This is a genomic window from Serratia sp. H1w (assembly GCF_000633355.1).
Taxonomy (GTDB): domain Bacteria; phylum Pseudomonadota; class Gammaproteobacteria; order Enterobacterales; family Enterobacteriaceae; genus Chania.
In genome coordinates this window covers 1-57,671 of the sequence record NZ_AYMQ01000057.1, presented here as the reverse complement: position 1 = coordinate 57,671, position 57,671 = coordinate 1, and the positions used below count along the sequence as shown (strand labels likewise).

46 protein-coding genes and 3 tRNA genes (1 of these 49 running past the window's edge) are annotated in these 57,671 nt (G+C 55.7%); 20 read left to right on the top strand and 29 right to left on the bottom strand.

All coding sequences use genetic code 11. The features are described 5' to 3' along the window. The 3 genes from U869_RS0114485 to U869_RS0114475 form a co-directional block, all read right to left on the bottom strand. A protein-coding gene (locus tag U869_RS0114485) for an alpha-2-macroglobulin (protein ID WP_025120871.1) crosses the window boundary here: on the bottom strand, positions 1–2,502 show its beginning. 3,489 nt of this gene lie to the left of the window's left edge; 2,502 of the gene's 5,991 nt are visible here — the first part of the coding sequence; the start codon lies at positions 2,500–2,502; the stop codon falls past the left edge of the window. Between the two features lie 71 nt (positions 2,503–2,573). After that, positions 2,574–3,029 (bottom strand): hypothetical protein, encoded by a 456-nt coding sequence (locus U869_RS0114480; protein ID WP_025120870.1) that lies wholly within the window; start codon positions 3,027–3,029, stop codon positions 2,574–2,576. A 148-nt stretch (positions 3,030–3,177) separates the two neighbouring features. Continuing rightward, the gene (locus U869_RS0114475; RefSeq protein ID WP_025120869.1) at positions 3,178–3,504 is read right to left on the bottom strand and encodes a YqcC family protein; all 327 of its coding nucleotides are present in this window, start codon (positions 3,502–3,504) and stop codon (positions 3,178–3,180) included. A gap of 154 nt (positions 3,505–3,658) precedes the next feature. Here U869_RS0114475 and U869_RS0114470 point away from each other — a divergent pair, with 154 nt between their 5' ends. Next, entirely contained in the window at positions 3,659–4,897 is a 1,239-nt protein-coding gene (locus U869_RS0114470; protein ID WP_025120868.1) for an MFS transporter, read from the top strand. A 736-nt stretch (positions 4,898–5,633) separates the two neighbouring features. Here the strand turns inward: U869_RS0114470 and syd are convergent. Next, positions 5,634–6,182 carry a SecY-interacting protein gene (gene syd, locus U869_RS0114455; protein WP_025120867.1) on the bottom strand — a complete coding sequence of 183 codons (549 nt, stop codon included), beginning with the start codon at positions 6,180–6,182 and terminating at the stop codon, positions 5,634–5,636. Positions 6,183–6,245: 63 nt separating this feature from the next. On the opposite strand from syd, the gene queF reads away from it, so the two are divergent. From queF to xni, 3 genes are all read left to right on the top strand, one after another. Next, positions 6,246–7,091 (top strand): NADPH-dependent 7-cyano-7-deazaguanine reductase QueF, encoded by an 846-nt coding sequence (queF, locus tag U869_RS0114450; protein WP_025120866.1) that lies wholly within the window; start codon positions 6,246–6,248, stop codon positions 7,089–7,091. A 192-nt stretch (positions 7,092–7,283) separates the two neighbouring features. After that, on the top strand, positions 7,284–8,648 hold the full coding sequence (gene ppnN, locus U869_RS0114445) for a nucleotide 5'-monophosphate nucleosidase PpnN (RefSeq protein ID WP_025120865.1): 1,365 nt from the start codon (positions 7,284–7,286) through the stop codon (positions 8,646–8,648). A gap of 56 nt (positions 8,649–8,704) precedes the next feature. Continuing rightward, positions 8,705–9,463 carry a flap endonuclease Xni gene (xni, locus tag U869_RS0114440; protein ID WP_025120864.1) on the top strand — a complete coding sequence of 253 codons (759 nt, stop codon included), beginning with the start codon at positions 8,705–8,707 and terminating at the stop codon, positions 9,461–9,463. A gap of 30 nt (positions 9,464–9,493) precedes the next feature. On the opposite strand, the gene rlmM is transcribed toward xni, so the two are convergent. From rlmM to U869_RS0114420, 4 genes are all read right to left on the bottom strand, one after another. Continuing rightward, on the bottom strand, positions 9,494–10,597 hold the full coding sequence (rlmM, locus tag U869_RS0114435) for a 23S rRNA (cytidine(2498)-2'-O)-methyltransferase RlmM (RefSeq protein ID WP_025120863.1): 1,104 nt from the start codon (positions 10,595–10,597) through the stop codon (positions 9,494–9,496). Further along, on the bottom strand, positions 10,590–10,985 hold the full coding sequence (locus tag U869_RS0114430) for a DUF423 domain-containing protein (protein WP_025120862.1): 396 nt from the start codon (positions 10,983–10,985) through the stop codon (positions 10,590–10,592). Before U869_RS0114430 ends, rlmM begins: the two co-directional genes overlap by 8 nt. A gap of 52 nt (positions 10,986–11,037) precedes the next feature. Beyond that, positions 11,038–11,955 carry a transcriptional regulator GcvA gene (locus U869_RS0114425; protein ID WP_025120861.1) on the bottom strand — a complete coding sequence of 306 codons (918 nt, stop codon included), beginning with the start codon at positions 11,953–11,955 and terminating at the stop codon, positions 11,038–11,040. 729 nt (positions 11,956–12,684) lie between these two features. Further along, positions 12,685–12,906 carry a YgdI/YgdR family lipoprotein gene (locus tag U869_RS0114420; RefSeq protein WP_025120860.1) on the bottom strand — a complete coding sequence of 74 codons (222 nt, stop codon included), beginning with the start codon at positions 12,904–12,906 and terminating at the stop codon, positions 12,685–12,687. A 193-nt stretch (positions 12,907–13,099) separates the two neighbouring features. Between U869_RS0114420 and csdA the strand changes: the two genes are divergently transcribed. Together csdA and csdE are read left to right on the top strand one after the other, a co-directional pair. Then, positions 13,100–14,305, top strand: coding sequence for a cysteine desulfurase CsdA (csdA, locus tag U869_RS0114415; protein ID WP_025120859.1), 1,206 nt, complete (start codon positions 13,100–13,102; stop codon positions 14,303–14,305). A 19-nt stretch (positions 14,306–14,324) separates the two neighbouring features. Further along, positions 14,325–14,759 (top strand): cysteine desulfurase sulfur acceptor subunit CsdE, encoded by a 435-nt coding sequence (csdE, locus tag U869_RS0114410; RefSeq protein WP_025120858.1) that lies wholly within the window; start codon positions 14,325–14,327, stop codon positions 14,757–14,759. Here the strand turns inward: csdE and tcdA are convergent. After that, on the bottom strand, positions 14,750–15,556 hold the full coding sequence (gene tcdA, locus U869_RS0114405; RefSeq protein ID WP_025120857.1) for a tRNA cyclic N6-threonylcarbamoyladenosine(37) synthase TcdA: 807 nt from the start codon (positions 15,554–15,556) through the stop codon (positions 14,750–14,752). The genes csdE and tcdA overlap by 10 nt on opposite strands. A 144-nt stretch (positions 15,557–15,700) precedes the next feature. Then, positions 15,701–16,846, bottom strand: coding sequence for a murein transglycosylase A (gene mltA / locus U869_RS0114400; RefSeq protein WP_025120856.1), 1,146 nt, complete (start codon positions 16,844–16,846; stop codon positions 15,701–15,703). Between the two features lie 237 nt (positions 16,847–17,083). Here mltA and U869_RS0114395 point away from each other — a divergent pair. The 3 genes from U869_RS0114395 to U869_RS0114385 all read left to right on the top strand — a co-directional run bounded on the left by U869_RS0114395 (position 17,084) and on the right by U869_RS0114385 (position 17,442). Next, positions 17,084–17,160, top strand: a tRNA-Met gene (locus U869_RS0114395). A gap of 65 nt (positions 17,161–17,225) precedes the next feature. Beyond that, a tRNA-Met gene (locus U869_RS0114390) sits at positions 17,226–17,302 on the top strand. Between the two features lie 63 nt (positions 17,303–17,365). After that, a tRNA-Met gene (locus U869_RS0114385) sits at positions 17,366–17,442 on the top strand. A gap of 103 nt (positions 17,443–17,545) precedes the next feature. Here U869_RS0114385 and amiC read toward each other — a convergent pair. Next, positions 17,546–18,796: an N-acetylmuramoyl-L-alanine amidase AmiC gene (gene amiC / locus U869_RS0114380; protein WP_025120855.1), complete on the bottom strand. Its 1,251-nt coding sequence runs from the start codon at positions 18,794–18,796 to the stop codon at positions 17,546–17,548. Positions 18,797–19,024: 228 nt separating this feature from the next. On the opposite strand from amiC, the gene argA reads away from it, so the two are divergent. Both argA and U869_RS0114370 read left to right on the top strand, forming a co-directional pair. Continuing rightward, positions 19,025–20,350, top strand: coding sequence for an amino-acid N-acetyltransferase (gene argA, locus U869_RS0114375; protein WP_025120854.1), 1,326 nt, complete (start codon positions 19,025–19,027; stop codon positions 20,348–20,350). 282 nt (positions 20,351–20,632) lie between these two features. Then, positions 20,633–21,283, top strand: a complete 651-nt coding sequence (locus U869_RS0114370) for a hypothetical protein (protein ID WP_025120853.1) — start codon at positions 20,633–20,635, stop codon at positions 21,281–21,283. A gap of 24 nt (positions 21,284–21,307) precedes the next feature. On the opposite strand, the gene recD is transcribed toward U869_RS0114370, so the two are convergent. The 12 genes from recD to rppH form a co-directional block, all read right to left on the bottom strand. Next, entirely contained in the window at positions 21,308–23,158 is a 1,851-nt protein-coding gene (gene recD / locus U869_RS0114365; protein WP_025120852.1) for an exodeoxyribonuclease V subunit alpha, read from the bottom strand. Continuing rightward, on the bottom strand, positions 23,155–26,706 hold the full coding sequence (recB, locus tag U869_RS0114360; RefSeq protein ID WP_025120851.1) for an exodeoxyribonuclease V subunit beta: 3,552 nt from the start codon (positions 26,704–26,706) through the stop codon (positions 23,155–23,157). Before recB ends, recD begins: the two co-directional genes overlap by 4 nt. Then, positions 26,703–29,594 carry a pitrilysin gene (gene ptrA, locus U869_RS0114355; RefSeq protein ID WP_025120850.1) on the bottom strand — a complete coding sequence of 964 codons (2,892 nt, stop codon included), beginning with the start codon at positions 29,592–29,594 and terminating at the stop codon, positions 26,703–26,705. The genes recB and ptrA overlap by 4 nt, the downstream gene beginning before the upstream one ends. 289 nt (positions 29,595–29,883) lie before the next feature. Further along, a complete protein-coding gene (gene recC, locus U869_RS0114350; protein ID WP_025120849.1) occupies positions 29,884–33,255 on the bottom strand; it encodes an exodeoxyribonuclease V subunit gamma in 3,372 nt (1,123 codons plus the stop codon). 204 nt (positions 33,256–33,459) lie between these two features. After that, complete coding sequence (locus tag U869_RS0114345; protein ID WP_025120848.1) at positions 33,460–33,813, bottom strand: prepilin-type N-terminal cleavage/methylation domain-containing protein; 354 nt, start codon at positions 33,811–33,813, stop codon at positions 33,460–33,462. Further along, positions 33,803–34,249, bottom strand: coding sequence for a YgdB family protein (locus U869_RS0114340; protein ID WP_025120847.1), 447 nt, complete (start codon positions 34,247–34,249; stop codon positions 33,803–33,805). Before U869_RS0114340 ends, U869_RS0114345 begins: the two co-directional genes overlap by 11 nt. Before the next feature lie 2 nt (positions 34,250–34,251). Then, the gene (locus tag U869_RS0114335; protein ID WP_025120846.1) at positions 34,252–34,824 is read right to left on the bottom strand and encodes a prepilin peptidase-dependent protein; all 573 of its coding nucleotides are present in this window, start codon (positions 34,822–34,824) and stop codon (positions 34,252–34,254) included. After that, positions 34,812–35,315, bottom strand: coding sequence for a prepilin peptidase-dependent protein (locus tag U869_RS0114330; RefSeq protein ID WP_025120845.1), 504 nt, complete (start codon positions 35,313–35,315; stop codon positions 34,812–34,814). The genes U869_RS0114335 and U869_RS0114330 overlap by 13 nt, the downstream gene beginning before the upstream one ends. A 238-nt stretch (positions 35,316–35,553) precedes the next feature. Next, a complete protein-coding gene (gene thyA, locus U869_RS0114325) occupies positions 35,554–36,348 on the bottom strand; it encodes a thymidylate synthase (protein WP_025120844.1) in 795 nt (264 codons plus the stop codon). A 6-nt stretch (positions 36,349–36,354) separates the two neighbouring features. After that, the gene (lgt, locus tag U869_RS0114320) at positions 36,355–37,227 is read right to left on the bottom strand and encodes a prolipoprotein diacylglyceryl transferase (protein ID WP_025120843.1); all 873 of its coding nucleotides are present in this window, start codon (positions 37,225–37,227) and stop codon (positions 36,355–36,357) included. A 195-nt stretch (positions 37,228–37,422) separates the two neighbouring features. Next, positions 37,423–39,669: a phosphoenolpyruvate--protein phosphotransferase gene (gene ptsP, locus U869_RS0114315; RefSeq protein WP_025120842.1), complete on the bottom strand. Its 2,247-nt coding sequence runs from the start codon at positions 39,667–39,669 to the stop codon at positions 37,423–37,425. 12 nt (positions 39,670–39,681) lie between these two features. Beyond that, positions 39,682–40,209 (bottom strand): RNA pyrophosphohydrolase, encoded by a 528-nt coding sequence (gene rppH, locus U869_RS0114310; protein WP_025120841.1) that lies wholly within the window; start codon positions 40,207–40,209, stop codon positions 39,682–39,684. Positions 40,210–40,905: 696 nt separating this feature from the next. Between rppH and mutH the strand changes: the two genes are divergently transcribed. The 3 genes from mutH to U869_RS0114290 all read left to right on the top strand — a co-directional run bounded on the left by mutH (position 40,906) and on the right by U869_RS0114290 (position 43,177). Beyond that, on the top strand, positions 40,906–41,586 hold the full coding sequence (gene mutH / locus U869_RS0114300; RefSeq protein WP_025120840.1) for a DNA mismatch repair endonuclease MutH: 681 nt from the start codon (positions 40,906–40,908) through the stop codon (positions 41,584–41,586). A gap of 130 nt (positions 41,587–41,716) precedes the next feature. After that, positions 41,717–41,935 carry a YgdI/YgdR family lipoprotein gene (locus tag U869_RS0114295; RefSeq protein WP_025120839.1) on the top strand — a complete coding sequence of 73 codons (219 nt, stop codon included), beginning with the start codon at positions 41,717–41,719 and terminating at the stop codon, positions 41,933–41,935. Positions 41,936–42,136: 201 nt separating this feature from the next. Continuing rightward, a complete protein-coding gene (locus tag U869_RS0114290) occupies positions 42,137–43,177 on the top strand; it encodes an NADP(H)-dependent aldo-keto reductase (protein ID WP_025120838.1) in 1,041 nt (346 codons plus the stop codon). Positions 43,178–43,349: 172 nt separating this feature from the next. On the opposite strand, the gene lplT is transcribed toward U869_RS0114290, so the two are convergent. Both lplT and aas read right to left on the bottom strand, forming a co-directional pair. After that, the gene (lplT, locus tag U869_RS0114285) at positions 43,350–44,540 is read right to left on the bottom strand and encodes a lysophospholipid transporter LplT (RefSeq protein ID WP_025120837.1); all 1,191 of its coding nucleotides are present in this window, start codon (positions 44,538–44,540) and stop codon (positions 43,350–43,352) included. Continuing rightward, complete coding sequence (gene aas, locus U869_RS0114280; protein ID WP_025120836.1) at positions 44,537–46,693, bottom strand: bifunctional acyl-ACP--phospholipid O-acyltransferase/long-chain-fatty-acid--ACP ligase; 2,157 nt, start codon at positions 46,691–46,693, stop codon at positions 44,537–44,539. The genes lplT and aas overlap by 4 nt, the downstream gene beginning before the upstream one ends. Before the next feature lie 649 nt (positions 46,694–47,342). Here aas and galR point away from each other — a divergent pair. Continuing rightward, the gene (galR, locus tag U869_RS0114275) at positions 47,343–48,362 is read left to right on the top strand and encodes an HTH-type transcriptional regulator GalR (protein ID WP_025120835.1); all 1,020 of its coding nucleotides are present in this window, start codon (positions 47,343–47,345) and stop codon (positions 48,360–48,362) included. On the opposite strand, the gene U869_RS0114270 is transcribed toward galR, so the two are convergent. After that, on the bottom strand, positions 48,359–48,814 hold the full coding sequence (locus tag U869_RS0114270; protein WP_025120834.1) for a GNAT family N-acetyltransferase: 456 nt from the start codon (positions 48,812–48,814) through the stop codon (positions 48,359–48,361). The two genes, galR and U869_RS0114270, sit on opposite strands and share 4 nt — an antisense overlap. Positions 48,815–48,958: 144 nt before the next feature. Here U869_RS0114270 and U869_RS0114265 point away from each other — a divergent pair, with 144 nt between their 5' ends. Continuing rightward, the gene (locus tag U869_RS0114265) at positions 48,959–49,966 is read left to right on the top strand and encodes a LacI family DNA-binding transcriptional regulator (RefSeq protein WP_025120833.1); all 1,008 of its coding nucleotides are present in this window, start codon (positions 48,959–48,961) and stop codon (positions 49,964–49,966) included. Here U869_RS0114265 and lysA read toward each other — a convergent pair. Next, complete coding sequence (gene lysA / locus U869_RS0114260; RefSeq protein ID WP_025120832.1) at positions 49,963–51,219, bottom strand: diaminopimelate decarboxylase; 1,257 nt, start codon at positions 51,217–51,219, stop codon at positions 49,963–49,965. The two genes, U869_RS0114265 and lysA, sit on opposite strands and share 4 nt — an antisense overlap. Positions 51,220–51,341: 122 nt before the next feature. On the opposite strand from lysA, the gene U869_RS0114255 reads away from it, so the two are divergent. Next, a complete protein-coding gene (locus tag U869_RS0114255) occupies positions 51,342–52,265 on the top strand; it encodes a LysR family transcriptional regulator (protein ID WP_025120831.1) in 924 nt (307 codons plus the stop codon). On the opposite strand, the gene U869_RS0114250 is transcribed toward U869_RS0114255, so the two are convergent. After that, positions 52,262–53,170: a LysR family transcriptional regulator gene (locus tag U869_RS0114250; RefSeq protein ID WP_025120830.1), complete on the bottom strand. Its 909-nt coding sequence runs from the start codon at positions 53,168–53,170 to the stop codon at positions 52,262–52,264. The genes U869_RS0114255 and U869_RS0114250 overlap by 4 nt on opposite strands. Positions 53,171–53,279: 109 nt before the next feature. Here U869_RS0114250 and U869_RS0114245 point away from each other — a divergent pair, with 109 nt between their 5' ends. Both U869_RS0114245 and U869_RS0114240 read left to right on the top strand, forming a co-directional pair. Then, positions 53,280–54,164, top strand: a complete 885-nt coding sequence (locus U869_RS0114245; protein ID WP_025120829.1) for an MBL fold metallo-hydrolase — start codon at positions 53,280–53,282, stop codon at positions 54,162–54,164. 20 nt (positions 54,165–54,184) lie between these two features. Further along, a complete protein-coding gene (locus U869_RS0114240; protein ID WP_025120828.1) occupies positions 54,185–54,823 on the top strand; it encodes a DsbA family protein in 639 nt (212 codons plus the stop codon). A 74-nt stretch (positions 54,824–54,897) separates the two neighbouring features. Here U869_RS0114240 and U869_RS0114235 read toward each other — a convergent pair whose 3' ends face one another. Continuing rightward, positions 54,898–55,599 (bottom strand): hypothetical protein, encoded by a 702-nt coding sequence (locus U869_RS0114235; RefSeq protein WP_025120827.1) that lies wholly within the window; start codon positions 55,597–55,599, stop codon positions 54,898–54,900. 190 nt (positions 55,600–55,789) lie between these two features. On the opposite strand from U869_RS0114235, the gene U869_RS0114230 reads away from it, so the two are divergent. After that, entirely contained in the window at positions 55,790–57,523 is a 1,734-nt protein-coding gene (locus U869_RS0114230; protein ID WP_025120826.1) for an ABC transporter ATP-binding protein/permease, read from the top strand. The last annotated feature ends 148 nt before the right edge of the window (positions 57,524–57,671 follow it).

The following is a 57,671-nucleotide window of genomic DNA, read 5'->3' as shown; positions in this document are numbered from 1 at the left end:
TGGCTCAAACTCTTTCACGTTGACGGCGGTATGGCCGAGCAAGGTGGAAGTGTCGTTGTTCTTGCCAATCAGATACAGGTAGACGTTCCACTCGCCCGTTGGCGCGTTTTCATCGGTGGTGTAACTCAATTCGTTGAAACCGCTGCCACCAAGAGTGATCGGGATCGTCGTCATCAGTTTGTCGCGCGGATCGCGGATCTCGGCACGTACCGGCACACCCGCCAGGGCGACGCCCCAATCGGCGGCGCGGGTAATCAGACCGATATTGAAAGTATCGCCCGGACGATATACGCCACGATCGGAGAACAGGTAGCTGCTCAAGGTGCGTGGATCGATCGGGGTTTCTTCACCTTGAATATCAAAGCGGGAGAAATCCAGCCCGCGGTCGTTATAGCTGGTGGTTGGCAAGAAGGAGACATCGCCTTCTTTTTCCACCAGGAACATCACCGGCTGGCGTTCATTGGTATAGACATCCAGCGCAGGGAAACGCACGTGTCCATTGGCATCGGTAACCTGGCTGAGCAGCGTCACGCCATTTTTGGCGATCACCGAGACTTTGGCACTGCTGACCGGCGCACCGCTGTGGATCGATTGGACAAACACATCACGCGTTTTATCCTGCGAACGCTTGGCAATAATGCCCAGATCGGTGACAACCACAAAGCGTGAATCCCCGACGCTAGGTGAGTCATCCTCTTCCTGTTCGCCCTGATAACCTTCATCTTCGGCGTTCTGCGTCTTTTTCTTTTCCGGCTGCCATTCTGACAGCGTCAGCAGGAACACGCCGCGGTGGGAGTCCGTGCTGGTCGACAGGTAACGCGAGAGATCGATGCCCTTATAGCTCACTTCACCCGGCTTATCGTTGTTGATGACCGTCTGATATTTGAAGTGTTCGGTAAAATATTCATCGTTGAGCTGATTGAACTGCGCCGAAGAGTATTCGCTGCTCTTGAAAGAGACGATATGCTGCAACTGGCTTGGAATCACCCGCTTGATATCCAACCGCAGGCCAGGCACGTTACGCGCCGCCACGCTGATTTGCTTGTCACCGTTTACCGACAGCAGCGAACCCTGTGACATAAACTGCAAGGTTTTCGGGAAGTCCGGTACTTCGACGATACGATAGACTTTCTCCGGCATTTTATAACCGCCCGACGAGGTCATCAGGTTGCTGATTTCCAGCAGCATGAAGCGGTGAGCCGGTGCGTCAAACTTGAAGCTGAACTGCGGCTGGTAGGTCTCCTCCGCTTCATTCAGGGTCAACGTCAACGGGGTAGACTGGGCCATCACGCTGTTTTCGATGCTCTCGGTCCCGCCCCACTGATAAAAATCATCGGGTTCGTTACTGGCTTCGGAGTCGTTAGGGTTATGTTGCGGCAATAACCAGGCCTTGACCGCACGCCCGGCATCTTTGTCTTTTATCGCATCGCTGAAGGCGACGATCAGCGCACGCTGGCCTTTGGTTCCTTCACTATCGACTACCTGGGCGCTGGCATCCTTCACCGTAAGGCTATACAACGTAGGTACCGTTACCCAGCTGTCATTCGATTGGCTGATCTCATTGGCAGACACCACCGACTTGATACCTTTGCCCAATACCAGATGCACTTTACCACCGTGATCCAGCGCTTTCAGCGGCTCAGAATGCACCCAGGCGTTCAGTTTCTTGGCATCGTAGACCAACGAGAAATTGAGTTTCTTTTCAGATTTGGCACCGGCCTCGATCAACCCCATGGCGATCTGCTTTTCGAAACTGGCAACGTCCACCGGGGCATTGAATTTTACGTTGAAGATAGCGCTGCGCTTTTGCGGATCTTGCGGGTCCTGATAATACTCGGCTTGCCCAAGCTGGTAGTTAAAAGCCGGGGCACTAAAGCTGTAGTTGGTGTTGGCAAGCTTAATCTGCGGGGCCAGCAGCACGGCGGGCTCGAGCTTAACCTCATATTTGCTGCCCATCGGCAATGGGTTTTTCGGCGTGAAGACCAGGGTCCAGGCGTTATTCCACTTCCATTGCCCTTCGAGGGCCGGGCTGATGGAGATGCCTTTTTCCACGACCTTGCCAGCATCGGTCAGCGGTGCCACGGAGTTTCTGAAGGTAAGAGTGACCTGCTGCGGCGCAGATTTCTGCACGGCATAGTTAACCGGTTCAGGATCGGAGACCCGCACGCTGGTTTCCTGATACACCATCGGTGCCGGCTCAATCGGTTGCGGCCGATTAAGCCACCAGTGCCAGCCGTAGAAGGCTCCGCCAGCCGCGCACAACAGCACCAGCAGCGACAGGCTGATGGCTTTGGGATATTTGTCTACCCCACCTTCCAGACGCAGGAAGCCGCGCTTCACCGCGCCGGATACCACTGCCCACCAGGCAGGTGCATTCCAGTTCAGGTTGCCCACCACCGGCTTGAACAGCCGCCCCAGCAGGCTAAAAATCAGGGCCAACAGGCGGAACAGGCCTTTTATCAACGTAAAAGGCAAACGGAGGATAAACTTCAGCAAATCCATGATTGCAGCACCTTTTTAATCCTTGAAGGACACCCAGAGAGACAACATTTCCGACGCCGGAAGCCGAGCTGTTAACAAACTGCCCCCATGCCAAAAATCAGCAACGACACCAATGCAATAACAATAAGCACCACGATTAAGCTGAAAGCAACGCTAAAAGCAAACATGGCAATTTGAAACGCCAACGTGCTCATGCCAAGCATTACCGCAGTATTGACCGCACGTGGGTTTTCTTTGTATACCCCGGCAATCGTACCCAGGATAACGGCACCCACCGCCAATACGGCAATGACGATCTTCAAAATCCGATCGACATTAAAGTGAGGCCGCGAGACCTTTTCAGGGATTTGCTGGCCTGTCAGTGAAGCCAGCAGCGATTCTTTGATGGCCGCCGCCTTGCCCGCGACGAGGCTTTCCAGCGTCTGCTGCGGGGTAAATGGCCCGCCATAGAAATGAACCATCGCCAATAGCAGCGCCAGGCCACCTAGTGCGATCCCCGACCAGCCGAATATATTTTTTCTGAGCATGAGAAACCCTCCGTGGTTACTCGCGATAAAGCGTTTTATGCGCGCCATTATCCACCATTTCCCCAGTGGCGCGGAAACGCTATTTTAGCGAAACGGCGTAAATTGCGCGTTGCTACGCAGAAATCGGTCTTTAGCGTTGAAAGCGCAATTAAAGCTCAATGTTGAGCAGCGAATCCAACCGTTGCAGCAGTACCAGCAGCGGCAGGCAGTTCGGCTGTTTATCTTTCAGCGCTTCTTCAAAATAGGGTGTGATGGCAAAGCGCGTGGGCAACGGCGCATTGGCATCCAGCAATGCATGCATACGAGGCAGCAGCACCCACTGCAACCACTCTTCGGCCAACATGCTGTCGACGCAGAAAGGCTCCGTGCTGGCAAAAGCTTCCGCTTCTGGTGGCGTAAGCTGCCACAGCGCCAGCTCCCGCATGGACTGTTCAATCGCCCGTAAACTATGGCGAACCTCATTTGATGTGCTCATCGGCATTCCTGAACTGTATTTAAGCTTGGTAGTCAGCCAGCGGCTGAGAGTGCCAAAGCATAGCATTTTAGCCCAATGCACCCAATTATATCTGGTGGCTCCCCGCCCGGCACGGCACAATACGCGCACCCAAAAATCACCAATGATAAAAGACATGTCCGCTATCTCTTCTACTAACTATCACGCTACGCCTGGTAAAGCCATGCTGGCTTCGGTAACCGGTTACGCCATGGACGGTTTCGATCTGTTGATCCTCGGCTTTATGCTGCCGGTGATCACCACTGAACTGGGTCTCACCTCATCACAAGCCGGTTCACTGGTGACCTGGACATTGATCGGCGCAGTGATTGGCGGCGTGATCTTCGGCCATCTCAGCGATCGTTTTGGCCGTATCCGCATACTGACCATCACCATCCTGATGTTTTCAGTGTTTACCGGCCTGTGCGCCGTTGCCGTTGGCTACTGGGATTTGCTCGCCTATCGCACCCTCGCGGGGATCGGGCTAGGTGGTGAATTCGGTATTGGCATGGCGTTGATCGCCGAAGCCTGGCCCGCAGAGAAACGCAACCGTGCCTCGGCTTATGTGGGTATGGGCTGGCAGCTCGGCGTGCTTGCCGCCGCTTTCCTCACCCCGCTGTTGTTACCTTATATCGGTTGGCGTGGCATGTTCTTGGTTGGCCTGCTGCCGGCGCTGGTTTCCTTCCTCATCCGCCGCACCATGGGCGAGCCCAAGGAGTTTGTGCAGCAAAAAACCAGCGAACAGCAGCTCTCCTTTACTCATCGATTAAAGCTGCTATTTAAAGATCGCGCCACCAGCAAGGCCAGCCTGGGGATCTTTATCCTCTGTTCGGTACAAAACTTTGGCTATTACGGTCTGATGATCTGGATGCCGACCTATCTGGCGAAAAACTTTGGCTTCTCGTTGACCAAATCCGGCGTCTGGACGGGCGTCACGGTGATCGGTATGACCTTTGGCATCTGGCTGTTCGGCGTATTGGCCGATCGCTTTCCCCGTTGGATCATTTTTGTGATTTATCAGGTAGGCGCCGTAGTGATGGTAATCTGCTACTCGCAACTCACCGATCCTGTGGTGATGCTGTTTGCTGGCGCACTGATGGGCGTGTTTGTTAACGGGATGATTGGGGGCTATGGCGCACTGATTTCTGATACCTACCCGGTGCAGGCACGCGCCACAGCGCAGAATATCCTGTTCAATCTGGGACGCGGCGTCGGTGGGCTGGGGCCATTGGTGATTGGTGCATTGGTTACTCAGGTTTCCTTTACCGCCGCGATCAGCCTGCTGGCAGCCATTTACCTGTTGGATATTTTCGCCACGCTGTTCCTGCTGCCGAAGAAGCAAACTACGGGTGATACGTTGGGGGCAATCGGCTAACACTTTCCCTCACCCTAACCCTCTCCCAAAGGGAGAGGGAACTAAACGTGCTACAAGCTAGCCGCAGCTACGGACCTCGTGGGAGAGAATTGGGGGATATTGGTGGTCTTAACTGACAAGTATTTAGGAGGGGTCGGGCAGAAGTTGCTGTCTGGCCTTTCTCCAGACAAAAAGTTGGGGGCACTGCGTTAACAGTGCCCCCGGTTCGTTTTATAGCTAATCCCGCTACAAGTGTGCTCCCTGCTCAATCCTTGAAAACTTTTCCTTTCGGCCATCCTGACCAAAACAATCCTTCGCAAAATCCTCTAGCATCATCCTGACGCGGTTCCTCGGCCTTCCTGACCCACCAACAATCCTGTGCTGGCTCTCTATCTCCGTCCTGGAGGTGTCCCTGGTTTCAATCCTGAAACATCCTGTGTATCATCCTGATACCAATCCTTTCCACTCTTCCTGAGTGCATCCCTTTCTTCTTCCTGAAGCTGCATCATCCTGACGCTTTCCTGCTCCATCCGGCTTCCTTCCGGTAGACATAGAATCGCTTAATTCCTTTTTATTCACAAGGGCATGTAGGACGGATTACACAGAATTTGACTTAACGCCTCTAGCTATAAACAAATAACTAATTGATATATAAAGAAACAAAAGAAAAAATAAACCACTAAAATGAAAAATTAAAAGCGATCTCTCACAGCTTTTGTAAGAGATCTCTCACACGCGCCAAGCGCAAAATTGCCGATCACTGCAACCTGGGGCGCAATGCAGCGAGGAATTCCCCCAAACAAGCGGCTAACAGCGTACGTTTCTTGCTGCCAAATTGCTCAAGCAACACATTGCCGCTGACGTTACATAACGACACTACCGTCATCTCCGATTCCGTGGTCGCCAGGAATAAGGTCGGCGAGAGTTTCAGGCGTTTTTGCGTCACCAGATGCCCAATCAGATTCTCCTGCAGCCGAATAAAGTCGTCTTCACTCCAGACCTGCAACAGCGTCAACGAGTGTTCACCAAACTGCGCACTCATATCCCCGGCATATTGTTGGGTATAGAAGGTATGAATATCCGGCTGGAGTTGCAGTTCCAATGCCTGCTCAACTTTTTCCAGGCTGGCCGCAGGCGTAAAAGGCTGCGGCAGCCACAACACCGTGTCATCGCGATTTTCGACGGTACAAGGTGAAGCCACGCCGTAGAGTTCCTGGCTAGCCGGTGCATGGCCGTAAAGCTGCTGCCAAGCGTCGACATAGCGCTGGGTAAATTCAAGCAGGGCGTGCGATACATCATGGTCCATATTTTTTCTCGCATACGGTAAACTGGTGCCCATTGTACCTATCTCACACCAAGGTGACAGCCCATGTCCTCCTATCAAGATCATCAGGCTCTGGCAGCACTGACGCTAGGCAAGCCAACCGCATACCGTGACAGCTACGATGCTTCACTGTTACAGGCGGTGCCGCGCAGCATGAACCGCGAGCCGCTGGGGCTTTATCCCGACAGCCTGCCGTTCCACGGTGCCGATATCTGGACGCTGTATGAACTTTCCTGGCTCAATGCCAAGGGCCTGCCGCAGGTCGCGGTTGGGGAAATCAGCCTGAATGCCAACAGCCTCAACCTGATCGAGTCCAAAAGCTTCAAGCTCTATCTCAACAGTTTTAACCAGACCAACTTCCCGGACTGGGAGGCAGTACGCAGCACGCTGCAACGCGATCTCGCCGCCTGCGCACAAGGGGATGTGAGCGTTACCCTGTTCAGCGTCGATCAGATTGAAGGCAGCCCAATCGCCCGGCTGGCAGGTGAATGCCTCGATCAGCAGGACATCAGTATTGAGAGCTACGAATTCGATACGGGCTACCTGCAAGGTGCAGCTGGCAGCCGGGTCGTTGAGGAAACGCTGGTCAGCCATCTGCTGAAATCCAATTGCCTGATCACCAATCAGCCCGATTGGGGTTCGGTGCAAATCCGCTATCGTGGTCCACAGATCGACCGCGAAGCCCTGCTGCGTTATCTGGTTTCGTTCCGCCATCACAACGAATTCCATGAACAGTGCGTTGAGCGGATCTTTAACGATCTGCTGCGTTTCTGCCAGCCGGAACAACTGAGCGTTTACGCCCGCTATACCCGCCGCGGCGGCCTGGATATCAACCCATGGCGCAGTAATGTGCCGTTCGAACCGGACCATGGCCGTCTGGCCCGCCAATAATGCGTACCAACGCTCAACAACTGAGCTAACGGACGGTTTGTATTGGTAAAAATCCGGGGACGGCGGTAAGGTTAAATCAAGGATGCCCGCTTTTTAGCCAGGCATTCTGGCAGGCATTGCAAAATTCTTACCGGCGTACGCACAAGCCGGTAAGGATTATTATCGCCCCATAATGGGCGCAAAGGAGTTACCTTGATTACACATATCAGCCCACTTGGCGCTATGGATTTATTGTCGCAGTTAGAAGTAGACATGCTCAAGCGTACCGCCAGCAGCGACCTGTACCGCTTGTTCCGCAACTGCTCCCTGGCGGTGTTAAACTCCGGTAGCCAAACCGACAACAGCAAACAGCTGCTGTCGCGCTATGAAAACTTCGATATCAACGTACTACGTCGTGAGCGTGGTGTAAAACTGGAGCTGGTGAACCCGCCAGAAGAGGCCTTCGTTGATGGCCGCATCATTCGCTCACTACAGGCCAACCTGTTTGCCGTACTGCGCGATATCCTGTTTGTCCACGGCCAAATGGACAACGCCGGGCGCTTCCAACATATGGATCTGGAAGACTCCGTGCATATCACCAACCTGGTGTTCTCCATCCTGCGTAATGCCCGCACGCTGCACCTTGACGAAGATCCGAACATGGTGGTGTGCTGGGGCGGCCACTCGATCAATGAGAACGAATATCTGTATGCCCGTAAGGTTGGTAGCCAACTGGGCCTGCGTGAGCTGAATATCTGCACCGGCTGTGGGCCAGGGGCGATGGAGGCACCGATGAAAGGGGCCGCTGTCGGCCATGCGCAGCAGCGCTACCACAACAGCCGCTTTATCGGCATGACTGAACCTTCAATTATTGCCGCTGAACCGCCGAACCCGTTGGTTAACGAACTGGTGATCATGCCAGATATCGAAAAACGTCTGGAAGCCTTCGTGCGTATTGCGCATGGCATCATCATTTTCCCTGGCGGGGTCGGTACGGCGGAAGAGCTGCTGTATCTGCTGGGTATTCTGATGAACCCGGAAAACAGCGAACAGGTCCTGCCGCTGATCCTTACCGGGCCAAAAGAAAGCGCCGATTATTTCCGCGTGCTGGACGAATTCATCATGAATACGCTGGGTGAGAAAGCCCGCCGTCACTACACCATCATCATCGACGATCCGGCCGAAGTGGCCCGTCAGATGAAAAAGGCCATGCCGCTGGTGAAAGAGAACCGTCGCAATACCGGCGATGCCTACAGCTTTAACTGGTCGATCCGCATTGCACCGGATCTGCAACTCCCGTTCGAGCCAAGCCATGAAAACATGGCCAATCTCAACCTGTATCCGAACCAACCGGCGGAACAGTTGGCGGCGGCATTGCGCCGTGCGTTCTCAGGGATTGTGGCGGGTAACGTGAAGGAGAACGGCATTCATGCCATCGAACAGTTCGGCCCGTACAAGCTACATGGCGATCCGTTAATGATGAAGCAGATGGATAGCCTGTTGCAGGGCTTTGTTGCCCAGCATCGCATGAAACTGCCGGGAACCGCCTACGTACCTTGCTATGAGATCGTAGCGTAACCCTCACCCAGGGCGGCGTAATCTCCGCCCTTATTCTTAACGTTGCTGTCTTGCCTATGCCTATTCATTTACTGATTGTCGATGCCCTGAACCTGATCCGCCGCATTCATGCCGTGCAGGGGTCCCCTTGCGTCAACGCTTGCAAGCATGCGCTTTTGCAGTTGATCCAACACAGCCAACCCACCCACGCCGTCGCGGTGTTCGACGAGGACGACCGCAGCGCAAGCTGGCGTCATCAAATACTGCCCGATTACAAAGCCGGGCGCTCGCCGATGCCAGACAACCTGCATCAGGAAATGCCGCAGTTGCGTCAGGCATTTGCCGAACTAGGCGTTACCAGTTGGCATTCAGCGGGCAACGAAGCGGACGACCTGGCCGCCACTCTGACAGCCAAACTTGCCGCTGGCGGTCACCAAGTGACGATTGTCTCCACCGACAAAGGCTACTGCCAACTGCTGGCACCCAGCGTGCAGATCCGTGACTACTTCCAGAAACGCTGGTTGGATATGCCGTTTGTCCAGCAAGAGTTTGGCGTGTTACCACAACAGCTAACGGATTATTGGGGGCTGGCGGGAATTGGTAGCAGCAAGATCCCGGGCGTTGCCGGTATCGGGCCCAAAACGGCGGTATTGCTGCTGCAACAGATGGGGAGTCTGGATGCTTTGTATCAACACCTGGAACAGGTGCCGGAAAAATGGCACAGCAGGCTGTTAGAACACCGTGAGCTGGCCTATATCAGCAAGCAGGTCGCTACTTTGCGTACCGATCTGACGCTGGACGGCAATCTGCAACAGTTACGTTTGCCAACAAATTAAGGGCGCTACCCACGGCAGCGCCCTATCGTCTTACTCGCGCTCGTCGCGGCGGCCAGGAATGGCCGACCACATGCGGCGCACATGCACGGTGACTTCTTCCCGGTCATGATACAGCTGCTTGGCGTGGATCTCTGCGCTAATCCCTTCGTTGGCCAAGGCCTCGTGGATACTTTGCAGGTTCTGAGCGACCTCTTCATAACGCTTCTTCATCGGCAGCTTCAGGTTAAAGATCGCCTCACGGCACCAACCTTTGAGCAGCCATTGGATCATCAGGCTGGTGACCTTGGCCGGCTTCTCTACCATATCGCACACTACCCAGTAGTTTTTGCTGGTGGTCGGTTCGAACCGGAAACCATCGGCACGGTGATGGGTTACCTGCCCGGTATCCATCAGGCTCTGGGCCATCAGGCCATTGTCCACCGAATGCACCATCATGCTGCGTTTGACCAGCTGGTAGGTCCACCCGCCAGGGCACGCCCCCAGATCGACCGCAAACATCCCGCTGCCTAAACGCTCGTCCCATTCGTCTGCCGGGATAAACACGTGGAAAGCCTCTTCCAGCTTCAGCGTAGAGCGGCTTGGGGCATCGGACGGGAACTTCAGGCGTGGGATCCCCATATAGAACGGAGAATTGTTGTTGCTGTAGGAATAGCCCACATAGCAGCAACCCGGTGCGATGAAGAATACGTGCACCACTGGGCGGGATGCGTTCTCACGGGCCATCAGCACTTTCTGCTCACGCATGGCACTGCGCAGCGGTACGGTCAGCTTGCGGCAGAACTTCAGCAGCTCTTTGCTTTCGTTGGTATCCGGCACTTCGACCCGTAATTCACCACCGCGATCGACCACGCCCATCAGCATGCCAACAATCGGTGAAACCCGATCCTCCGGCGGCAAATCGCGCAGCAACTCACCCACCACCAACATCTGGCGGGCGAAGATCAGTTCGCGGAACGGGATCTCTTTCGCCAGGCGATCGGCATCGTCCGGCTGATAGCACTCAAACAGCACATAGCCGCTGTTGTCTTTGACTCTGGCAAAACCGAACACTTCCAACTGGGCGGCCTTGTCGGTGATTTCCGCCGCACACTCTTTTTCAAACCCTTGGCGGCAGTACAACGCGATTTTATTCATGGCGCTCGGCCTTTTTCCTCAGACGCAAAGCGCCAATCAACATCAATGCCCAACCGATCAGGAAGCAGGTCCCGCCTACTGGCGTGACATAAACCCAAACCTTTTGGTGAGACAGCGCCAGACAGTACAGGCTGCCGCTGAACAACACGGTGCCGAGCGCTAACAGCGCCCCGCTCCAATAAAACCACAGGTTGACCCGGCGCTGCATGGCAACAGCCAGCCCCAGGATCGCCAGAGTATGGAAACCCTGGTATTCCAGCCCGGTGCGGATCCAGGCCATTTCGTTGACCCCGAGCGCACTACTTAATACATGCGCACCAAATGCGCCCAGAGCAACAAATACAAAACCACTGATAGCAGCAAAAATCAGCATAGAACGGCTACTCATCGTTATTCACCTTAATCGAGGTTAACCAGCCACAGCATCACGGCAGCCGGCCCTATTGTTCATAGCGAAAGCGGAACTTCTCCTGTTCGCTGGCCGCACGCGCCAAGATCCATTGGCGAAAGGCGGCTATTTTACCCAGTTCTGCCTGGCTGTCATGACATACCAGATAAAAAGCGTTTTTACTTACCAGCACGTCATTAAACGGGCACACCAATCGACCGGCTTCGATCTCGGTTTGCGCCATCACGTTGTTCACCAGCGCAATCCCCTGGCCATGCACGGCCGCTTGAACCACCATGGCGCTATGGCTAAAGATTGGCCCTTGCTGCACGTTGATATGCTGTAACCCCAGTTGGCGGGTATATGCCAGCCAGTCGCGGCGTGAAGTATCATGCAGAAGCGTATGATAAGCCAGATCCCCTGGCACTTTCAGTGCATGATCGCCCGTTAACAGGCTGGGAGAACATACCGGCAGCAGATATTCCGCGTACAAACGCTCGGTGCGTACCCCCGGCCAGTTGCCTCGGCCATAAAAAATCGCCACATCAACGTCATCCGCCAGCTTTTCCTCTTCACGGTCAATGGCCTGGATGCGCACATCGATCCCCGGATAAGCTGAGTTAAAGCTGGAAAGGCGTGGCACCAGCCACTGAATGGCGAAACTGGGCGGCAGGCTGACCGTCAATGCCCCTTTGGCGCTACGTGCCTGGAGCTTGCGTGTTGCCTCGTTGATCGAAGAGAAAATTTCTTTGATATCGAGGTAATAACTTTGCCCCTCTTCGGTCAGTAACAGCGAACGATTACGCCGCCGAAACAGCTTCAGCCCCAGAAAATCCTCCAGCGATTTGATCTGATGGCTCACCGCGGCCTGGGTAACAAACAGCTCCTCGGCCGCCTTGGTAAAGCTTAAATGGCGGGCTGCCGCGTCAAAAACCCGCAGTGCATTAAGAGGAGGGAGACGTTTAGACATGAATTGGCCCTTGTGTATTGCAAACTACGGCGTTGTCAGTTGAATGCACAAGAGCGACCACTAGGTCACTCCTCGGCTTTAGTTACATTTATGTAACAACTGGCCGACGGGTTTCGCAAACAGGATCAGGCCGCAAGATACATAACGTCAGTAGCCCATCCGTGTGGACTATTGCCATTAGTTTTTTTAATCCGAGCCATTATAAATTGTCCGTTGAGCATGCGCCAGTAAATACCTATAGTGGCGGCACTTCCCGAGCCGGAACGAAAAGGAATTGGGTGTCGAGGACGCCGATGAACTTTTGGCTTTGTGGTTGTGATGTTGTGTTTGCAATTTGTCCGCCAATTCGGACATGGTAGCTAGGCTACTGTTTTTCACTTCCTGTACATTTACCCTGTCTGTCCATAGTGATTTTATGCAGCACCGCAAGCTTTGCGGTGCTTTTTTTTGCCTGCAGGTTTCCAGGTTGTGTCCCGTCATTGCACGTGAGCACCGCTGGAGGTCATTTGGACGCGTAGCAAGGCACGAACCGTGCAGTTTGGTGGGCCCAAATAAGCGGGGAGAAACGCAGATACGCGTCCAAATGGCCCCAGCCCGAAGGGTCGCGCCCCAAAAGCCCGTACTCAGCGTTGTCGGGCTTGAACTTAGACCCACTAGGCCCTGCACCCTCCGCCTTGATTACGGGCTTTTGGGACTGCGACGGTGCCACGCTCAATGGCGGGACACAACCTACTTACCTTCAACCATTTCCTTCACATCGGCACGGTTAATCTGCTGTTCAACACCGTTGGCGTCTTTGTAGCTGATCATCCCGGTATCTTCGTCTACCTTTGGTTTCCCATCGGCGACAATGGTGCGTCCATCGCTGGTATGCATGACGTAGTTGCTTGAGCAAGCTGCCAGGGTAAACGTGAGCATCAGGGCAGAGATAACTGCGGCTGTCTTGTTCATTTGTGACTCCTTGTAGATAAAAATGCTGTAAAACTCATTTCTGTTATTTAAGGAACTCATTCGTACGCCAATATTCAGCATAACAAACTTTCGTCAGATTTCCAGGAAACGGCGACAATTGTGCAGGATAACTTGTCTCAGACGCCAAAATAGGACAGGATCAATGGCTGACAAAGCCACTGATAATCAGCCGATGACGCCTTTTGAGCCTATCTTGTTCCGCAGCCAGTTTCCGGCCCTTCAACAGGCAGGAATTTATCTGGACAGTGCCGCTACCGCGCTAAAACCGCAGGCGGTGATCGACGCAACGCAGCAGTTTTACAGTGCTGACGCCGCCACCGTACACCGAAGCCAGCATCGCGCGGCGCAGGATCTGACTCAGCGCTTTGAGCAGGCACGCCAGCAGGTCGCTACCCTGATTAATGCCCCTGATGCGGACGATATCGTTTGGACGCGTGGCACCACAGAAGCGATCAATCTGGTCGCGCAAAGCTATGCTCGCCCACGCCTGCAGCCGGGGGATCAGATCCTGGTCAGCGAGGCCGAGCATCATGCCAACCTGATCCCATGGCTGATGGTGGCCGAACAGACCGGTGCTCAGGTGGTGAAGTTGCCGATAGGCACCGATCGTCTGCCGGATCTGTCGCTGCTCCCTTCCCTGTTGTGCGAAAAAACCCGCATTCTGGCTTTGGGGCAAATGTCTAACGTCACCGGCGGATGCCCGGATATCGCACTAGCCATCGAGCTGGCCCACGCGGTGAATGCGGTGGTGATGATCGACGGCGCGCAGGGCATTGTGCATTGCCCAGCCGACGTCCAGCGGCTCGATATCGATTTCTACGCCTTCTCTGCGCATAAGCTCTATGGCCCAACCGGCATCGGTGCGCTGTATGGCAAGACCACGTTGCTGGCTCAAATGGGGCCGTGGCAAGGCGGGGGGAAAATGCTGACTCAGGCCTCTTTCAGCGGCTTTACGCCACAAAAACCGCCGCACTGCTTTGAGGCTGGCACACCGAATATTGCCGGGGTGCTTGGGCTGGGTGCCGCATTGAGCTGGCTGGAAACACAGGATATGGCCGCTGCTGAACAGTACAGCCGCGCCCTGGCGGAAAATGCCGAGCAGCGCTTGCAGCTGTTACCTGGATTTCGCAGCTTCCGCAGTTCCGGCTCCAGCGTCCTGGCATTTGATATTGCCGGGATCCACCACAGCGATATCGTCACCCTGTTAGCCGAACAAAACATTGCGGTACGCGCGGGCCAGCACTGCGCCCAGCCCCTGATCGCCGCATTAGGGGTGAGCGGAACGTTGCGCGCGTCGTTTGCGCCTTACAATACGCAGGAAGATGTCGATGCCCTGGTGCTGGCATTGACCAACGCCATCGAATTACTGGCCGAATAAGATGCAAAACCAAGAATCCTTGCTTGCCCCACACCCTTTTGGCCGTGAAATTACTGAGCCAGCGCTGATAGCAACATTCAGTGCGTTGAAACAGTGGGAAGATCGTTACCGCCAACTGATCATGCTGGCAAAACGCTTGCCGCCACTGGCAGCAGAGTTACGGCAGGCGGAGAGGGAACTGAGCGGTTGTGAAAACCGTGTCTGGCTGGGGCATCAGTTGCTGGCTGATGGGACGCTGCATTTTTATGGCGACAGCGAAGGGCGCATCGTGCGCGGCCTGCTGGCAATCTTGCTGACCGCTGTCGAAGGTAAAACGCCGCAACAGGTATTGGGCACCGATCCCTTGGCCTTGTTCGATCAGTTGGCGCTACGTGCTCAGCTCAGCGCCACCCGAGCCAGCGGCTTGGCTGCCTTGGCGGCCAGGATCCATGCTATAGCCGCCAGTTATGCCTGACGAGCTGCCTTTGCCACCATCTTCTTCAACGCGTGGGAGACGGCAATAAAGCCAAAGGTCGCGGTGACCATGGTCGCCGCACCAAAACCGGCGCTGCAATCCATTTTCTTCGGCCCTTCTGCGGTACTGCGAGAAGCACACACTGAACCATCCGGCTGCGGGTACATCAATGGTTCGGTGGAGAAGACGCAATCAATGCCCAGCTTACCCTTGCTGTTTTTCACTACGTTAAAGTCGTTCTTCAACCTTTCACGCAGTTTGGCTGCCAGCGGATCCTGAATGGTTTTCGCCAGATCGGCCACGGCGATCTGCGTAGGATCGATCTGCCCGCCGGCACCGCCAGTCGTTACCACCGGGATCTTGAAACGGCGGCAATAGGCCAACAACGCCGCTTTTGGCCGCACGCTGTCGATGGCATCAATCACATAGCTGAAGTTATGGTCCAGCAACTCGGCGACGTTATCCGGGGTAACAAAATCATCCACGCAGGTCACCCGGCATTCCGGGTTGATCGCAAGAATGCGCTCCGCCATCACTTCGGTTTTCGACTGGCCAACATGCTGGCGCAGGGCATGGATCTGCCGGTTGGTGTTGGTGACGCACACGTCATCCATGTCGATCAGGGTGATCGCGCCAATGCCGGTTCTTGCCAGCGCTTCAGCCGCCCATGAGCCGACGCCACCAATACCGATCACACAAACGTGCGCCTGGGCAAACAGCGCCAATGCCGACTGGCCATACAGGCGTGCCGTGCCGCCAAAACGCTGCAAATAGGCCTCTGAATAGGCTGTACTCATGTCGTTTTACTTACCTTGGTTGTAAAATAGTCAGGGCCGGAAGATCCGGCCCTGAGGGCGCTCATAAACTACCGGACTCACAACGTTGGGCGTTGCTAAACGGGCGCAGCATGCAGCGCCCACTACGGTCGAACATGTTTTAACTTAACGGGTGACCAGTTGGGAACCACTCGATGAAGACAGTGGTTGATTAGCGCTGAACAACTGCGCCCCAGCGTTGCCGCCTTTCAATACCCAGACCCGGCCATAGTGATTATAGAACCCCGCCGAGTGACCGGCTTCCGGGCCGATCCCCTGGTACATATCAAAGTGCTGACCTTTAATCGCCCCGCCCACGTCGAGCGCGACCATCAGGCGCATTTCATATTTTCCCGTGAATTTACCCTTGTTGTCCAGTAACGGGACTTCTGCCAGCAACGTCGTGCCCGCCGGGATCAGGGAGCGATCGGAAGCCACGGAGGCTTTGGCAATCAGCGGCACCGCGCTGGCCCCTTTCACCGGAGCGAAAGGCACCGGGTGGAAGAACACGAATGACGGGTTTTGTTCCAGCAACTCACGCACTTCGGCTTCGCTGTGGGTTTCCGCCCAATGACGAATGGCCTGCATCGACATATCGGCCCTGGCCACTTCCCCGCGATCGATCAACACTTTGCCGATACTGCGGTAGGCATGGCCGTTCTTACCGCTATAGCCAAAGAACACCAACGGCTGACCGTTACCGAAATCGACATAACCGCTGCCCTGCACTTCCATCATGAAGTTATCCATCAGGGAATTGGTGTAAGCGATGATATAGCGGCTATCCAACGCCCCGGAGTAGATACCGGCACGATCCGGCAGACGGCGCTTACCTTTACCTGGCATGCTGTACAGCGGGTAGCGGAATTCGCCCTGTTGGGTATAGCGTGCCTGTAACACTGGAGTGTAGTAGCCGGTGAACTGGACGTTGCCATAGCTGTCGACGCCTTCCATCTGGTAGGCGCTAAGGCCGAACTGGTTCAGTTGGCGCGTATCCGCCCCCGACGCCATCCAGCTCTGGACTGCCTGATAGGTGGAGTTATTACGGTTAAACAGCGACGGCGAAGCGTATTTAATCTCCATCAGTTGGTTGGAGTAATCCTGGCCGTTGATCGGGGCGCCTCTGGCATTGGGGCGATTCACCAACTCCAGCGACTGATCCAGATGACCATCTTTATACTGCTGCCCCCGGTCGGTCGGTTTTGACGAACAACCGGCCAGCACCGCAATCACTAACCCACCCAGCAGGTATTTGCCCCAACGTCCTTTCATTGCACACTCTCTCAGACTGATATGTTCTATACCCGATGGTTGCGGGTAAACTGGCTGAACGATAACAAACGGCCATAGATAAAGGAATCGCTACCGCTAAAAATTCCCAGCTAGATGATTATGATGAAATAAAACGCAAATTGGGGACTAATGCAGCATAAAAATGGCTTTCGATGAATTATATGCAAAAAGGGATTGCATCAAAACGTCTGGAGAGTATAGTGCGCTTCCATCGGACGCGGGGTGGAGCAGCCTGGTAGCTCGTCGGGCTCATAACCCGAAGGTCGTCGGTTCAAATCCGGCCTCCGCAACCAACCGATACTGTGATGACGGTATCAAATAAATGTTGGCTTCGATGAAAGAAAAGGTATTATACGGACGCGGGGTGGAGCAGCCTGGTAGCTCGTCGGGCTCATAACCCGAAGGTCGTCGGTTCAAATCCGGCCCCCGCAACCAACCGATATGGCAACAGCGGTATCACATGAAGGGTTGGTTCGATAATATCAGTATCAAGACGGACGCGGGGTGGAGCAGCCCGGTAGCTCGTCGGGCTCATAACCCGAAGGTCGTCAGTTCAAATCTGGCCCCCGCAACCAATCTTGATAACAGCAGACAAGCACCTTAACGGGTGTTTTTTTGTATCTGAATTTCCCCCTCTCCTTAGTCAGACCACCTGCCCGTCCTTGGGCGACGCCAGTGTTAACTGCGAGCCAAAGCCCCACCGTTGGCGAAATAGGCTTTGATCCCTGCCAGAATCGATTCCGCCACCTGCTGCTGAAAATGGCTGGTGCGCAGCTTGCGCTCTTCTTCCAGATTGCTGATAAATGCCGTTTCCACCAGGATCGACGGGATATCTGGCGCTTTCAACACCGCAAAACCGGCCTGATCGACGCGATTCTTGTGCAGGCGGTTAATTTTCCCCATCCGGTTCAGCACTTCCTTACCGAATTTCAGGCTGTCATTGACGGTGGCGGTCTGCAACAGATCAAACATGGTGTGATCCAGGTAGCGATCGCCACTCTTGCTGACCCCGCCAATGTCATCGGCGGCGTTCTGGGTTTGCGCCAGAAACTTGGCGGCGTTGCTGGTTGCCCCTTTGGTGGAAAGCGCAAACACCGACGACCCGCGAGCCGCACGGTTGGTAAAGGCATCGGCATGGATCGAGACAAACAGATCCGCCCGCTGCTTACGCGCTTTGGCTACCCGAACCTTTAATGGAATGAACACGTCTTCATTACGCGTCATAAACACTTTCATGTTTGGCTCGCGTTTGATCAGCGCGCTGAGACGGCGGGCGATCTGCAACACGATATCTTTTTCACGGGTTTTATTTTTGCCGATGGCACCGGGATCTTCACCGCCGTGCCCAGGGTCAAGCATGATCACAATCGGCCTATCGCGCCCCGCTTTACCGGCCTGTGGTGCCTCTGCCGGTAACGTCCGCGCCACATCGCCCTTGTTGTAATCTTCCAGCAATGCCAGCAGCGGATCATACTCTTCACCGCTGCCGCCCTTGGTGGGATAGAGATCCATCACCAGGCGGTTACGGTATTCGGCAACAGGTGCCAGGGTAAACATATTCGGGCTGACGCTTTGCTTGAGTTCCAGCACCAGCCGGACGGTATTCTTGTCGAACTGGCCGACCCGCGCCTGTTGCAGATAGGGATCTTCTTTGCGCACCTGCCCGGCAATGCCTTTCAACACGCTATTGAGCTGTACCCCTTCCACATCTACCACGATGCGATCTGGGTTGCTCAGGGCAAACTGTTTGTATTTCAGTGGAATATTGGATTCCAGCGTCACTCGGGTATAGGTTGAGGACGGCCAGACACGTACGGCAATCACATGAGAAGCAGCGGCGAAACCAACGCGACTCACACTCAGCAACCAGGTTGCGGCAACCCCCTGTAATAAACGACGGCGACCCAGATTGTGATTAGAGTTAGGCATGCGCCTCCGGTGAAAATAATGACTAAAAAAACAGCAAAAAAAAACAATGGCGAAAACTTTACCCAATACATTCAGCGCTGTCATCAGAAAATGTTTTTATGATCTTTCAATTTATTAATCAGTTAGCGTATCGGACGCTAAAATTCGCTGCAATTGCCGCTTGCCTTCGGCGCAAGAAAAGAATAAAAATACAAAAATACCGTATAAATATGCAAAAGAGGTCTTGCCGTGAAGGAACGTAGTACAGAGCTGGTGCAAGGATTTCGTCACTCGGTTCCCTATATCAATACTCACCGTGGCAAGACCTTTGTCGTCATGCTGGGCGGCGAAGCTATTGAACATGAAAACTTTTCCAGTATCGTCAACGATATTGGGCTGTTACATAGCCTAGGCATTCGTCTGGTGGTGGTCTACGGCGCACGACCGCAGATTGACAGTAATCTGGCGCAGCATAACTACGAACCGATTTACCACAAGCATACCCGGGTAACCGACGCCCATACGTTGGAGCTGGTCAAGCAGGCCGCCGGCTTGTTACAACTGGATATTACCGCCCGGCTTTCCATGAGCCTGAATAACACCCCGCTGCAAGGGGCCCACATCAACGTGGTCAGCGGCAACTTTATTATCGCCCAACCGCTGGGCGTGGATGACGGCGTCGATTATTGCCACAGCGGCCGTATCCGCCGTATTGATGAAGAAGCCATTCATCGCCAGTTGGACAGCAAGGCTATCGTGCTGATTGGCCCGGTGGCGGTATCGGTAACCGGCGAAAGCTTTAACCTGACCTCGGAAGAAGTCGCCACCCAGTTGGCGATCAAGCTGAAGGCCGAGAAAATGATCGGTTTCTGCTCATCACAAGGGGTGACCAATGAGGAAGGCAATATCCTTTCCGAACTGTTCCCCAACGATGCGCAAAAACGTATCGAACAGTTGGAAGATGCCGGTGATTACCATTCCGGCACCGTGCGCTTCCTGCGTGGCGCTGTAAAGGCCTGCCGCAGCGGGGTACGCCGTAGCCATCTGATCAGCTATCAGGAGGATGGTGCGCTGGTACAGGAGCTATTCTCACGCGACGGGATCGGTACCCAGATCGTGATGGAAAGCGCCGAGCAGGTGCGCCGGGCAACCATCAACGACATCGGTGGCATACTTGAGTTGATTCGCCCGCTTGAGCAGCAAGGGATTTTAGTGCGCCGTTCGCGTGAGCAGTTGGAAATGGAGATCGACAAGTTCACGATTATTGAACGCGATAACCTGACCATCGCCTGCGCGGCGCTCTATCCGTTCCCGGAAGAGAAGATTGGTGAAATGGCCTGCGTGGCGGTGCATCCGGATTACCGCAGTTCGTCGCGGGGGGAGATGCTGTTGCAGCGGGTAGAGAGTCAGGCGCGCCAGATGGGGCTACAGAAGCTGTTTGTGTTGACCACCCGCAGCATTCACTGGTTCCAGGAGCGCGGCTTCACCCCGGCAGAAGTCGACGTGCTGCCAATGCAGAAGCAGGCGTTATATAACTACCAGCGCCGTTCGAAGATCCTGTTGGCCGACCTTTGAGCGATGAGAGGTCATCCCCCCTCACCCTAGCCCTCTCCCAAAGGGAGAGGGGACTTAACGTGCTACAATTTGATACCGGCACCAACCTGCGGTTCCGGACTCGCCCCCTCTCCCCATCACTGTGCGTAAGGTACCCTGGACGCTATATCGGGAGAGGGCCGGGGTGAGGGCGACTGATGGCCTTAACTAACAAGCATCAACCTCACCAGTCGGTTTTTTTACGTCTGGATTTCGCCTAAACTAGGAAGCTACGTTACGTGCTGATAGATAGGGAAAACTATCATGTTTGATCGTTCACTGATCTTTTTTTATGGCCTCATACTCTGTTTTGGTATCTATAATTTTATAAAAATAAAACGTGATAACAAACGTTATTCTATCATGGCATATCTATTATCCCTGCTAGCAAGCATGGTGTTCGCCTCTTTTATTTATGACTTTGGGACAGGTCCCTGGTGTGTTTCTGCTTTTGTTCTGTCTTATTTTTTAAACTTCTTCGTCATTATTATTTTCATGGTTTCAACCTATTTCCTAAGAAAAAAACGCTTCAACAATAGCGTGAAAATGGTGAAAAACAAAGGTGCTGGATACCTTGAGAGCTTATGCTCCAACGAACCTGATGATCGTTGGCATAGCCTGCATTGGCACGTTGCTTATTCCCCACAACAAAATACACTGGAAATTGCAGCAGATATTTATCACAGCGAATTCAAACTGAATAAGAAATTTTTTAGCCGGACGTTAACGGGAAGAACACTAAAATTTATTCCTGAGTCACTAACAAGTTCCTTTACTCTTGAGCAGACCGTAATATGTCCATTAAAACAGTTTATGCAGCACAGTGAGGAAGCCCGCGAGCTGGTAATAAGCTACGCCGAGGCGATAAAAAATGATTTACCCGAGCCATGGGTTCTGCATAAGCAAGAGAGTTGATGGCCGCCCTGCGACCATCGGTGACTACTTACCAATCTGCAAACGTTCTGCCAATCCGCTGCGGCGTTGGGTGGGGGTGCGAATCGCGCTCACCAGTACCTTGTCTACCGCATAGAGTGAGAGCTGCTGGCGTGCCCGGGTAATGGCGGTATAGACCAGCTCGCGAGTCAGCACCGGCAAGAAATGGTTCGGCAACACCAGCACCGTATGGTCGAACTCCGAACCCTGTGATTTATGTACCGTCATCGCATAGGCGGTTTCATGCGCCGGTAAGCGGCTAGGCTGTACCGATTTGATGCTGCCATCCGGCAATTGGAAATGCACGCGCAGATCGCCGCCCTCTCCTGGCAAGGCAATGCCAATATCACCGTTAAATAACCCCAGCGCGCTATCGTTGCGGCCAATCATCACTGGCCGCCCTAAATACCAACGCCCGGCAGGGCCAGGATTGCGACGAATCAAACCCGCACGCTGCAAGCCGGTTTCGATACGTTCGTTCAGCCCAGCAACACCGAACGGCCCTTCACGCAACGCACACAGCAACTGAAAACGACCAAAGGCATCCAGGATCGCCGTAGCCTCTGCTCCTTCTGCAACCAGACGCAGGTAGCCGCGATAACCGTCAACGCAGCTATCCAATAGCCGTTGATAATCTTCGGTTTCTTGCAGTGGGTATCCCGCCACGTCGGCATAGCTGCCTTTCAATGACGCCAAGGCGCGCTTGCTGTCGCCAGCATTCACTGCCAAGGCCAACTGACCAATGCCGGAATTGGTATCAAAGCGATAGCTCTTGCGCAGCAGACAAAGGCTATCGCGTACCGCGGCTTCGGCCTGCGCTGGCTGCCCTTGCAAAGGGCAACCGGTCAAACGTGCCAGTTGTGCCGCACGGGCTTCACTATATCCCTGCTCGGCAAACCGGCAGATGTCCCCCAGCACGGCGCCAGCCTCCACCGAGGCAAGCTGATCGCGATCGCCAAGGAAGATAACTCGTGCCTTTGGGGGCAAGGCAGCAATCAGCCGGGCCATCATGGGCAAATCCACCATCGAAGCTTCGTCGACCACCAGCACGTCCAGATGCAGCTGATTTCCCCGGTGATAACGCATGCGCTGGCTGTTTGGCTGAGCGCCCAGCAAGCGGTGTAACGTCGCCGCCTCCGTCGGGAATAAGGCCCGCTGCTCCGGGGTCAACTCCAACCGGCGGCTGGCGCTACCCAAGGATTCGGTGAGACGGGCCGCCGCTTTACCGGTGGGCGCAGCAAGTTGAATGCGCAGACGCTCTCCGTCCGCCAACTGCACCAGCGCTGCCAACAGCTTGGCAACGGTGGTGGTTTTACCGGTGCCTGGGCCGCCGGAAATAATCGCGATGCGCCGCGTGGCCGCTACGGCTGCGGCAATCTTTTGCCAATCGGCTTCGTCCGTAGCCTCACCAAATAATCGGTCGAGAATGGTGCGTAATTGCGCTTCTTCAAGTGCCTCTGGCACGCTATCACTACTGATAAACGTGGCCACTTCACCTTCGCTCTGCCACATACGTTGCAGATATAGCCGCTGCTGTTGCAGAACCATCGGCGTTGCCATACTGCCATCGCTAATCGCTGGCGAGGTTGCCAAACGCTGCTGCCAACTCGCCACATCCGGTTGCCCACAGGCCTGCCAGGCGGCCAAGGCCAACTCCGGCTGACGGCCATCAAACAGGTTTTCCGGCAACAGCTGTTCGAGCAGCAGGCAAACGTGGCCCGCCCCAGCCTCCGCACTCAGGCAGGCCGCGGCCAGCAGGATATCGGGTTCATCTTCGTTGGCCACCACCTGGGCAAATTGCACGTCCAGCGGGCGCAAAGCGCCCAGTGCCAACGCCTGATGCAAAATCTCAATCATTGCCCATCCTCAACCTCGGCCGTTTCACCGCTAAACAGACGATCCATTCCTGCAATCAGGGCGTATTCCGGACGGCAGGCAAAAATACCGTTACCTGCATGCTCGGCGTCCACCCCGCGTAAAAACAGATAAATCACCCCACCAAAATGGCGCTGGTAATCGTAATCGGCCAGACGATGTCCCAAGTAGCGGTGCAATGCCAAGGTATAGAGTTGGTATTGCAGGTCATAACGGTGCTCCGCCATCGCCCGCGCCATCGCTTCCTGGGTGTAGGCACTGCTGTCTTCGCCCAGCCAGTTGGACTTGTAATCCAGCAGGTAATATTTGCCCTGCCAGCAGAACACCAGATCGATAAAGCCTTTCAACATACCCTGCACCTGTTGGAAATCTAGCGCGGGGCAGCCTGCCGACAGGGGATCGTAGCGTTTTACCAGTTCATCCAACTGCCGCGCTTGCAGCAGGCCACCGATTGGCAGGTAGAACTGCAACTCTGCTTGCCTGGCTCCTGTTGGTAAGGCAGAAAGCGCGACGCCGCTGCTATTCAGTGGTGCGTTCAGCAGCACCTGCATCCAGCCAGATAATACCGGCAACCAGTGATCCTCTAGCCCTTGATGCTGTAACTGCTTCAGCAACCACTGTTCATCTAACGGTTGGGTAAAATCCAGTTCCTCAAACAGGCTGTGCAGGAAAGTGCCGGGGGCCGCGCCGCGTGGGAAAGTATGAGGAGTCAACGCCGGTGGTTTAGCCATATCACGCTCACCTACGGCATCAACGTCCAGGCGCGGCAACAGCTCCTGCATCCGACTAGAACCATGCTGTTGCAGGCCGGTATAGCTGGTTACCCGCCAGAAATCCTGCATCCTGCGAGGAAACTGATTGGCCGCCAACTCAGCCGCTGCCGCCATCTGCGGCTGCCAGATCTGTTCACCCGGCGCATCCACCAGCGACAGCGCAATGCCTTGGGTTGCCAACTGCTGTAGGCAGGTTTGCAGATAGGCTGCATCGCCCGCTTGCCCCGCTTGCACCAGATAGCCCAACGCGCTGCGATGCAAATCCGTATCGCCCTGCTTCTTGCGCGTGCCGAGGAATAACGGCGCGATGCCGATACTACAGTGATAGACCGAACGAGTGAGGGCCACATATAGCAGGCGTAAATCTTCCGCCAGGCGTTCCTCTTCCGCCCAGGCCACGCTTTCTTCGTTGGCATTGAGATCCAGCAGGACTTTAAAGGTCTGACGATCGTGGTACAGCACCTGTTGCTGCTGGCGGAAATTCCCCACAAAAGGCAGCCACACCAGATCGAATTCCAGTCCTTTCGACTTGTGGATGGTGATCACCTGCACCAGATGACGATCGCTTTCCAGTCGCAATTGCTGATTGTCCGATTGGCGGTTTGGTTGCGCGATCTGCTGTGCCAACCAGCGCACCAGCGCATGCTCGCCGTCCAGTTGCGCCGTGGCTTCCTGCAACAGTTCCCCCAGGTGCATGACATCGGTCAAACGGCGCTCGCCCCCAGGACTGGCCAGCAGATTTTCAGCCAGATGGCGCTTGGCCATCACCTCACGCAGCATCGGCAATACGCCGCGCCGCAACCAATGGCTACGATATTCATCAAACTCGTTGACCAACGCATCCCAGGCTGGCTCATTATGGTTCAGTTCGTCCAGCGTCAAGGCATCCAGCCCTAACAACCCGGTGGCCATAGCGCTACGCAGGGTTCGCTCCTGTTCGGGAGCCAGCACCGCCTGCAATAGCCACAGCAAATCTTTGGCTTCCGGCGTATCAAACACGCTGTCACGGTTGGAAAGGTAAACCGAGGGAATGGCTAACGCACTGAGTGCATCACGCACCAACGCCGCTTCGGCACGGCTGCGCACCAAAATGGTGATATCCGATGCCTGAACGGGGCGGCGTTGCTCCCCCTTGAGCAGCCAAGCCTCACCGGCTTGTCCGGCACTCAACCAGTCACGGATTTGCGCCGCACAACGGCGAGCCATTAATTGTTGGTAATCACTTACTCCCGCCCCATCCCCTGGCTGTAACCAGAATTGCATGGCCGGTTGCGCTTTGTTGTGCCACTCAAAGACCAGTTGTTGATTCTTCGGCGCGGCGGCCACCTCAATAAACGGGATTTGGCCAAACAGAAACGGCTTTTCCACCTGGGCAAACAGGCGGTTCACGCTGCCAACCATCGCCGGCGATGAGCGCCAGTTGGTCTCCAAGGTATAGTGGGCACTTACCTCTGAACGGGCTTTCATATAGGTGAAAATGTCTGCCCCACGGAAGGCGTAAATGGCCTGCTTGGGATCGCCGATCAGCAACAGGCCACACTCTTCCCGGCCGACGTACAGTTTCTGGAAGATGCGATATTGCTGTGGGTCGGTATCCTGAAACTCATCGATCATCGCCACAGGATAACGCTGGCGGATCGCTTGCGCCAATTGTTCACCACCGGCGCTTTGCAGCGCTGCATCCAGCCTGCTGAGCAGGTCGTCAAACCCCAGTTCGGCCCGCTGACGTTTTTCCTGCTGAATGGAAAGGCGTATTTCACTCAATGCTCGTGCCATGATCAGGTCACGCAGCGTCAGGGGCTCGGCAAACAGCTCATCGATAGCCACAAACAGTGGGTGACGCGGAGCCTCACCCTTTTTGGTTTTCTCCAACAGCACCGATTGGCGAAACTTCTCCAGCTCTTTGGGTAACTGGTAATCCTCGGTGGCCTGCCCGGCCCATTCCCCCACCTTGTTCAGCCAGTTGGGCAAATGTTTGCTGCTGTAGCTGCGCTTGTCGACGCCAGACTGACTGACGAGCGCTTCCAGATCGGCCGCTGCGGCCTGCCATTGCCCCTTGAGAGCATCAATGCGTGCGACGATCTGTTCATGACGCATCAGCACCGTTTCGTCATCTTTTGGCGGCTGACGTAGAGTGGGCGCCTCGCCGTGCAGATAGCCGGAAAGGTCGCTCAACAGAGCCTCTGGGCCGCTCCACTCCTGGCTAACCGCGCGTGCAACGCCCAATGGCAATGGGTAGCAGTGACGACGCCAAAAATCGGCGCAGGCCTGACGGCGCAACGGCAGTTCATCCTGCACCAGCGTCTGTTCGAACAAAATGCCGGACTCGAATGCGTTGTGAGTAAGCATTCGCTGACAAAAACCGTGGATCGTGTAGATCGCGGCTTCGTCCATCTGGCGCTCGGCGGCCAACAATTGCGCGGCTGCCTCTGGCAGATCGTCAATTTCCGCCATCAACGAGGTAAATAGTGGGTCTGAGCTATGCCCGCGTACGCAGGCAATACGTAATGCGTGGATATTGCTGCGAATGCGGCCCCGGAGTTCCTCCGTGGCCGCTTCGGTAAAGGTTACAACCAGGATTTCTTCTACCGTGAGCGGCCGCGGAAACGCCGCTGCCTGGCCTAAGCCAAGCAGCAAGCGCAGATACAACGCACCGATGGTGAAGGTCTTCCCTGTCCCTGCTGAGGCCTCGATCAGCCGTTCACCAAACAGCGGCAACGTCAGTGGATCAAGCCGCTGAGGAACCCCTTTCGTCATGGCTGCGCCACTTTACGAGGCAGCGTTTTTTGCAGTGACGAGGCATTAGGATAGGTTACCCAACCCTCACCCGGTGCCGCAAAATCGGCTTTCTGCTGGCTGCTGCCACTCACCTGCGACAGCAGTGCCAGCCCCTGTGGCTTAATCACCGCCTGATGGAAATAATCCGCCAGTTTGGCAGGCGTCAAAGTCTGGACCTGAGCGATCAGCTTTTCGCGGGTATCGAAGGCAAAGTTACCGCGATCGAAATCGCTACTGAAACGCCCGGCTTCTTCGCCCAAAGTTTGCGGACGCTGTTGCAGTTCATTGATCATCGCCTGTTTGTATTGGGCGAAATCGGCATCACTCAGCTCGCGCAGACGCTTTTCCGTCTTCGGATAGAAGTCTTGGTAGCGCTGATAGAGATAGGCTGGCTGCTTGCTGTTACTTTGCAACAGGAAACCAATGCCCCACTGGCGGCCAACCGGCATCGCAAAGGAGAACACCGCATAGCCAAGCTGCTCCTGGGTACGCAATTGGCTGTAGAACCATGGCTGGATGATCTGCCCCAGCAATGAGCTATACGCCATGCTGGTCACTTCATCATACCCCGTTGGGACATATACCGCCGCCAGCGCCGAGTCGGTGCTGCTGCCAGGACGTTGCAGGTTGGCAAACTGGTTTTTGTCGATCACCACGTTTTCACCGTGCCACCATTCCACACCGATACAGCCCAGGTTGTGTTTCAATGAGGAAGCCAGCGTATCCACCTGCTGTTTACTCATATTGCCCACGACCAATAACTCCGGCGTGGCCTCGGCCATCAGGCTGTTACGGTAGGCCAGCACGTCTTGCAACGTCAGGGTTTTCAGTACCTCGCGGCGCTCGCTACGTTCGGGGTAAGGCACACGGGACAGCATCTGTACCGGCTGGATCGCCAGCTCAAAGGCTTTGCCCTTCTCGGCGGAATCCAACTGCTCCAGATACCAGGATTTAGCCTGCTCGAACTGCTCTTGCGTTGGGGTAAAGTTGGAATAGCCTTCAATCAGCGAAGTCAGCAGTTGTGGCAGACGCTGGGTAAAACCATTGGCGCTAAACATCAGGCCGTTATTCGGGGAAGTCGAGAAGCTGATCCCACCAACAGAAGCCTGATAGCTCAACTCATCGAGCGAGATCCCCGCCAGATAATCCATCAGCGAGAACAACACCTGATTACGTGCGGAGTCCATGGTTTTGGCGTTACGCAGCGCTACCGTCACATCGGCCTTGGGTTCATCGGCAAAATAGCGGCTCGGCATATACAGCACCCGCAGCCCTGGCTGGTTTACCACCATTTCCGGTTTGCTGAACTCATGTGAGGGCTTGTTGAGGGTAAATTCATCCGGGATATAAGGGTTCAGCCCCGGCAAGGACAGCGCGATCCCTTTACCCAACTGCTGCCATTTCTCAAAGCGTTGTGCGCTGATTTTCTCTACCTGATAAGGTGCCTCGACAAAGTAAGCCGTTTTGTTGTGTGGCTCATTCGGGCTGACAAACCAGATGCGCGCATTTTCCGGGGTCATCTGACCCAGACGTTCTGCTATGGCTTTAGGGTCGTAACGATCTGCCAGATACGGCGCATCCAGCGTATGCTCTACTGGTACGCGCAGCATGGTATCCACCAGCCACTCGATGTAGTTCATGTCGCGGGTAATCGACGGGTAGCGGAAATCCAGGTTCAGCACATGGGCGATTTCGTCAAAATAGCTTTGCTTGATCCCTTCGCCACGCAGCATTTGCAGATAACTGAAGATGGCTGCCACCACCTTATCGCGCTCCGCCAGCCCTTTGTCGGTCAGAGAAACGCTGATCGAGAACACGCCGCCGTTGCGGTCAATCATCGGATCGGCACCGGCATTGATGGCATCCGCCAGCCCTTGCTTCTGTAACCAGTCTGACAGTGTATTGGTGCTACGGTTACCAATCAGGTAGCTGATATAGGTGTCGGTTTTGCTACGGAACTCGGCGCTGTTGTTATCGATACGGAATTCGACCTTCAGCTGCTTGCGCGGCTGTGCCGGGACATAATGAATGATGATGCCCTGCTGTTCCGCGGTAACCGCTGGAACGGTGATCGGTGGCACTTTCGCATCGTGGTTCGGGATGCGGCCGAAGGTTTTGACCGCCAGCGCGCTCAGCTCAGGCAAAGATTGGTTGCTGTACAACACCCCCTTCATCAGGTTGGCTGAATAGTAGCGCTGATAAAAACGGGTGAGTTCTTCATGCAACTTGCTGCCTGGCTTATCCTGCAAAGTTTCGAGGTTGCCGCCAGAAAAGCGTGCGCTCGGGTGAGCCGGATTGAGCGTTTCTGCCCCGACCTGCGCCATGCGCATACCGTCACGGGAGCGTGCCATTGTCAGTTCAGCATTTACCGCGTTACGTTCACGGTCCGCATTGCCCGGATCCAAAATGGGTTCGGCAATGGCGTCGGCCATACGATCGACCGCGGGTTCCAAGGCGTCGTTTTCCACTTCCAGATAGTACGCAGTGCGGTAAGACGCGGTGCTGGCATTGTGGCTACCACCGTGCTTTTTCAAAAACTCGGAGAGGTTCTCGGGTTCCGGATAGCGCTTGGAGCCCATCAGCACCATGTGTTCCAGGTAATGAGCCAGGCCAAGTTGGCTGTCGGGATCTTCCAACGAGCCTACCGGCAGCGCCAGGGCAGCCAATGATTTGGGTGCCAACGCGTCGGACACCAGCAACACGACCATGCCGTTATCCAGTTTGATCGCCTGGTACTCGCGTGGATCGTGATCGCTTTTGTTGATCTTTTCCGCCAGTGGCTGCCATCCTTGTGCGGCCCAGCTTAACGGCGCCCAAAACATCATCAATAACATCAACCCGGTAACGCGGGTCAACAGTCTGCGCATATCCAAAATAAACCCCTGTTCTCTGGCTATCACGCCAACTCCCTGACGTTGACAGCACGGTGCAAATGACACAACCGAAAGTGATGTCCAATGAAATTCAATTTCTAACTCAAAGCATTACGGTTCTAAACGCTTAACCAACTATAGCCCATATCGCTGGAGCACTGCCTACACAGCGCTACAACGTATATGCCGATACGTTATGTAAGACCGGATTTACCCCCATTGGTTGAGCATAAAACCATTTTATTTTTACCATCTCCCGCCAACCAGTGCCACCGAGGGATGGTTACCCCAGATTATGCCGGGCAACGGGCAGCAGATAACGCTCGGTTTCGGACAGGATCTGTTCAAGGTGAACATTATCCATCTGCCGGAAAACGCGCTGGGTATAAGGATCAGCCCCTTCGCCAGGGATACGCTGATCGCCTTGCCAGGTTTGCAGCAGCTTGGCACGAGCCTTGACCTGCACCTCTTCATCCCAGTCTATCTGCTGCGTTTCTGCCTGATAACATTGGCTCAGCCAAGCCCAGCCGCTTTTATTGAGCAGCATCAACGGTTGCGACAGGCCACGGCGGTAACCCGCCACCAACTCTGCCAACTGCGCGTGGGCTTCGTCACTTGTCAGCGCGGCAAAACGCCAGGCGGAGTTCTTGCTGCCAAACATGCGGCTTTCCCCGCTCCCGCCAACGCAGCAGTACACCAGATGCTCCAGCCAGAGCAAGATGCCGTCGACGGCCGAAAGCGTTGCAGGCCGCCAGCGTAGCAAGCCATCCTGCTGTACCTGATGCAGCCAGCCGGTGATACGCATGCCCGCCACGTCGATGTCCAACTCCAGGCTGCCGTTCTCCTGGCGCTGTTCACGCACCCGCTCGGCCAGCTCTGCCATTTCTTCCTGCTGCTTTTGCCAGTAGATCTCGCCGAAGGCCCCATAAGGTAATCCCCCCGATGCGCGCACCCGTTGGTATAACTTACTTTCATCCTCCCCCTCGATCAGCGTGTTCAGCAATTGGCTGTTGAACTGATAGCGGCTGAGGTTATCCAGCGTAAACGGCTCGTCTTCCGGCAGTTCGGTCTCTTCCAGCACGAAGTTCACACCCAAACGTAGCTGGAAGAAGGCACGGATGGGATGGCGGTAAAAACGTAACAGTTCATCGAGAGCTACCTGGGTTTTCTCTTCCGCCACCAAGGGGTGATTAAACTGTGGATGTGCGGCGCCACGGCCATCGGCTGCCGCGAGCCATTCTGCCGCATAGCTTTGATCTTCACTCCCCGGCAGGAAGTTTTCGGCTGCAAACGGCATACGGGCATGGCGTTTCAGCAAGTGCTCACCAACGCTGTGTGCGCTACCGTCCGCATCAAGCCCCTCATCACCAGGCAGGCAGTAGCTTTGTTGCAGATATTCCAACAGCTCGGTGACCAGCACCGAAGGATAGCGCTCGCCGTTATCCTGAATCGAGCGGCCGATAAAGCTGATATACAACCGCTGCTGGGCAGAAAGGATCGCCTCCAGGAACAGGTAGCGGTCATCGTCACGGCGGCTGCGATCGCCCCGCTTGATTTGCTGTGCCATCAGGTCAAACCCCAACGGCGGCAAAGTGCGGGGATAGACGCCATCGTTCATACCCAACAGGCAAACCACCTTAAACGGAATAGAGCGCATGGGCATCAGGGTACAGAAGTTGATCTGGCCTGCCAGGAAACGCTGGCTGATGCGCTGCTGATCGAGCCGTGCAGCCAGTTCATCACGCAGCAACGTCAGCGGGACGGCATCGGGATAGCGCGCCGCCAGGCCAAAACTGGCCACCTTCTGCCACTGCTCTTCGATCAGCGCCAACGCCTCTTCCGTTTCGCTGTCTGTCTCAAAGAAACTATTGAGCAACTGGCGGCACAATGGCAGCCATTCCGCCAATGGCCGCTCTTCACTCAGAATTTGTCGCCAACGGCTGAGCTGCGCCAACAGATCGGCCAGTTGCCCGGCCAATTCGGCCACCAGCCCGCTTGACTCATCATAAGGTAATACGCCCTGCCAATCTCCGGCATTGCTGTCCATGGCGTAACCCAGCAGCATGCGCGTCAGGCCGAAGCGCCAGGTGTGTTGCCCGGTTGCAGGCAGATCCAGCTCGCGCACGTTGTCATCATCCAGACCCCAACGAACCCCAGATTCACCAGTCCAGTGACGTAACAGGCTCAGCCCCTCTTCCTGGATCGAGAATCGCGCCGCCAGCGCGGGCACGTCCAACAGCGCCAGTACTTGCTCTGAGGTAAAGCGGCTTTGCGGCAGATCCAGCAAGGAAATGAAGGCTTGCAACGCCGGATGCGCCTGCCGGGCCTTGCGATCGGAAATGGCAAACGGCAGGTAGCGCCCAGCGGGAGCATTGCCAAACACCGCTTGAATATACGGGGTATAGCTATCGATATCCGCCACCATCACGATGATATCGCGCGCGGTCAGTTGCGGATCTTCAGCCAGCATGGCCAGCAGTTGATCGTGCAACACTTCGACTTCACGCTGCGGGCTATGGCAGGCATGCAGGCTGATGGAGCGATCCTGCGGATCGAGCTGGCGTTTATTGTCGCTGCGCTCCAGAGTTTCCGGCGTGGTGCCGATCAGGGCGTGATCTTCCAGCTCCAGCATGTCGTGCTGAATGGCGTGCAACAGGTTATCTGCTGGGATCTCCACAAAGGCATCCACCTCCTGCACTGCCTCCATCTGCGACAGTAAATATAGATGATCGCGTCCCAGTTTGCCCCAGGAAGCCAACAGCGGGTTACTCAGTTGCTGTTCACCTTCGGCATCAAATAGTTGGGCGGCCTGTTCCGGCTGACGGAACAAACCTTGCTCCCTGGCCTGATGATAGTGGCGGCGTTTGCGGCTCTGCAAGCGGGCCAGAAAGGCGTAGTCCTGAATATCGCCCCAATAATAACGACAGGGGTTGGTAAACATCAGGTGGATATCAATATGTTTACCCAAGGCCTGCAATGCTTCCAGGTAGATAGGCGGTAAGGCAGAAATTCCGCAGATAAACACGCGTGGCGGTAAGCCCGCTGGGCATTGAGTGGCATTTTCCAACGCGCTGATAAACCGGCGATACAAGTTGGCACGGTGCCATTCTGGTTGTCCCAGTTCGTGGGTATATTCCACCAGCCGATGCCACAGGGGAGCTTGCCAGCTTTGCGCCTCTGCCAACCCTTCGACCTGTTCCCCACGCTGCCAGCTCTCCAGCCACTGCGGGCGATAAACCAGATATTGGTCAAACAGGTCGGCAACGCGCCCGGCAAGCTGGTGGATCTTGCGCTTGTCCGCGTCATCGGTCAGGTAATGCTGTAAAGGAGCAAACTCTGGCCGCGCCAGCATCTCTGGCAGCAGCCACATCAGCTTCCAGGTCATGGCATCTTTGCTAAAGGCACTCTCTTTGGGAATACCTGGCAATACTTTGGTGAACATGTCCCAGATAAAGGTCGCCGGTAGCGGGAAGATGATATTCGCGGCAATACCAAACTGTTCGGCCAGTTGCATCTGTAGCCACTGCGCCATGCCGGGGCTTTGCACCAGCACCACTTCCTGTTGGAACGGATCGGTCAAAGGTTCTCTGGCTATCAGCGCGCTGGTCAGCGTTTTCAGCAAGTCCAACTGATTGGAATGATAAACCGTAAACATGAGGCTCCTTGGAAGCGAAAAAGTGCATTACCGACGATTGTCCCCCTCACCCTAACCCTCTCCCACAGGGAGAGGGGACCGATCGAGGACACTTCGGCTAAAGCGAGGGGAGCCGATCTGGGCCACTCACAAATCGAAACTGACTCATTACGTAGGGCCGCAACATGCTGCGCCCACAGAGCCACATGTTGCCCCGGTTAGTCGCTACTGCCCACAATACCAACGGCTAAGCTCAACCTGTTGGTGCAGCGGAGTTTGGATCTTCACCGTGCGCCGCAGGCATGTGCCTTGCGCCAGATGAGTTTCGACCTGGTATTGCCAGTTGGCAGGTAGCGTGATGGCACGGTTCATTTCGGCACCGGCATTGAATATTTCCAGCTGTTGGTGCGCCAACGACCAGGCCTGCCGGTATTGCCACTGTCGTTGAAAAGCCTGCAACAACACCTGATGATATTGTAACAGCCCGAGCAGCGAGACGGCGAACAACAATGCGGCGATCAGTACTTCAGGCAGGCTGAAACCCCGTTGAGTGCGCCAGTTGGCCCGTTTATTCTGCACAGTCGCTCTCTCGTTTCTCCGGGCAAAAATCCAGCCAGCCACCTTTTTGCGCTTGTAGCCGATTTCCACCAGCCCCACCTTTCTGCGTGGCCAGTTGGTATAGCCACAAAGGTTCCGCCCCTGCGATATCCCCCGCCCCGCGTACCATCACCAAACCGCTACGGACAGAGAGCCGAGCGCAGGCCAATAAAGCCTCACCGTTCATCTGCTGGCAAGACCAGCGGGTTACCTGTAAAGACTCCCGTGGCCACGGTTGCGCCAGCCCCCAGCTCAAGGCCGAAGCGGCCTGATTATAGGCCCGCAGGTAGCGTTGCTGATCGATGGCCAACAGTAGCGCACTGTCCAATTGCCGCTGCTGGGCGGTAAGCATCATCAATCCCATCACCAGCAACAGCATCACCGCAGCCAGTGTGCTGCCCCCTTGCTGTCTATGCATATCTAGAGCGCCTCCATGCTGACGGCCCACTCCAGGCGGCGTGCTATATTTGCCCGCACCGTTGAGCGGCCACTCAAGGTAAACATCACCAGCGACTTGCCCCCGTTCCCTGCGATATTACTGACAGAGAAAGACTCTATCCGAACCTCTTCCTGATCGAGCAAGCGTTCCCAGCCGCTGCCCTGGCACTGTGTCACACCGCTTTGCCCCTCCAACCCACCGGCTCGCAAGCGGTAGCCAAAATACTCGGCATCGCCACTGCTTTCCCAACGGCCGTTGCGATTCAGATCGTAAGCCACAATCACACAGCTACCCGGTGCTTCGCCCACCGCATGGCCAATCAGCAGTGAACGCCCCTGACACTGCCCGGCGCAAAACCCGCTACGGCGCAGATCCTTTTCAATTCCGAAGGCCAGTTGGCGCAACACCTGTTCCAACCGATAGTGACGGCCCACATCAACCGTCTGCTGACGCAGTATCGGTAACGTTTTCGCTGCTGCCAACGTAATCAGGCTGCCGAAAGTCATCGCCAGCAGCACCTCTGGCAGGGTGAAGCCTTGTTCTAAGGCTGGCATAACGGCAGGCTCCGGATCGCGGTGACTTCACTGCACAGCCGCAACCGCCCTTTGGCGGAGAGCACCACACGTATGCGGCCAGCCTGATTCCCCAGCAAGATATGCCCGGCCTGGGCATTGTTGCGCACCCCATAGAATCCGACCTCCTTTTGGGTAAAACCTTGTAACTCGACATCCGGGTAGTCAGGGATAAACGCCCGATCGGCCGCCGCAGTACAAGATACCGCCAGCGGGCCACTGCCCACGCACCACGCTTTCCCAGGCCGAAACCACAGTAAAGCGTTGCGGTTATGCCAGTTGGCGTCAGCCTGCAAGCGCGTTAAAAACGCCAGCAGTTGCTGGGCGGTCTGCTCTAGCCGCAGCGCCTGTTGGTAATGATGCCATTGGCTAACCCCCCAGGAGGTCAGCATCCCCGCCAGTATCATCACGATCAGCAGCTCGATCAGCGTCAGCCCTTGCTGATGTTCGGGGTTATTTTTATATCGGTTCATACGGCAAGTGTAATCAGTCAGCTGCGCGGTGAAAGGCAGCTTTTATCAGGCTGGAAAATGATGCGCAGAATTTTTAGTTAGCAGGTAACGAGCTGGGAGAAATTGAGCACGACTTCGCATTTTGGCAATGCATCACGGACACGGCGATACGCGGTTAAACAAACGCAGCATGCGGCGATCCTACGTACGTCGGAAGAAAAAAGCCGTTGAGTGAGGGCCGGATTCGGCCCTCAATAAATCAGATGGCGACAGGAGCCTTGATTGGCGGATGTGGATCGTAGCCTTCAATCTCAAAGTCTTCAAAGCGGTAATCAAACAGCGAGGCTGGCTTGCGTTTGATCACCAGTTTCGGCAACGCACGCGGCTCGCGGGTTAATTGCAGCTGCGTCTGTTCCATGTGGTTGCTGTACAGATGCGTGTCACCACCGGTCCAGACGAAATCGCCCACTTGCAGATCACACTGCTGCGCCATCATATGTACCAGCAAGGCATAGCTGGCAATATTGAACGGCAGGCCCAGGAACACGTCGCACGAACGCTGATACAGCTGGCAAGAGAGTTTGCCGTCTGCCACATAGAACTGGAAGAAGGCATGGCACGGAGCCAGTGCCATCTGATCCAGTTCGCCCACGTTCCAGGCAGAAACAATAATGCGGCGCGAGTCCGGATCCTGTTTCAGCTGTTGCAGCACGGTGCTTAGCTGGTCAATCTGACGACCATCCGCCGCACCCCAGGCACGCCACTGCTTGCCATAGACCGGGCCGAGATCGCCGTTTTCATCGGCCCACTCGTCCCAGATGCTGACGTTATTCTCACGCAGATACGCCACGTTGGTATCGCCGTTCAGGAACCACAGCAACTCATGAATAATCGACCGCAGGTGGCATTTCTTGGTGGTCACCAACGGGAAGCCTTCCTGCAGGTTGAAACGCATCTGGTGGCCGAAAATCGACAACGTGCCAGTGCCGGTACGGTCGGCTTTAGGGGTGCCCTCGGCGAGCACTTTGTTCATCAAATCCAGATACTGTTTCATTTTTCCTCACGACAGTTGTTGCTGTGGACGACGACGATACGCCCAGATCATCATAATAATACCGGCAAGTACCATCGGCACGGACAGGATCTGCCCCATGCTGATCACCCCGTCAAACAGGCCAAGCTGGGCATCAGGCTGGCGGAACGCTTCGACGATAATACGGAATGCACCATAGCCGATCAGGAACAGGCCCGATACGGCCCCCATCGGACGCGGCTTGCGGATAAACAGGTTCAGAATGATAAACAGCACAATGCCTTCCAGCACCATTTCATACAGCTGCGAAGGGTGGCGTGGCAACACGCCATATTGGTTCAGCAACGGCATCAACTGAGGATTGGCGGCAACAATGGCAATATCTTCCGTGCGCGAGCTCGGGAACAGCATCGCCCAAGGAGTATCCGTAGTCACACGCCCCCACAGCTCGCCGTTAATGAAGTTGCCCAGACGGCCAGCACCCAGACCAAACGGGATCAGGGGGGCAATAAAATCAGACACCTGGAAGAAGTTGCGCTTGGTGCGGCGGGCAAACCACAGCATCACCGCGATCACACCGATCAGGCCACCATGGAATGACATACCGCCATCCCAGACTTTGAACAGGTAAAGCGGGTTATCCAGGAACAACGGCAGGTTGTAGAACAGTACATAGCCGACGCGACCACCGATAAAGACCCCAAGGAAACCGGCATACAGCATGTTTTCCACTTCGTCTTTGGTCCAGCCGCTGCCGGGTTTGTTGGCACGACGTACTGCCAACCACATGGCAAACACAAAGCCAACCAGGTACATCAAACCGTACCAGTGCAAAGAGACCGGGCCGATAGAGAAAATCACCGGATCAAATTTTGGAAACGCCAGATAGCTAGTGCTCATCTATCACCACAATATGTCTGTTATTCATCCCCAAGCGGGGGCGGCAGGTGCCAAACGCGCTGCAAAGCCCGTGCAACGGGAGCAGCGCATTGAGATGGCGCATCATAACATAGGCTTAACCACGTCCGGGCTTGCCGGTTGGGAAAAGTTCTGTAAAAAAATCGGTCAACGCTTAACGGGCTGCACAACGCTCAATCAACGACCGCCGCGGATCAGCCCGCCCATGCCACGCCGTTCCATAAACGCCGCCACCTGATGGCGAACCTCGGTCGTCATCTGGGCGCTCAATACCCGCTGGGCCAGCCCTTGCGCATCTTCCAGCTCAATATGGCGCAACAGATACTTGATACGGGCAACGCTACGTCCGTTCATGCTCAGGTTGCGGTAACCCATCCCCACCAGCAGCAGAGCCCCCATCGGATCCCCTGCCAGTTCCCCGCACAGGCTGACCTGCAATCCGGCCGCCGTCCCCTGCTCGACGATCAGTTTCAGCACCTGCAACATGGCAGGATGCAGGCTGTCGTACAACGAGGCAACGCGGGTATTATTACGATCTACCGCCAACAGGTACTGGGTTAAATCGTTGGTTCCTACGGAGATAAAATCGACGCGTGCGGCCAGATAAGGGATCAGGAAGATCATCGACGGCACTTCCAGCATGACGCCGATCCGCGGCTTGGGAATGTCGTAGCCCAGCATCTCTTCCACTTCCCGCCCGGCGCGATCGATCAGGCGTTTGGCCTCATCGATCTCTTCCAGGCTGGTGATCATCGGCAACAGGATCCCCAGATTGCCGGTGCCCGCATTGGCACGCAGCATGGCGCGCACCTGGATCAGGAAGATTTCTGGCTGATCCAGCGTAATGCGGATCCCACGCCAGCCCAGGCACGGGTTTTCCTCGCTGATCGGCATGTAAGGCAATTGTTTATCCGCGCCGATATCCAGCGTACGCAGCGTTACCGGCTTATGCGGATAGAGTTGCAGCATGCCCTGATATTGCGCCACCTGCTCCTCTTCCGACGGGAAGCCACTTTGCAGCATAAACGGGATCTCGGTGCGGTAGAGGCCAACGCCGTCCACCCGCCCGCCGAGCAGTTGTTCATGTTCCGGGCTAAGGCCAGCGTTCAGCATCACCTGGATCCGCTCGCCGGTTTTCAGCTCTGCGGGTTGTTCAACGTCATCTTCTGCCAGCTTGCTGAGTTCCAGCTCTTCGCTGATCAGGCGTTGATACTCTTTCACCAGCACCGGTTCCGGATCGACCAGCAGCTCGCCACGATAGCCATCAACAATCAGCATCCGCTGAGCCAACAGCGATGGCTGGATATCCGCGCCCATCACCGTTGGCACGCCCATAGCCCGTACCAGGATCGCGGCGTGGGAGTTGGCGGCACCGTCTCGCACCACTACGCCAGCCAGGCGATCCTGCGGCACTTCGGCCAGCAGGGTAGCCGTCAGCTCATCGGCAACCAGCACGAAACGGGCTGGCCATTGGCTTGCCCCTTGGGTGGTATCGTCGAGGTGGAATAGCAGGCGTTGGCCAAGCGCACGCAGATCGCTGGCGCGCTCGCGCATGTAGGTATCTTGCAAGGTCGCAAACTGAGCAGAAAAGGCTTCGATCACCTGTTTTACCGCCCATTCGGCCACCGAACCGGCATCGATCTCCGCGTAAAGTTCACGTTTGAGGCGGGCATCGTTGAGCAGGTGGGAATAGAGATCGAAGATCGCCGCGCTCTCTTTTTGCGAACTGGCGCTAAAACGCTTACTGAAACGGCGGAACTCTGCTCCGGCCTCTTCCAACGCCTGCGTCAGGCGTTCACGTTCGCTGACGGTGTCCAGCGTGGAGGCTTTATATACCTGGTCGAGAGAAGGCTGGCTGCTATCCAACCACCCCTCCGCCACCGCCACACCAGGGGCCGCAGCCAGCGCCCGGATACGGGTCTGGCGATACTGACCAAAAATGGCGTTGAGCTGTGATAGCGACAGGATCCCGGCCATTTGGGTGGCCAGGGTAACCATGAAGGATTCTTCGCTTTCGTCAAACTGGCGCAGCTCACGCTGTTGAACCACCAACACGCCAAGCAGCTGTCGGCGGTGAATGATCGGCACGCCAAGGAAGGATCGGAAACGATCCTCTTTGACCTGCGGAATATATTTGAAGCTGGGGTGGCTTTGCGCATCCGCCAGGTTGATCGGCTCAGCCAGACGCCCGACCAGGCCAACCACGCCCTCGTCAAAGGCCAGGGCAATAGTTCGCCCACGGGGTTTCTTCAACCCGCGCGTCGCCATCAGGTAATAACAGCGGCGGTCGTTGTCTGCCAGATAGATGGAACAGACTTCGGTATCCATCGCCAGACAGGTTTCATTGACCAAAAGATCCAGCGCATCTGTCAGACTGGCCGCCGCGGCCACTTTCTCAACAATTTCTCGCAAGCGCGTGAGCATAGTCGGTTTGACTTAACCTCTCTTTCGGCGATAAGCAGGAGGTTGCCGCTGCGCTGCCAGTTCCTGCATTGGCATGACGGTGGTGGCAAACTCTTTCATTACCCGGCGGTACACGTCGCGTTTAAACGACACCACCTGGCGCACCGGATACCAGAAGCTCACCCAACGCCAGCCGTCAAACTCCGGCGTACTGCTGCGCTGCATGTTGATATCCGCGTCATTGCACATTAACTGCAGCAGAAACCATTTCTGCTTTTGGCCGATACAAACCGGCTTTGTGTCCCAACGCACCAAACGTTTTGGCAATTTATAGCGCAACCAGTTGCGGGTTGAGGCCAGGATGCGCACATCCTTTTTACTCAGCCCCACTTCTTCGAACAGCTCACGGTACATCGCCTGCTCAGGCGTTTCGCCAGGGTTTATTCCCCCTTGGGGAAACTGCCAGGAGTGCTGACCGTAACGGCGGGCCCATAAGACCTGCCCCTGACGATTACAGATTACGATACCAACATTCGGGCGGTAGCCATCATCATCGATCACCGGACTACCTCGATAAGCATAAATTCGTATTGATAACCTGATTGTTTCACACAAGCCACAGGCGGTAAACCACTGCTTTGCAGCGTCGTCGCTCGGATAACATTGGGATAACTCACAGATAATGGCAAAGTTATAAACATGTTGCACGGCGCGAGGGGGTTTTTATTCACTTTTTCTGTGGATAGGTGTGTGAAGAACTCTAGGGATAAGCCGGGAAAACTCAATTGAACTTAAAAACCGCCGTATTTTTATTTTTTAATTAATCCTTTAAATACAATAAATTAATAACAAAAAACTAGTTATGAACAGGGTAAAAATGTGATCTATGCACGCTTTGGATCTTTGGCTGGCGAAAGATCCACCAATGCGGATTTTATCCACAGATTATTATACCCAGTGACCTATAAAACCGCCAAATTCGCAAAAAACGCCCCGCGTCAAGGCTGTAAATCAAACCAGTGATCGCTAAAAAGTTGGGTTATCCCAGAAATCTGTGGATAAATAGGTGTAAGATCCTGTTTATTGTCGGTGGCTACTGGTGCACAACCCCGCACTGAAAATTTTCCACCGCGCTCGGTTGGTAAAAAAGTCATGCAAAATCATGCTACTATTGTTGTTTTCCCCAGCCTGCCTTTACCTTTTAAGGCTGTGAGTAATTTCGGTACGTTTTTTAACCAGAATTCATAGGTCTGATTTATGGCATGTTTATCCCCGCTGCCACCAGAAAACGAGCAGCAATTATTGGCCCGTGCTCAGGCGCTGGCTGGCTTTAACCTTGGCGAACTGGCCGCCCGCGCGCAGGTCAGCATTCCCAAGGATCTCAAACGGGATAAAGGTTGGGTCGGCATGCTGCTGGAGCTGTATCTGGGGGCGATGGCGGGCAGCAAGCCTGAGCAGGATTTCCCGGAACTGGGCATTGAGTTGAAGACCATCCCGGTTGACGCCGCAGGTAATCCGCTGGAAACCACTTTCGTCTGCGTAGCCCCGCTCACCGGCAATAGCGGTGTCACCTGGGAAAGCAGCCACGTGCGCCACAAGCTGTCGCGCGTGCTATGGATCCCGGTTGAGGGCGAGCGGCAAATTCCTCTGGCGCAGCGTCGCGTAGGTTCACCGCTGCTGTGGCAACCCAATCAGGAAGAAACAGAGACGCTACGTCGCGATTGGGAAGAGTTGATGGATCTTATCGTCCTCGGCCAGGTTGAGCGGATCACCGCCCGCCATGGCGAAGTGCTGCAACTCCGGCCCAAAGCGGCCAACAACAAGGCGCTGACCGAAGCCATTGGCGAACAGGGCCAGCCGATCCTTACCCTGCCACGCGGCTTCTATCTAAAGAAAAACTTTACCAGGGCGCTGCTGGCCAGGCACTTTACGGTTTGATACACCGCCGCCGTCCGCCTCTGTTTTCCCGGTTATTTTTCCTTACACAGATGGGATACGTCCGAAGGCCATCTTTGGCATAGTTTGCTACTCTATTAGGACAATTATTAATGTTACCAAGGTGCTCGGCATGAAAAAGTGGGTAATGGCTATTTCCGCCCTGATGATGGTCGCCGGATTAGCGGGCTGTTCCAGCGACTATGTGATGGCAACCAAAGACGGCAATATGATCCTCACGCAGGGTAAGCCTAAAATTGATAAAGATACCGGCCTGATCAGCTATCAGGACGAGAAAGGTAACCAGCGCCAGATCAACGGCGATCAGGTCACGCAGGTTATCGAGCGTTAATCCCCGTTCAATGCCCCTGACAGATTAACAATCAGGGGCTTAGCCCTGCCAAGGCGGCAGCACCCTGCGGCCAATAAATCCTCTTCCACCTTGTTCTTTGCTTGGTTATAGTCAAGTCAGGCGTTTTACGCCGTTGGATCTCTGGCTTTTGTTTTACCGGGCGTCACGCCCGTAAGCGCTAACATTAAAGGAAGGCCGTTAATGCAATACCACCGTATTCCCCACAGTTCTTTAGAAGTGAGCGTGCTGGGACTGGGCACCATGACCTTTGGCGAACAAAACAGCGAAGCCGATGCCCACGCACAGCTGGATTATGCATTAGCCGCTGGCATCAACCTGATTGATACCGCAGAGATGTATCCGGTGCCACCGCGTCCGGAAACGCAGGGGCTGACGGAGCAATATATTGGCAGTTGGATCAAGGCACGTGGCAACCGCGATAAAATCGTGTTGGCGAGCAAGGTCTCAGGGCCGATCCGGGGCAATGACGCTGGCATTCGCCCACAGCAGGCATTGGATCGCAAGAATATCCGCGCCGCACTGGACACCAGCCTGAAACGCTTAAACACCGATTATCTGGATCTTTACCAGCTACACTGGCCGCAGCGCACCACCAACTGTTTCGGCAAGCTCAATTATCAGTACACCGATGAGAAAGCCGCCATCACGCTGCTGGAAACCCTGGAAGCATTAACCGAGCAGGTTCGCGCCGGCAAAATTCGCTATATCGGCGTCTCAAACGAAACCCCCTGGGGTGTGATGCGTTATCTGCAACTGGCAGAGAAGCACGAGCTGCCGCGCATCGTATCGATCCAAAATCCCTACAGCCTGTTAAACCGCAGCTTTGAGATTGGATTGGCAGAGATCAGCCAACATGAAGGCGTCGAACTGTTAGCCTATTCCAGCCTGGCTTTCGGTACGCTATCGGGTAAATACCTTAACGGAGCCAAACCGGCCGGAGCGCGCAACACCCTGTTCAGCCGCTTCACCCGCTACTCTTCCGCCCAGAGCCAGGCGGCGATCGCCGAATACGTGGCGCTGGCGAAAAAACACGGTTTGGATCCTTCACAGATGGCATTGGCGTTTGTGCGCCAGCAACCGTTCGTCGCCAGCACCCTGCTGGGTGCCACTACGCTGGAACAGTTGAAGATCAATATCGACAGTTTTGATGTGGTGCTGAACGAGGAAGTGTTGCAGGGGCTCGAAGAGATCCACAGCCGCTTCACCATCCCAGCGCCATAAATCCCCCCTCACCCTAACCCTCTCCCACAAGGAGAGGGGACATAACGTGCTACATATTATCTTCCGTGTCTAGCCTCAGCACCGCAAATGTAAAACGGACGCAGCAACCTGATTTCGGCTCTGGACCAGCTCCCTCTCCCTGTGGGAGAGGGTTGGGGTGAGGGGGCAATGACTAGGCCTTTGAACGGAACTGAGAGACCCACAACACCGTGATGGCGATACCAAACACCACGCCAAAGCCAATCCCGACGCCAATCACCGGCACACCCAATTTGACCACCAGAGAGTAGAGGCCAAGCATCAGCAGCATGGCGGTGTTTTCGCCCAGGTTTTGTACCGCGATCGCATTCCCCGCCCCAACAGAACGTTTGCCACGCTCTTGCAACAGCGCATTTAGCGGCACCACAAAAAAGCCACCCAGCACACCGATCACCAGCAACACGCCATAGGCATTCAACATGCTGGTTTGCACGGCGAAGAAGGCCACGGCGATACCGATCAGGATCCCGGCAGGCATACAGCGTTTGACCGTTTCCAGCGTCACAAAGCGGGCTGCCGCCCCGGCCCCGACCACGATACCTATTGCCACCATGGCGTTGAGCATGGTTGGCGTAGCGTTATCGCTAATACCCAGCGCTACCGGCACCCACAGCACCAGCAGGAAACGCAGGGTAACCCCGGCTCCCCAGAACAGGCTGGTACCGATAAGGGAAAAGCGGGTTTGGCCATCGCGCCACAGCACGATGCAAGCGTTGAAGAAAGTGCTCGCCATCACGCGTGGATGCCAGGAATCCACCTTGTGAGCCGCAGGCAAACGCGGAATATAGAGGTTGGCGACGACTGCCGCAGCGTAAACCACGGCACACACCGCCAATGCGGCCACGATATGCCAGTCCGCCAGCAAACCACCCGCTACCGACCCAACCAGAATGGCGGCAATGGTGGAGGCTTCCATCAGACCGTTAGCCTTCACCAGCTTGTCGCCGCTGGTGATTTCACCCAGGATGCCGTACTTCGCCGGTGAATAAGCCGCAGCGCCGATACCGACCAGGGTATAACCCAGGAACGGGTTCAGCCCAAAGCAGATCACCAACGCTCCCGCCAGCTTCAAGCCGTTGGCTACCATCATCACCCGCCCTTTGGAGAAGCTGTCGGCGATCTGGCCCACAAACGGAGCCAAGATGATATAGGTGGCAACGAAGGCCATTTGCAGTATCGGTTGGCTCCAATCGGGGTACAACTGCTGTTTGATCAGCGCCAAGGTGGCAAACAGCAATGCGTTATCGCCGAAGGCCGAGAGAAACTGGGCGCAGATCACCGCGATCATCGAACGTGACAGCAGTGGGGAATCAGTGGCACTCATGATGCACTCTCCGGCTGTTCAGCCATTTGACGCAAAGTAACGAAATCCGGTTTGCCGCTGCCCAGTAACGGCAACGCCTTCACCAGGCGAATATCACGTGGCACCGCCAACTCAGGGGTACCCTGCTCACGAGCCACCCGCAACAGGGCATCACGGGTAATGTTGGCGTCGTTGGTAAACAGCACCAGCGCTTCGCCTTTACTGCTGTCGCTTTTCACCGTGGCGGCGTGTAGCCCTTCCGGTGACAGGCGCACTGCCAATTGCTCCACACTCTCCAGCGAAATCATTTCCCCGGCCAGTTTGGCGAAGCGCTTCACGCGGCCACGAATGGTGCAATAGCCCTGTTCGTCGAAGCTGACGATATCACCAGTGTCGTACCAGCCGGCTTGCAGCACGCCATTTTCATCCTCGGCTGCCGGTGCTTCCAGTTCGCCTGGCCGCTCAACCCGCAGGTAGCCCTTCATAATGTTCGGGCCTTTCAGTTGCAGACGGCCGCCGCTGTCGATCCCGGCCATCTTGATCAAACGTGCTTCCATCTTCGGCATAATGCGGCCTACGGTGCCAACTTTGGCCGCCAGAGGGACGTTAATCGATACCACCGGAGCGCACTCCGTGACGCCGTAGCCTTCCAAAATACGGATGCCGTATTTGTCCTGATAGATCTGTTTGGTGCTTTCGGCCAGCTTCTCGGCCCCGGCAACCACATAGCGCAGGCGGGCAAAATCGTAAGGATGGGCAAAACGCGCGTAGTTGTTAAGGAAGGTCGCGGTACCGAACAGCACGGTGCAGTTACGGTCATACACCAGTTCCGGCACCACGCGATAATGCAGCGGGCTTGGGTAGAGGAATACCCGGCTCCCGGTCATTAACGGAGTGATCAACCCAACCGTCAGGCCGAATGAGTGGAACAGCGGCAGCGAAGACATAAAGCGATCGCGTGGGGTGAAATCCGCAATGGTACGGATCTGCTCCACGTTGGCCAGCAGGCTGGCATGTGAATGCACCACGCCCTTTGGATGGCCTTCCGAGCCGGAGGTAAACAGGATCAGCGCCGCATCGTCCGGCTGCTGTGGCACCATCGCCCGCTGTGGCTGGAACAGATGACGCAGGATCCACAGCTTGTCGTCCCGGGTAACGGTATCTTTCAAATCTTCCAGATAGACCCAGTTGGCCTCAGGCACCTGCTCTGGCAGATGCGTGAGCTTGCCCTTCTCCAGGAATTGGCGCGAGGTAACGATGGTTTTAATGCTGGCCGCCGTCATCGCGCTTTTCAGCCCGTTCACACCGGCGGTGTAATTGAGCATCGCTGGAATTCGACCGCGCAATGATGCGCCAAAGATGGCGGCAGCGGTGATGGTAGCATTGGGTAATAACAGGCCAACATGCTCTTTCGGCGCGGTAAAGCGCTCCAGGATGCGGCTGACGCCCAACGACTTTTTAAGTAACGTATGATAGCTGTCTTCTTTGAAGCCCACGTCTTCGATGCAGGGCTTGAAGCGACCATAACGATGCTGTGCGGCTAACAGCGCAGCGAATAGAGTCTGCGGTTTAAGGGTGTCCATGCGTGCCTGCATCATGATCTGATGCAGCCTGTCACCGGCCAGTTCCCGGCGTTTGCTGGCACGTGGTGCGTCCGGCATCGGTAAGGTGGTCGGGGGCAGAATGCTGATGGTGGTCTGTGGGAAAGCCCGGAGTTTAAACACGCCAGCCATACGGCCAAACACGCTGAATTCAGGGCCATCGATCCGTACCGGTACGATGGTGGCGCCTGATTTGGCGGCGATAAAGGCCGCCCCGTCGTAGATTTTCATCAACGAGCCGGTCACCGTGATGCGCCCTTCGGGGAACACCACGATCGGTCTGCCCTGCTCAACCATGCGCACCAGATGTTTGATGGCCATCGGTTTGGTGGGATCCAGGGGGACGAAATCGATATAAGGTTTCAACCAGCGCATAAACCAGCGTTCGGAAATGCTGGAGTAAACGGCAAACACCGGTTTGATCGGCAGGAACAACGCCAGCAGCGCGCCATCCATGAAAGAAACGTGATTCGGGGTGATCAGCAGTTTCTGCTGCTCAAAATGCCGTGCATCGCCTTCGACACGAACACGAAACAACAGGCGAAACAGCGCACGTAACACGGAATATATCATCCCACTCTCCCTCGGGGTTGATGGCCTTAAAAATTGTCTGAGGAAGGATACTATACGGCGGGCAAAAAAAAACCTACGCATCCGCGTAGGTTGGTGCAATTGAAAATGGCTTCAACATACAGAGTATGCCGATTGCTCACCAATCAATACCTCTGGGATCACCTACTCTAGAGAGGTCGCGATTAAGAAACTACCGTTGAATCGCAAGAGTTCTGCTCCAAATGCAACCAGCTGTAAATTTCCCGCAATCGTTTGAAATAACTCAATGAAACATCAACAAAACTGATGAGGACGGGAGGGAAAAAAGGCAAAAAAAAACCTACGCATCTGCGTAGGTTGGTGCAATAAATAGGGGTTCAACAACCAGGTTGTTGAAACTCACCAATCAATACCTCTGGGACTGTCAATTTACCCCGCCACGCCAAACTGCCGCCAGCGACCAATCGCAACAGTCAGGCGCAAAGTGTAACCAGTGATGTAGGGGTCACGTGCTGCGCCCGTTAACGGTAAACAAGCTTGGCCTGAAACTGCCGCTCAATGAACAATAAATGCAAAGCTCCCCACAAGTTAGCGATACCAACCCTTGCGGAGCGCGGTTTTTTCCGCAAAACTGAGGAATGTAAGCGATTACCCAGGAAGTGTTGCAGATATGGCCACGATTAAGGATGTTGCCAGGCTGGCGGGTGTTTCCGTCGCCACGGTGTCCCGCGTTATAAATAACTCCCCGAAAGCCAGCGAAAGTTCACGTACCGCCGTGCTGGCCGCGATGGAGGGATTGCAGTATCACCCCAACGCCAATGCCCGAGCGCTGGCACAGCAATCCACCGAAACCCTGGGCCTGATTGTCTCTGACGTTTCCGATCCCTTCTTCGGTGCCATGGTAAAAGCCGTGGAGCAAGTGGCCTACGCTACTCATAACTTTCTGCTGATTGGTAACGGTTACCACAATGCCGAAAAAGAGCGCCAGGCCATTGAGCAACTGGTGCGCCATCGCTGTGCCGCATTAGTCGTGCACGCCAAGAAGCTGACCGATGATGAACTGACCGTCTGGATGCACCAGATCCCAGGAATGGTGCTGATCAACCGTACACTGCCGGGGTTTGAGTCACGCTGCGTAGCGCTGGACGACCGTTACGGCGCCTGGTTGGCCACTCGCCATCTGATCCAGCAGGGCCACCAGCGGATCGCCATCATCTGCTCCACCCATCAGATTTCCGACGCAACCGATCGGCTGCAAGGCTATCTGGATGCGCTGGAGGAGCACGGTATTGCGGTGGATGAGAAACTGATTGCCTACGGCAAGCCGGATGAGATTGGTGGCGAACAGGCCATGACCGAGTTGCTGGGCCGTGGCAAACAGTTTACCGCCATCACCTGCTATAACGATCCGATGGCCGCCGGGGCGCTTTCGGTACTCAGTGACAACAGCGTAGATGTACCGGGCCAGATTTCGCTGATCGGCTTTGATGACGTGCTGATTTCACGCTATCTGCGCCCACGCCTGACCACCATCCGCTATCCGGTCGTCGCGATGGCTACGCAGGCGGCAGAGCTGGCATTAGCATTGGCTAACAACCAGCCGCTGCCGGAAATCACCAATATGTTCAGCCCGACGCTGGTACGCCGCCATTCGGTTGCCAGCATCAATAACGTTTTCGAGCAGAATTAACCTAGCGAGCGATGGTAGAGGCGTACGGGACGGTCTGGATAGTCTAACGCCTCGCCAATATGCTGCCAGCCATGGCGTTCGTAATAGCCGCAAAAGTCGGCATACAGATACAGCTCCTTGAACCCGGCCCGCTGGCAGTGATCTTGCACATATTGCTGGAGCTGCAACCCAAGCCCGCTGCCGCGCTGGCTCTCTGCAACGTAAAGCGCGGCCAACCAGGGTGTTAAATCCTGGCGGCTGATCAGATCACAGCGCCACAGCCCTACGGTACCCACCGGCTTGTCATCCAACAGAGCGATAAAGGTGATCGGCAAACCCTCATGGCGCAGGCTGCTGGCTACTATGCTGGCAAAGAATGCCCGGCTGTTTTCGCTGCCAAACGCCTGCCATTGCCAGTCGATAACCTGTTGTTGATGCTGCGGATAGTCCGCCAAATGGACGATACGGTACAAGCTGTTCCCCTCCTTTAACTTCCCCACCGCCCGTCATACCCGCGGCGCTACCAGTTTACGCCAAGCAATGGATGGGCGCAGCATAACCCTATGCTAGACTGAGCAATATTTGCCGCAGCGGGCGTTGAAAGAGGTTAGTCATTGATGATCACCATGTTGGATGTTTCCATTCGCGCGGGCGTTTCCAAAGCCACGGTATCCCGCGTTTTAAATGGCACCGGCCAGGTGAAGAAGAGCACGCGGGATGCTGTGTTCAAGGCAATGGATGAACTGGGCTACCGGCCGAACTTTCTCGCCCAATCGCTGGCCAATAAAAGCTCCAATAGCATTGGGCTGGTGGTTTCCAATTTTGACGGTCCCTACTTTGGCCGCTTGCTACGCCAGGCCGCCAAGCTGATCGAGGCCAGCGGCAAGCACCTGATCGTCACCGACGGCCACGACACGCCGGAAGATGAATTACAGGCGGTACGGCTGCTGGCCGATCGCCGCTGCGACGCCATTATCCTGTACACCCGTTTTATGAGCGAAAGCGCCCTGATGGAACTGCTGGCAACCTTGTCGGTTCCGGTGATGGTGATTAACCGCGATCTGCCGCAGGCACGCGAACGCTGCGTGTTCTTCGAACAACAGCAGGCAGCCTTCAATGCGGTGGATTATCTGATTTGCCAAGGGCACCGTGAGGTCGCCTGCATCACCGGACCGATTGACACTCCAACCGCTCAATCCCGTTTGGCAGGCTATCGTCAGGCGTTGGAACACCACCAGATTACGTTCAACGATGCCCTGATCACCAACGGTGACAGCAGCGTCCCTGGCGGATATCACAGCTGTAACGCTTTGCTGGCTAGCGGTAGCTCATTCAGCGCGCTGTTTGCCAGCAACGATGATATGGCCATCGGCGCGATGAAGGCCCTGCATCAGGCTGGCAAACGCCTGCCAGAGGACATTTCGCTGTTTGGCTTTGACGATGAACCCAGTGCGGCCTACCTGCAACCGGCCCTGTCTACCGTCTACCTGCCAATCGACGCGATGATCGAAGCGGCCATCAGCCAGGCCCTGCGTCTGATCAACGGCGAAGCGCTACAACCGCTTACGCCGTTTGTCGGTGAGTTAAAGCTGCGGGAATCCGTGGTTCCTGGCCCCTACGCTTAAATAAGCTCCAGCCCGATCAATTCTTCAATCGTCTGACGACGGCGGATCAGGCGCGGTTCCCCGTTTTCAAACAGCACTTCTGGCAGCAGCGGACGGCTGTTGTAGTTGGAGGACATCGACGAACCATAGGCCCCGGTGTCATGGAACACCAGATAATCTCCGACCCGCACCTGCGGCAACGGACGGGTTTCAATGCCGCCGCCCGCCTGCTGGGTAAACACATCACCAGACTCACACAGCGGCCCGGCGATCACGGTGTCTTGCAGCGGTTGATCATCGGTATTACGCCCATCGGCAGGCAGCAGGGAAATATGGTGATAGCTGCCGTACATCGCCGGACGCATCAGATCGTTAAAGCCCGCATCGACCAACACAAAGTGGCGGCTGCCCATTTGTTTTACCGAACGCACTTCGGCCACCAGCACGCCCGCCTCCGCCATCAGGAAACGCCCCGGCTCGATTTCCAGCTTCACCGGATGGCCCAGATGGGCGGCAACTCGCTCACGTGCGCGGTTCCACAGGCCGTAATAGTGCTCGGTGTTGATCGCCTCTTCCCCTTGCTGATAAGGGATAGACAGGCCACCACCGGCGGAAATTGCCGTAAGATCCTGCCCCAGTGCGATCACCTGCTGTACCATCGCGTCGCACACGCGTTCCAGGTGCTGATAGTCCACCCCGGAGCCAATATGCATATGCAGGCCAATCAGTTTCAGGCCGTATTGCTGAACTTTGGCCACCGCCTGCGGCAAATCGGCATACCAGATGCCGTGCTTGCTGTTTTCGCCACCGGTATTGGTCTTCTGGCTATGGCCGTGACCGAAACCGGGGTTGATGCGCAGCCACACCGGATGCCCGGCAGAGACCTGGCCAAGCTGTTCCAGCATATCGATAGAACCGGCGTTCACCGGGATTTTCAATTCGCTGACGCGGGCCAGCGTGGCGTGATCCAGCACGTCGGCGGTAAACACAATATCTTCGCCGCCCGGTTCAAAACCGGCTTTAAGCGCGCGCTCAATCTCCCCCAACGACACCGAATCCACCTTGACGCCCTGCTCACGCATCAGGCGCAGAATATGAATGTTCGAACAGGCTTTCTGGGCAAAGCGGATCACATCAAAATGCTGCAACTGGCCGATACGTTGGCTGATGATATCGGCATCATAGGCCCAGACCGGGCAGCCAAAGCGTTGGGGCAGCGCCAGCAGATTGGCGGCGTTCAGGGCGGTAGAGGTGTCATTCAAGGCGCGTGGCATAGGTCAGCTTCCATAAGTCAATTTTCCACTATCATGCCGCAGCCTCTCCGGTGTGAAAAATATCTATTTCGCCATAGTCTATTCATTTATGATATGGCTTTGTCTTTCCGTGGAGTTCCGCCATGTACGCCATTACCCTACGCCAGATTGAGATTTTCCACGCGGTGATGACCACCGGCAATCTGACCGAAGCGGCGGCACTGCTGCAAACTTCACAACCCACCGTCAGCCGCGAACTGGCCCGTTTCGAGAAACTGATCCAACTGCAACTGTTTGACCGCGTACGTGGCCGTCTTTACCCCACAGTGCAGGGCTTGCGGCTGTTTGAAGAAGTGCAGCGCTCTTATTACGGGCTGGATCGCATCAAGAATGCGGCCGCCGGGATCCGGCAGTTCCAGCAGGCGCAGCTTTCCATCGCCTGTCTGCCGGTCTTTTCCCAGTCGCTGCTCCCCGCCGTGTGCAAACCTTTTGTCGATCGTTATCCGGAAGTCAGTTTCAGCGTGATCCCACAGGAGTCGCCATTGCTGGAAGAGTGGCTATCGGCGCAGCGCCACGATTTGGGCCTGACAGAGAACACCCTGACGCCCGCAGGCACCGAGCGCATGACGCTGATGACGATGAATGAGGTGTGTGTGCTGCCCGCCGGACATCCCATGCTCGCCAAAAGCGAGCTGACGCCGCAGGACTTTAATCACCAAAACTTTATCAGCCTGTCGAGTACCGACAGCTATCGGCAACTGCTGGATGCGCTGTTCCACGAGCAGGGTATCGAGCGCCGGATGGTGATGGAAACCCACAGCGCCGCCTCGGTCTGTGCGATGGTCAAAGCCGGGGTTGGCATCTCGATCGTCAACCCACTGACCGCATTGGACTACGCCAATCATGGCGTCCACGTGCGGCCTTTCAGCGTGGAGGTACCGTTTACCGTCAGTCTGATCCGCCCGCTGCACCGCCCTTCTTCCGCATTGGTCACCGCCTTTGTGCAGCACCTGCAACAGCAGGCACAGCAGTTACCTGCCCGGCTGGCTGCGGTGATCCAACGCTAGCGCAGAGTGGCTCGCCAGCCAGGATCGGTGGCAAACCATTCCACCAGGAAGTCCAGCATGGTGCGCAACGTGGCGGGCATTTGGCGGCGCGAGGTGTAAATGCCGTAGATCCCCATCGTTTGCGATAGATATTCCGGCAGCAGTTCTACCAATTCCCCTTTTGCCAGCAGCGGCGCAGCGGAATAGTAAGGTTGCATCGAGATCCCCGCCCCTTGCAGCGTCCCCGCCAACAGCACTACCGATTCGTTGGCGCTGAGGTTGCCGCTGACCGCGACTGCCGACTTCACGCCTTGCTCATCAAAGTGCCATAGGCTTTTGCCAAAGTAGGAATAGGTCAGGCAGTTGTGCAGGGCTAAATCCTGCGGGTGGCGCGGAGTACCATGGGCAGCCAGATAGGCCGGTGAGGCACAGACCACCGAAGCGCAGGTAGAAAGTGGCCGGGCAATCAGATTGGGATCCAGCTCATTGGTGATGCGCAGCGCCAGATCGATCCGCTCCTCCACCAGATTGACCGCGCGGTTGTCCATTTGCAGATCTACCGCTACCTGAGGGTGACGCTTCAGGTACTGCGCCACCGCCCCCACCAACGCCGTTTGGCCGAGCGATTGCGAGCAGGTGATACGCAGCAGGCCACGCAGCTCATCACTCTGCTGGTTTTCCACCAGATCGATATCTTTCGCCACCGCCAGCATCTGGCGACAGCGTTCCAGAGTACGCTCCCCGGCATCGGTCAGGCTGAGCCTGCGCGTAGTGCGGTGCAGCAGTCGCGCTCCAGCCCACTGCTCCATTTGTGCCAGATAGCGCGTCACCATGGCCCGCGACATCGCCAAAGAATCGGCGGCGGCAATCATGCTGCCACGTTCCACGATAGTAACAAAGACCTCTGCTGCGGTAATGCGATCCATGATTCGCTCGATTTACGCAATGAATAATTGCTTATTATCCGGTTTTTCTCCCGTTTCATGCAACCTATCATCTGGCCAACGACAACAAACCTGTAAAAGGCACCTGCAAATGTTTAAACAATCATTACTGACTCTGGCCGTGACCGGCTTCGTTTCCCTCAGCACCTTTGCCAACGCGGCCAACACGCTGACGATGGAAGTGTATAACCCTGGCGAAAAGAGCGTTTTCCCCGTTTCTTCCGAGATCGTCAGCGGCCCGCACGAAGTCGCCCTGATCGACGCCCAATTCCAACGTAACGACGCGCAGGAACTGGTGAAAAGGATCAAGGCCACCGGAAAGAAACTGACCACGGTGTATATCAGCCATTCGGATCCGGATTTCTATTTCGGTCTGGACGTGATCAAAGCCGCCTTCCCACAGGCAAAAATCATCGCCTCACCGGCAACGATCAAGGCGATCAACGCTACCCAGGCAGGTAAACTGGCTTATTGGGGACCGATCCTGAAAGACAATGCCCCGCAGGCCGTGATCGTGCCGCAACCCTTACAGGGCAGCAGCTTTACCATCGACGGCCAGCAGGTTGAAGTAAAAGGGCTTAATGGCCCAACGCCGGATCGCACCTTTGTGTGGATCCCTGAGCTGAAAGCCGTAGTCGGTGGCGTCCCGGTCGCCGGTGATAATATTCACCCATGGATTGCGGATACTCAGACGGTCGAGTCACGCGCCCATTGGCAGCAAACGCTAGAAAGCATTAAAGCACTGAAGCCAGAGGTCGTTGTGCCAGGGCATTTCCTGCCGGGAGCGGCGCAAACGCTGGAATCGGTAACCTTTACCCACAATTACCTGGCCACGCTTGAAAGCGAGTTGCCAAAGACCAACAATTCCGCTGAACTGATCGCGGCAATGAAACAGCACTATCCCAAGTTGCAAGACGGTTCCAGCCTGGAACTGAGCGCCAAGGTGCTGAAAGGTGAAATGCAGTGGCCGCAATAGCGCGCCCGGAGAACCGAACCATGAGCACTTTGCATTATATTTTCGATCCGCTGTGCGGCTGGTGTTACGGCGCAGCGCCGCTGGCGAAGGCCGCACAAGCGATTCCGGGCCTGACCGTTGTCCTGCACGCTGGCGGTATGATGACCGGCAATAGCCGCCGTACCATCAGCGAGGAATGGCGCAATTACGTGATGCCACATGATAAACGGATTGCCGAGCTCACAGGCCAACCCTTCGGCGACGGTTACTTTAACGGCCTGCTGCGGGACACCACGGCAGTGATGGACTCTGAGCCGCCAATCACCGCGATCCTGGCCGCTGAACGGCTGGCCGGGCGGGGTCTAGATATGTTGCACCGCATTCAGGAAGCCCATTACCGGGAAGGGCGGCGTATCGCCGATACTCCGGTGTTGGAAGCGCTGGCCAAAGAGTTGGGTCTGGCCTCTGCCGCTTTTATTGCCGAGATGCGCTTCAACAGTGGTGCACCAACGGCACAGCATATTGCCGACAGCCGCGCACTGCTCGCCAAAGTCCGTGGGCACGGCTTCCCAACCTTTGCCTTGCAGGATAGCCAGGAGCGGCTCTCCCAGATCCCCGTAGAGGAATATCTGGGGAATGTCGAAGGCTGGAAGGCACTGTTGAAGAGATCGGTAAACTGAAATAGACGGGGCGTGGCATGTAGATATGCGGCTAAGCTGGCGCAGCATGCAGCGCCCCTACATCTCAGCAGCCGTTATTCCACTCGGACAAAACGGCCATCGGCCCGGACGTTATGGCCAAAACCGCAATCGCCCGCGGTCTTCATTTCTAGCGCATCACCCATAAAATGCATCTGCACATCGCACTCCAGCGAGTCTTCGTGCTGGTGGTAAACCGTCTTGTTCTGCTCAATCGCCAGCTCGGCGGTAAACTCCCCGATATTCGGGCCGTAATACAGCCCCATCAGCGGCATATAATAGCCAGCATAGGCGATCTGCCAGCGCTTGCCTTTGGGTTTAACCTCCAGCTCGCTCCACACGCCACGCCCAGCATATTGCCAATAAACGCCCGCAGGCCCGGTAACCACCGGCTGCCGTGCCAAACGTTGTTGTAACAGTTTCATATTGTGTTGCGATTTGCTGTCGTCCGGAGCCAGCTCCAAATAGGCCCGCGCCTTGAGCAATTCACCGGCGTGGATCAACGATAGCGCCACATTGTTATAAGCCGTTGCGATCGCCTGCTCGCTCAAGCCGCAAACCTCGCTCCAGGCGGCCTGATCGCGGAAAATATCCGCCGCCTTGGCATATTCCCGCTGCTGATAGGCGGTTTTGCCTAGCGCCGCGTAGTCCGTCACCTTCAAACAGTCAGCGTCAACATCAGGCTCATCAATACGTGCCACCGCCGGTAAACTCACGGTGGCAGCATAAGCCAGCAGGAGAAAAATCAACGCTTTCATTACCAATCCTTTTACCAATAGGTCGCTTTTTTGCGGCGCCAGTATACCCGCCGCAGACCCCACCTTCATCCCCAAAGGTGATTCGCCGTATTTCAAATAATTAGCGGTGTCAAAACTGCTTACATGTGGCGGTTTGTTTGTTACCCGTCACTCGCCCATGCTTGAAGAAAACGATACCTTCTGGATTTTTATGAACACGAGCACCACCCAAAAACAGGCCGTCTGGCAGTTAATCAAACCCTTTTGGGTTTCGGAAGAAAAATGGCGCGCCTGGGCGATGCTGATCGCCATCGTTGGCCTCTCCCTGGGGCTGGTCTATATCAGCGTGCTGATCAACCAGTGGAACCAGGTGTTTTACGATGCCTTGCAGAATAAAAACTACCCGGTATTCAAAGCCCAACTATGGCGCTTTACCTATCTGGCGTTGTCCTTCATCGTGCTGGCAGTCTACAAGATCTACCTGACGCAGGGGCTACAGATGCGCTGGCGGCGCTGGATGACGGAAAGGTTTATGGGAAAATGGCTGGCGCATCAGGCCTATTACCATACCGAACAACAGCAGATCATCGATAACCCCGATCAGCGTATTTCCGACGATCTTAACGTCCTGACCCAGTACACCTTATCGTTGTCACTCGGCCTGCTCTCCAGCCTGGTGACGCTATGTTCGTTTATTACCATTCTCTGGCATATCAGCGGGCCGATGACCTTTGTGATCGCCCAGCATGCCATTACCCTGCCCGGCTATATGGTTTGGTTTGCCCTGCTGTATGCGGTGCTGGGATCGTTGCTGATCTGGTGGGTCGGCAAGCCGCTGGTTATGCTCGGTTTTAATCAGGAACGCTATGAGGCGAACTTCCGTTTCGGGCTGATCCGTATCCGTGAAAATAACGATGCCATCGCGCTGTATCACGGTGAGCCGCGGGAAAAGCAGCAGCTCAGCAACCGCTTTGAGGCCATCCGTAGTAACTGGTGGTCAATCATGCGCATTACCCGGCGGCTGAATATTGCCAGCAACTTCTACAGCCAGTTTGCCATTATCTTTCCGCTGCTGGTGGCAGCACCGCGCTATTTCTCCGGGGCGATCCAAATGGGCGGGCTAATGCAGATCTCTTCCGCGTTCGGCCAGGTGCAAGGGTCGCTGTCGTGGTTTATCGACGCGTTTACCGATCTGGCCACCTGGAAAGCCTGTGTTAACCGTCTGGCTGGCTTTAACGCGGCGGTAGACGAAGTGCATAACCAGACTCGCGGTATCAGCCTGCAACCGGAAGAGCATTCTCCATTGATACTGCGCGATGTTGGCCTGACGTTGCCCGACGGGCAGCCGCTGCTCAGTGCCGCAACCATGATGCTGAAACGCGGTGAGCGCGTGCTGGTCGTCGGTCCTTCTGGCTGTGGCAAATCGACGCTGTTGCGCGCCATCGCCGGGATCTGGCCTTACGGTTCCGGTGAGATTGGCCTTAACAGTCAGCTCTCCACGCTGTTCCTGCCGCAACGCAGCTATATTCCGATCGGTACATTGCGTGAAGCACTAAGCTACCCGCATCAGGATAAAGACTACAGCGATGAGCAACTGCTGAAAGTGTTGGAAAACTGCCGCTTGAAGCACCTGCAACGCTGGCTGGATACCAGTGCCAACTGGAGCCATCGCCTGTCACCGGGCGAGCAGCAACGGCTGGCGTTTGCCCGTGCGATCCTGACCCGCCCTGATGTGTTGTTCCTGGATGAGGCCACCAGCGCGCTGGATGATGAAACCGAACAACTGATGTATTGCCTGTTGGTAGACGAACTGCCGGAGGTGACGCTGGTCAGCGTGGCGCACCGCAACAGCGTGGCGAAATATCACCAGACCTGCTGGCGTTTCAGCCGTGATGAAAACGGCCCGGCTCAGATGGCGCTTAGCCCGTTGCCGATGCCGAGTTAATAGCCCTCCTCACCCTAGCCCTCTCCCACAGGGAGAGGGGACAGAACGTGCCACAACTTATCCCGCATCTGACCCCAACACGGGCGCAGCATGCAACGCCCCTACGCACTGCCGACGACGCTGAACTAGCTCCCTCTCCCTGTGGGAG

What these genes read in the sequence shown, in the direction of transcription:
- U869_RS0114480 (WP_025120870.1), bottom strand. Translation starts at nt 3,029, where the DNA reads ATGCTCAGAAAAAATATATTCGGCTGGTCGGGGATCGCACTAGGTGGC.
- U869_RS0114475 (WP_025120869.1), bottom strand. Translation starts at nt 3,504, where the DNA reads ATGAGCACATCAAATGAGGTTCGCCATAGTTTACGGGCGATTGAACAG.
- U869_RS0114470 (WP_025120868.1), top strand. Translation starts at nt 3,659, where the DNA reads ATGTCCGCTATCTCTTCTACTAACTATCACGCTACGCCTGGTAAAGCC.
- syd (WP_025120867.1), bottom strand. Translation starts at nt 6,182, where the DNA reads ATGGACCATGATGTATCGCACGCCCTGCTTGAATTTACCCAGCGCTAT.
- queF (WP_025120866.1), top strand. Translation starts at nt 6,246, where the DNA reads ATGTCCTCCTATCAAGATCATCAGGCTCTGGCAGCACTGACGCTAGGC.
- xni (WP_025120864.1), top strand. Translation starts at nt 8,705, where the DNA reads ATGCCTATTCATTTACTGATTGTCGATGCCCTGAACCTGATCCGCCGC.
- rlmM (WP_025120863.1), bottom strand. Translation starts at nt 10,597, where the DNA reads ATGAATAAAATCGCGTTGTACTGCCGCCAAGGGTTTGAAAAAGAGTGT.
- U869_RS0114430 (WP_025120862.1), bottom strand. Translation starts at nt 10,985, where the DNA reads ATGAGTAGCCGTTCTATGCTGATTTTTGCTGCTATCAGTGGTTTTGTA.
- U869_RS0114425 (WP_025120861.1), bottom strand. Translation starts at nt 11,955, where the DNA reads ATGTCTAAACGTCTCCCTCCTCTTAATGCACTGCGGGTTTTTGACGCG.
- U869_RS0114420 (WP_025120860.1), bottom strand. Translation starts at nt 12,906, where the DNA reads ATGAACAAGACAGCCGCAGTTATCTCTGCCCTGATGCTCACGTTTACC.
- csdA (WP_025120859.1), top strand. Translation starts at nt 13,100, where the DNA reads ATGACGCCTTTTGAGCCTATCTTGTTCCGCAGCCAGTTTCCGGCCCTT.
- tcdA (WP_025120857.1), bottom strand. Translation starts at nt 15,556, where the DNA reads ATGAGTACAGCCTATTCAGAGGCCTATTTGCAGCGTTTTGGCGGCACG.
- mltA (WP_025120856.1), bottom strand. Translation starts at nt 16,846, where the DNA reads ATGAAAGGACGTTGGGGCAAATACCTGCTGGGTGGGTTAGTGATTGCG.
- amiC (WP_025120855.1), bottom strand. Translation starts at nt 18,796, where the DNA reads ATGCCTAACTCTAATCACAATCTGGGTCGCCGTCGTTTATTACAGGGG.
- U869_RS0114370 (WP_025120853.1), top strand. Translation starts at nt 20,633, where the DNA reads ATGTTTGATCGTTCACTGATCTTTTTTTATGGCCTCATACTCTGTTTT.
- recD (WP_025120852.1), bottom strand. Translation starts at nt 23,158, where the DNA reads ATGATTGAGATTTTGCATCAGGCGTTGGCACTGGGCGCTTTGCGCCCG.
- recB (WP_025120851.1), bottom strand. Translation starts at nt 26,706, where the DNA reads ATGACGAAAGGGGTTCCTCAGCGGCTTGATCCACTGACGTTGCCGCTG.
- ptrA (WP_025120850.1), bottom strand. Translation starts at nt 29,594, where the DNA reads ATGCGCAGACTGTTGACCCGCGTTACCGGGTTGATGTTATTGATGATG.
- recC (WP_025120849.1), bottom strand. Translation starts at nt 33,255, where the DNA reads ATGTTTACGGTTTATCATTCCAATCAGTTGGACTTGCTGAAAACGCTG.
- U869_RS0114340 (WP_025120847.1), bottom strand. Translation starts at nt 34,249, where the DNA reads ATGCATAGACAGCAAGGGGGCAGCACACTGGCTGCGGTGATGCTGTTG.
- U869_RS0114335 (WP_025120846.1), bottom strand. Translation starts at nt 34,824, where the DNA reads ATGCCAGCCTTAGAACAAGGCTTCACCCTGCCAGAGGTGCTGCTGGCG.
- U869_RS0114330 (WP_025120845.1), bottom strand. Translation starts at nt 35,315, where the DNA reads ATGAACCGATATAAAAATAACCCCGAACATCAGCAAGGGCTGACGCTG.
- thyA (WP_025120844.1), bottom strand. Translation starts at nt 36,348, where the DNA reads ATGAAACAGTATCTGGATTTGATGAACAAAGTGCTCGCCGAGGGCACC.
- lgt (WP_025120843.1), bottom strand. Translation starts at nt 37,227, where the DNA reads ATGAGCACTAGCTATCTGGCGTTTCCAAAATTTGATCCGGTGATTTTC.
- ptsP (WP_025120842.1), bottom strand. Translation starts at nt 39,669, where the DNA reads ATGCTCACGCGCTTGCGAGAAATTGTTGAGAAAGTGGCCGCGGCGGCC.
- mutH (WP_025120840.1), top strand. Translation starts at nt 40,906, where the DNA reads ATGGCATGTTTATCCCCGCTGCCACCAGAAAACGAGCAGCAATTATTG.
- U869_RS0114295 (WP_025120839.1), top strand. Translation starts at nt 41,717, where the DNA reads ATGAAAAAGTGGGTAATGGCTATTTCCGCCCTGATGATGGTCGCCGGA.
- U869_RS0114290 (WP_025120838.1), top strand. Translation starts at nt 42,137, where the DNA reads ATGCAATACCACCGTATTCCCCACAGTTCTTTAGAAGTGAGCGTGCTG.
- lplT (WP_025120837.1), bottom strand. Translation starts at nt 44,540, where the DNA reads ATGAGTGCCACTGATTCCCCACTGCTGTCACGTTCGATGATCGCGGTG.
- aas (WP_025120836.1), bottom strand. Translation starts at nt 46,693, where the DNA reads ATGATATATTCCGTGTTACGTGCGCTGTTTCGCCTGTTGTTTCGTGTT.
- galR (WP_025120835.1), top strand. Translation starts at nt 47,343, where the DNA reads ATGGCCACGATTAAGGATGTTGCCAGGCTGGCGGGTGTTTCCGTCGCC.
- U869_RS0114265 (WP_025120833.1), top strand. Translation starts at nt 48,959, where the DNA reads ATGATCACCATGTTGGATGTTTCCATTCGCGCGGGCGTTTCCAAAGCC.
- lysA (WP_025120832.1), bottom strand. Translation starts at nt 51,219, where the DNA reads ATGCCACGCGCCTTGAATGACACCTCTACCGCCCTGAACGCCGCCAAT.
- U869_RS0114255 (WP_025120831.1), top strand. Translation starts at nt 51,342, where the DNA reads ATGTACGCCATTACCCTACGCCAGATTGAGATTTTCCACGCGGTGATG.
- U869_RS0114250 (WP_025120830.1), bottom strand. Translation starts at nt 53,170, where the DNA reads ATGGATCGCATTACCGCAGCAGAGGTCTTTGTTACTATCGTGGAACGT.
- U869_RS0114245 (WP_025120829.1), top strand. Translation starts at nt 53,280, where the DNA reads ATGTTTAAACAATCATTACTGACTCTGGCCGTGACCGGCTTCGTTTCC.
- U869_RS0114240 (WP_025120828.1), top strand. Translation starts at nt 54,185, where the DNA reads ATGAGCACTTTGCATTATATTTTCGATCCGCTGTGCGGCTGGTGTTAC.
- U869_RS0114235 (WP_025120827.1), bottom strand. Translation starts at nt 55,599, where the DNA reads ATGAAAGCGTTGATTTTTCTCCTGCTGGCTTATGCTGCCACCGTGAGT.
- U869_RS0114230 (WP_025120826.1), top strand. Translation starts at nt 55,790, where the DNA reads ATGAACACGAGCACCACCCAAAAACAGGCCGTCTGGCAGTTAATCAAA.